General features: G+C 27.5%; 45 protein-coding genes, 1 pseudogene, 1 riboswitch and 1 other annotated feature (1 of these 48 running past the window's edge). Of the genes and pseudogenes, 38 read left to right on the forward strand and 8 right to left on the reverse strand.

Features of this window, described 5'->3' with window-relative positions:
• Positions 1–266 precede the first annotated feature (266 nt).
• The 16 genes from RGC78_RS01815 to RGC78_RS01890 all read left to right on the forward strand — a co-directional run bounded on the left by RGC78_RS01815 (position 267) and on the right by RGC78_RS01890 (position 18,047).
• Positions 267–1,100, forward strand: coding sequence for an AIM24 family protein (locus RGC78_RS01815; protein WP_252225105.1), 834 nt, complete (start codon positions 267–269; stop codon positions 1,098–1,100).
• Positions 1,101–1,182: 82 nt separating this feature from the next.
• Positions 1,183–1,479, forward strand: coding sequence for a YerC/YecD family TrpR-related protein (locus RGC78_RS01820; protein ID WP_252215116.1), 297 nt, complete (start codon positions 1,183–1,185; stop codon positions 1,477–1,479).
• A gap of 190 nt (positions 1,480–1,669) precedes the next feature.
• Entirely contained in the window at positions 1,670–3,013 is a 1,344-nt protein-coding gene (glmM, locus tag RGC78_RS01825; RefSeq protein ID WP_252225101.1) for a phosphoglucosamine mutase, read from the forward strand.
• Positions 3,014–3,229: 216 nt separating this feature from the next.
• Positions 3,230–3,643: a hypothetical protein gene (locus RGC78_RS01830; protein ID WP_252215118.1), complete on the forward strand. Its 414-nt coding sequence runs from the start codon at positions 3,230–3,232 to the stop codon at positions 3,641–3,643.
• Positions 3,644–4,009: 366 nt separating this feature from the next.
• Positions 4,010–4,519, forward strand: coding sequence for an acetolactate synthase small subunit (ilvN, locus tag RGC78_RS01835; protein WP_252225033.1), 510 nt, complete (start codon positions 4,010–4,012; stop codon positions 4,517–4,519).
• Between the two features lie 44 nt (positions 4,520–4,563).
• A complete protein-coding gene (gene leuC, locus RGC78_RS01840) occupies positions 4,564–5,823 on the forward strand; it encodes a 3-isopropylmalate dehydratase large subunit (protein WP_252215123.1) in 1,260 nt (419 codons plus the stop codon).
• 14 nt (positions 5,824–5,837) lie between these two features.
• Entirely contained in the window at positions 5,838–6,323 is a 486-nt protein-coding gene (gene leuD, locus RGC78_RS01845; protein ID WP_252225027.1) for a 3-isopropylmalate dehydratase small subunit, read from the forward strand.
• 47 nt (positions 6,324–6,370) lie between these two features.
• Positions 6,371–7,453, forward strand: coding sequence for a 3-isopropylmalate dehydrogenase (gene leuB / locus RGC78_RS01850; RefSeq protein ID WP_252225024.1), 1,083 nt, complete (start codon positions 6,371–6,373; stop codon positions 7,451–7,453).
• A gap of 6 nt (positions 7,454–7,459) precedes the next feature.
• Entirely contained in the window at positions 7,460–9,118 is a 1,659-nt protein-coding gene (gene ilvD / locus RGC78_RS01855) for a dihydroxy-acid dehydratase (protein WP_309555914.1), read from the forward strand.
• A gap of 129 nt (positions 9,119–9,247) precedes the next feature.
• Positions 9,248–10,921: a biosynthetic-type acetolactate synthase large subunit gene (ilvB, locus tag RGC78_RS01860; RefSeq protein ID WP_309555915.1), complete on the forward strand. Its 1,674-nt coding sequence runs from the start codon at positions 9,248–9,250 to the stop codon at positions 10,919–10,921.
• 20 nt (positions 10,922–10,941) lie between these two features.
• On the forward strand, positions 10,942–11,958 hold the full coding sequence (gene ilvC / locus RGC78_RS01865) for a ketol-acid reductoisomerase (RefSeq protein WP_309555916.1): 1,017 nt from the start codon (positions 10,942–10,944) through the stop codon (positions 11,956–11,958).
• 317 nt (positions 11,959–12,275) lie between these two features.
• Complete coding sequence (locus RGC78_RS01870) at positions 12,276–12,518, forward strand: GIY-YIG nuclease family protein (RefSeq protein ID WP_309555917.1); 243 nt, start codon at positions 12,276–12,278, stop codon at positions 12,516–12,518.
• Between the two features lie 33 nt (positions 12,519–12,551).
• Positions 12,552–13,553, forward strand: coding sequence for a LacI family DNA-binding transcriptional regulator (locus tag RGC78_RS01875; protein WP_309555918.1), 1,002 nt, complete (start codon positions 12,552–12,554; stop codon positions 13,551–13,553).
• A 311-nt stretch (positions 13,554–13,864) separates the two neighbouring features.
• Positions 13,865–15,529, forward strand: a complete 1,665-nt coding sequence (locus RGC78_RS01880) for a glycoside hydrolase family 13 protein (protein WP_309555920.1) — start codon at positions 13,865–13,867, stop codon at positions 15,527–15,529.
• A 66-nt stretch (positions 15,530–15,595) separates the two neighbouring features.
• Positions 15,596–17,254 carry a PTS transporter subunit IIBC gene (locus RGC78_RS01885; protein ID WP_309555921.1) on the forward strand — a complete coding sequence of 553 codons (1,659 nt, stop codon included), beginning with the start codon at positions 15,596–15,598 and terminating at the stop codon, positions 17,252–17,254.
• A gap of 4 nt (positions 17,255–17,258) precedes the next feature.
• Positions 17,259–18,047, forward strand: coding sequence for an endonuclease/exonuclease/phosphatase family protein (locus tag RGC78_RS01890; RefSeq protein ID WP_309555922.1), 789 nt, complete (start codon positions 17,259–17,261; stop codon positions 18,045–18,047).
• A gap of 49 nt (positions 18,048–18,096) precedes the next feature.
• On the opposite strand, the gene RGC78_RS01895 is transcribed toward RGC78_RS01890, so the two are convergent.
• Complete coding sequence (locus tag RGC78_RS01895; RefSeq protein ID WP_309555923.1) at positions 18,097–18,579, reverse strand: MarR family winged helix-turn-helix transcriptional regulator; 483 nt, start codon at positions 18,577–18,579, stop codon at positions 18,097–18,099.
• Positions 18,580–18,923: 344 nt separating this feature from the next.
• Here RGC78_RS01895 and RGC78_RS01900 point away from each other — a divergent pair, with 344 nt between their 5' ends.
• The 11 genes from RGC78_RS01900 (at position 18,924) to RGC78_RS01950 (ending at position 36,695) form a co-directional block, all read left to right on the forward strand.
• On the forward strand, positions 18,924–20,150 hold the full coding sequence (locus tag RGC78_RS01900) for an efflux RND transporter periplasmic adaptor subunit (RefSeq protein WP_252224998.1): 1,227 nt from the start codon (positions 18,924–18,926) through the stop codon (positions 20,148–20,150).
• A 4-nt stretch (positions 20,151–20,154) separates the two neighbouring features.
• On the forward strand, positions 20,155–23,361 hold the full coding sequence (locus RGC78_RS01905) for an efflux RND transporter permease subunit (RefSeq protein WP_309555926.1): 3,207 nt from the start codon (positions 20,155–20,157) through the stop codon (positions 23,359–23,361).
• Between the two features lie 26 nt (positions 23,362–23,387).
• A complete protein-coding gene (locus RGC78_RS01910) occupies positions 23,388–24,545 on the forward strand; it encodes a TolC family protein (RefSeq protein WP_252215154.1) in 1,158 nt (385 codons plus the stop codon).
• A gap of 348 nt (positions 24,546–24,893) precedes the next feature.
• On the forward strand, positions 24,894–25,940 hold the full coding sequence (locus RGC78_RS01915; protein WP_252215156.1) for a transglutaminase domain-containing protein: 1,047 nt from the start codon (positions 24,894–24,896) through the stop codon (positions 25,938–25,940).
• A gap of 610 nt (positions 25,941–26,550) precedes the next feature.
• Positions 26,551–28,377: a glutamine--fructose-6-phosphate transaminase (isomerizing) gene (glmS, locus tag RGC78_RS01920; RefSeq protein WP_252215158.1), complete on the forward strand. Its 1,827-nt coding sequence runs from the start codon at positions 26,551–26,553 to the stop codon at positions 28,375–28,377.
• Positions 28,378–28,467: 90 nt separating this feature from the next.
• The gene (locus RGC78_RS01925; protein WP_252224992.1) at positions 28,468–29,142 is read left to right on the forward strand and encodes a Crp/Fnr family transcriptional regulator; all 675 of its coding nucleotides are present in this window, start codon (positions 28,468–28,470) and stop codon (positions 29,140–29,142) included.
• A gap of 252 nt (positions 29,143–29,394) precedes the next feature.
• Positions 29,395–30,738, forward strand: a complete 1,344-nt coding sequence (locus RGC78_RS01930) for an MATE family efflux transporter (RefSeq protein WP_252215164.1) — start codon at positions 29,395–29,397, stop codon at positions 30,736–30,738.
• Positions 30,739–31,332: 594 nt separating this feature from the next.
• The gene (locus RGC78_RS01935) at positions 31,333–32,856 is read left to right on the forward strand and encodes a phosphohexomutase domain-containing protein (protein WP_252215167.1); all 1,524 of its coding nucleotides are present in this window, start codon (positions 31,333–31,335) and stop codon (positions 32,854–32,856) included.
• A gap of 389 nt (positions 32,857–33,245) precedes the next feature.
• Positions 33,246–34,658, forward strand: a complete 1,413-nt coding sequence (locus tag RGC78_RS01940; RefSeq protein WP_252215170.1) for a potassium/proton antiporter — start codon at positions 33,246–33,248, stop codon at positions 34,656–34,658.
• Between the two features lie 610 nt (positions 34,659–35,268).
• Positions 35,269–36,030 (forward strand): formate/nitrite transporter family protein, encoded by a 762-nt coding sequence (locus tag RGC78_RS01945; protein ID WP_252215172.1) that lies wholly within the window; start codon positions 35,269–35,271, stop codon positions 36,028–36,030.
• A 260-nt stretch (positions 36,031–36,290) separates the two neighbouring features.
• On the forward strand, positions 36,291–36,695 hold the full coding sequence (locus tag RGC78_RS01950) for a hypothetical protein (RefSeq protein ID WP_252215174.1): 405 nt from the start codon (positions 36,291–36,293) through the stop codon (positions 36,693–36,695).
• 96 nt (positions 36,696–36,791) lie between these two features.
• On the opposite strand, the gene RGC78_RS01955 is transcribed toward RGC78_RS01950, so the two are convergent.
• Complete coding sequence (locus RGC78_RS01955) at positions 36,792–37,352, reverse strand: beta-class carbonic anhydrase (protein WP_252215175.1); 561 nt, start codon at positions 37,350–37,352, stop codon at positions 36,792–36,794.
• 249 nt (positions 37,353–37,601) lie between these two features.
• Between RGC78_RS01955 and RGC78_RS01960 the strand changes: the two genes are divergently transcribed.
• Both RGC78_RS01960 and RGC78_RS01965 read left to right on the forward strand, forming a co-directional pair.
• On the forward strand, positions 37,602–38,183 hold the full coding sequence (locus RGC78_RS01960) for a 5-formyltetrahydrofolate cyclo-ligase (RefSeq protein ID WP_252215177.1): 582 nt from the start codon (positions 37,602–37,604) through the stop codon (positions 38,181–38,183).
• 86 nt (positions 38,184–38,269) lie between these two features.
• Positions 38,270–38,382, forward strand: a riboswitch (SAM riboswitch).
• Between the two features lie 131 nt (positions 38,383–38,513).
• The gene (locus RGC78_RS01965) at positions 38,514–39,779 is read left to right on the forward strand and encodes an O-acetylhomoserine aminocarboxypropyltransferase/cysteine synthase family protein (RefSeq protein WP_252224985.1); all 1,266 of its coding nucleotides are present in this window, start codon (positions 38,514–38,516) and stop codon (positions 39,777–39,779) included.
• A 308-nt stretch (positions 39,780–40,087) separates the two neighbouring features.
• Here RGC78_RS01965 and thrS read toward each other — a convergent pair whose 3' ends face one another.
• Positions 40,088–42,019: a threonine--tRNA ligase gene (gene thrS, locus RGC78_RS01970; protein WP_252215184.1), complete on the reverse strand. Its 1,932-nt coding sequence runs from the start codon at positions 42,017–42,019 to the stop codon at positions 40,088–40,090.
• A gap of 69 nt (positions 42,020–42,088) precedes the next feature.
• Positions 42,089–42,340 (reverse strand) — a binding site (T-box leader).
• A 71-nt stretch (positions 42,341–42,411) separates the two neighbouring features.
• Positions 42,412–42,825: an HNH endonuclease gene (locus tag RGC78_RS01975; protein WP_252215187.1), complete on the reverse strand. Its 414-nt coding sequence runs from the start codon at positions 42,823–42,825 to the stop codon at positions 42,412–42,414.
• A 256-nt stretch (positions 42,826–43,081) separates the two neighbouring features.
• On the opposite strand from RGC78_RS01975, the gene RGC78_RS01980 reads away from it, so the two are divergent.
• The 3 genes from RGC78_RS01980 (at position 43,082) to RGC78_RS01990 (ending at position 46,117) form a co-directional block, all read left to right on the forward strand.
• Entirely contained in the window at positions 43,082–43,642 is a 561-nt protein-coding gene (locus RGC78_RS01980) for a glycerol-3-phosphate responsive antiterminator (RefSeq protein WP_252215190.1), read from the forward strand.
• A gap of 114 nt (positions 43,643–43,756) precedes the next feature.
• The gene (pgtP, locus tag RGC78_RS01985) at positions 43,757–45,085 is read left to right on the forward strand and encodes a phosphoglycerate transporter protein PgtP (RefSeq protein ID WP_252215192.1); all 1,329 of its coding nucleotides are present in this window, start codon (positions 43,757–43,759) and stop codon (positions 45,083–45,085) included.
• A gap of 435 nt (positions 45,086–45,520) precedes the next feature.
• Positions 45,521–46,117, forward strand: a complete 597-nt coding sequence (locus tag RGC78_RS01990) for a hypothetical protein (RefSeq protein WP_252215350.1) — start codon at positions 45,521–45,523, stop codon at positions 46,115–46,117.
• Between the two features lie 211 nt (positions 46,118–46,328).
• Here RGC78_RS01990 and ispF read toward each other — a convergent pair whose 3' ends face one another.
• The gene (ispF, locus tag RGC78_RS01995) at positions 46,329–46,802 is read right to left on the reverse strand and encodes a 2-C-methyl-D-erythritol 2,4-cyclodiphosphate synthase (RefSeq protein ID WP_252215195.1); all 474 of its coding nucleotides are present in this window, start codon (positions 46,800–46,802) and stop codon (positions 46,329–46,331) included.
• 445 nt (positions 46,803–47,247) lie between these two features.
• Here ispF and RGC78_RS02000 point away from each other — a divergent pair, with 445 nt between their 5' ends.
• Entirely contained in the window at positions 47,248–48,279 is a 1,032-nt protein-coding gene (locus RGC78_RS02000) for an anti-sigma factor domain-containing protein (RefSeq protein WP_252215198.1), read from the forward strand.
• 175 nt (positions 48,280–48,454) lie between these two features.
• Here the strand turns inward: RGC78_RS02000 and RGC78_RS02005 are convergent, their stop codons facing one another.
• Positions 48,455–49,378 (reverse strand): polysaccharide deacetylase family protein, encoded by a 924-nt coding sequence (locus tag RGC78_RS02005; protein ID WP_252215200.1) that lies wholly within the window; start codon positions 49,376–49,378, stop codon positions 48,455–48,457.
• Between the two features lie 243 nt (positions 49,379–49,621).
• Between RGC78_RS02005 and RGC78_RS02010 the strand changes: the two genes are divergently transcribed.
• The gene (locus tag RGC78_RS02010) at positions 49,622–50,347 is read left to right on the forward strand and encodes a DUF3298 and DUF4163 domain-containing protein (protein ID WP_252215203.1); all 726 of its coding nucleotides are present in this window, start codon (positions 49,622–49,624) and stop codon (positions 50,345–50,347) included.
• A gap of 67 nt (positions 50,348–50,414) precedes the next feature.
• Positions 50,415–51,263, forward strand: a complete 849-nt coding sequence (locus RGC78_RS02015) for a YitT family protein (RefSeq protein WP_252215205.1) — start codon at positions 50,415–50,417, stop codon at positions 51,261–51,263.
• A gap of 139 nt (positions 51,264–51,402) precedes the next feature.
• Here the strand turns inward: RGC78_RS02015 and hydE are convergent, their stop codons facing one another.
• The gene (gene hydE / locus RGC78_RS02020; RefSeq protein WP_252215207.1) at positions 51,403–52,449 is read right to left on the reverse strand and encodes a [FeFe] hydrogenase H-cluster radical SAM maturase HydE; all 1,047 of its coding nucleotides are present in this window, start codon (positions 52,447–52,449) and stop codon (positions 51,403–51,405) included.
• A 171-nt stretch (positions 52,450–52,620) separates the two neighbouring features.
• On the reverse strand, positions 52,621–55,290 hold the full coding sequence (locus tag RGC78_RS02025) for a cation-translocating P-type ATPase (protein WP_252215210.1): 2,670 nt from the start codon (positions 55,288–55,290) through the stop codon (positions 52,621–52,623).
• 374 nt (positions 55,291–55,664) lie between these two features.
• Here RGC78_RS02025 and RGC78_RS02030 point away from each other — a divergent pair, with 374 nt between their 5' ends.
• From RGC78_RS02030 to RGC78_RS02040, 3 genes and pseudogenes are all read left to right on the forward strand, one after another.
• Complete coding sequence (locus tag RGC78_RS02030) at positions 55,665–56,363, forward strand: FadR/GntR family transcriptional regulator (RefSeq protein ID WP_252215213.1); 699 nt, start codon at positions 55,665–55,667, stop codon at positions 56,361–56,363.
• Positions 56,364–56,769: 406 nt separating this feature from the next.
• A pseudogene (locus tag RGC78_RS02035) lies at positions 56,770–57,063 on the forward strand (L-lactate permease); the annotation flags it as partial.
• Between the two features lie 26 nt (positions 57,064–57,089).
• Positions 57,090–57,671 carry the 5' portion of an electron transfer flavoprotein subunit beta/FixA family protein gene (locus RGC78_RS02040; protein ID WP_252215215.1) on the forward strand. 207 nt of this gene lie beyond the right edge of the window, so only the first 582 of its 789 coding nucleotides appear in the window; the start codon lies at positions 57,090–57,092; the stop codon falls past the right edge of the window.

Here is a 57,671-nt window from a genome sequence, read left to right on the forward strand (position 1 = left end):
TATTGTCACATTTACTGCTTGTCTCAATTTTATATTGGGAGCAAGCTAAAATGGGACTATACTCATTTTAGTATTCCTAAGTTTAATTACTCAGTCCACTTTGCTTATGCATATATCAACACTCTGCTAAAACATAGCCTTAGATTTAAATAAGTTGATGCTGAATTTGGAATGTTATTGATCAAAGCTATAGTATAAATGAATAATAAACGATAATAAAGTCAAGGTTAATAAATAATTATTATAATATTAAAGGGGGAACTGCTTTGAGAAGTTCTTTAAATATAACCAACAAATTAACTATGTTAACTGAAATGGAGAATGATTCAAAATTTCAAATTTTAGAATATAGTGATTTAAATGGAGCTACTGATTTAGAAACAGCTTTTGGATTAAATGTAATTAATGAAAGTAATATAAAATTAAAACAAATAAGAATAATACTTGATGACAGCTCAGTAAAACTAGAATCAGGTCTTTTGAGCTACATGAAAGGTAATATAGATATTAAAAGTGATATAGGTGGGGTATTTGGTTTAGGTAAAAAGTTTATTACCAGTAAATTAACTGGTGAAACTATGTTTAAGCCAATTTATAAAGGTTCAGGAGAAATATTCTTAGAACCATCCTTTGGACATTTTGCTTTAATTGAATTAGAAGATGACGAAATAATTGTAGATGACGGACTGTTTTGTGCTTGTGAAGATGGAATTGAGGTAGGAGCATCAATACAGAGAAATTTATCTTCAGCATTTTTAGGAAATGAAGGATTATGTCAAACTAAAATAAGCGGTAATGGAATAGTTGCATTAGAAATACCTGTTCCAGAGACTGAAATATTTAAATGTATATTAATAGACGATACATTAAAAGTAGATGGAAATTTTGCGATTTTAAGGACTGGAAATATTGAATTTTCTGTAGAAAAATCATCTAAATCTATTACAGGTGCTATAACAAGTGGTGAAGGTTTTGTTAATGTATATAGAGGTACGGGAGAAGTATGGCTTATTCCAACTAAAGCTATATATGACGATATGAGAACTAAAAGCTTTAAAGAAATGACTAAGCCAAGCAAAGAAAGAAATACGGAAAATTAATGCTTTGATATATTAAAGTTGTAAAGAAAAGAAGTTAAAGTTATAATATTTAAAGATGAAATAATTAAAGAGGTGAGAGATAATGAGTTCGTCAGATTCGAAAATTAAAAGCGAAGAATTAGACTTATTTTTTAAAGGAATTTTAGAACTTGAAAATATAGATGAATGTTATAACTTTTTTGAAGATGTAGCTACAATCAATGAAATAAAATCATTAGCTCAAAGATTTTATGTTGCTATGCTTTTAAATAGTAAAAAAACTTATACTGAGATTGCAGAAGCAACAGGGGCAAGTACAGCAACTATAAGTAGAGTGAATAGGTGTTTAAATTATGGTAGCAATGGTTATAAAACAATTTTAGAAAAATTAGAAAAATAAATTTATTAAACTTTTGCTATAAATAGTTAAAAGATACTTAAAACATTGTCAATATTGATGAAAAACATTATACTGTTATATATAAAATTAAAAAAATTATCAACTTAAATAGATAATTATCAAATTTACTATTATTTCATAATAATATAGTAATCAGATATATGAGATAATAAAAAAGCGAGGTAAAAATATGGATAGAATGTTTGGAACTGATGGAGTTAGAGGAATTGCTAATACTGAGTTAACAGCTCAAATGGCTTATAACTTAGGTAGAGCTGGTGCATACGTTTTAACAGAAGGTGCACATAAGCCAAAAATATTAGTAGCTAAGGATACAAGAATATCAGGGGACATGCTAGAGTCTGCTTTAGTTGCAGGTATATTATCAGTTGGAGCAGAAGCAGTAATATTAGGAGTAGTTCCAACACCAGCAGTTGCATATTTAACAAGAAAATATGATGCAGATGCAGGTGTAATGATATCAGCTTCTCATAATCCAGTAGAATACAATGGAATAAAGTTCTTTAATAATAAAGGATATAAACTTTCTGATGAATTAGAAGATGAAATTCAAAGAGTAATTGAAAGTGATTTTGAAGGAGTACCAAGTCCTATTGGCATAGACTTAGGAAGAGAAAGAATCGAAGTTGCGGCATTAGAAGATTATACAGAATTTGCAAAACAAACAATTCCTTATAATTTAAAAGGAATGAAAATAGCACTAGATTGCGCTAATGGTGCATCTTATAAATCTGCTGTAAAAGCATTTAGAGATTTAGGTGCTGATGTTTTTGTAATTAATGATAATCCAGATGGAACTAATATAAATAAAAATTGTGGTTCAACACACCCAGAAGAACTTATGGATTATGTTGTTAAAAAAAGCTGCGATTTAGGATTTGCATTTGATGGAGATGCTGATAGATGTTTAGCAGTTGATGAGAATGGTAAATTAATAAATGGTGATTTCATATTAATGTTATGTGCAAATTATCTAAAAGAAATAGGTAAACTAAAGGAAGATACTTTAGTTGTAACTGTTATGAGTAATTTAGGTTTAGATATTGCATGTAGAGGCTTAGGAATAAAGCTTGAAAAAACAAAAGTTGGAGATAGATATGTTCTTGAAGAAATGACTAAGGACAACTATGTGTTAGGCGGAGAACAATCAGGTCATGTTATATTCTTAGACTATAATACAACTGGAGACGGGCTTGTTACAGCTCTTCAAATTGCATCAATAGTTAAAAAGAAAGAAAAAACATTATCAGAATTATGTTCTGTAATGAAAGAATTACCACAAGTTTTAGTTAATGCAACTGTTCCTAATGATAAAAAGAACATATACTTAGAAGATACAGAAATAGTGGAAGCTATTAAAGAAATCGAAGCAAAACTAAATGGTGTAGGAAGAGTCTTAATAAGACCATCAGGAACTGAACCATTAGTTAGAGTTATGCTAGAAGGTGAAAACCAAGCAGAAATAGATGAAATGGCTCATGGTCTAGCTAACTTAATTTTATCTAAAATATAAAATTATTATATATAAGTAAATTTGAGACTAATAAATTTATAAAGAACCATCATAAGATGATTAAGAATCATTTTGTGATGGTTCTTTTTATATGGTCATTTTTAAAAATATGCAATAAGAATAAAAATTGAGTTTTTTGTTTAGAGAATAGCAATTGTGAAACTAGGGTATAAATAAGGTGATATACAAAAGTACATGCTAAGGAGGGAAAAGCTTATGAATATAGTTCCGTATAATGAATATTTATTAGTTATGCCAAATGGTGATACTAAGGGGTTCGATGATTTAGAATTAGCAAAAGCTTATATAAATATATATTATGAAAGGATTATAGACCATAAAATTGATAAAGATGATTATAATGATGCAACGGAAATTGGAGCAGAGGAACCAAGAAGAAATATATGTACTCAATTAGGAGTAGATGAAGGACGATGTGAAGTTTATAGCATAGATAATTTCATAGAAATTGTAAGCGATCAAGTGGTTTTTGATGCTGAAAGGGAAGAAATAATATCAAAATTATTAGCAAAGGAGATAAGCTTTAATGTTTATGATTATAATCTAGATACTATATTACCAGATATTGAAACTATAGACATGATGGAACCTTATGGTGATCCAGATTAATGATAAAAATTATGTATTATTATAATGTTTAATGAACAAACATTATAAAATCAATATGATAAAATTAAACGAAGTATAGTTTTGAATTATTAATAAAATAGCTATTTTATTAACTAAATGGAAAATATATATTAAAAAATATTCCTTAATATATAAGTTTTGTAAAAATAATCTACGGTTGTTGACTTTGATATTTTATAAGAGTAAACTTTAAAAAAAGCAAAAGTTAATGGTGTGCAACCGTTATATGCAAGGGTTTGTTAGAACCTAGTGATATTTTATATAAGCGGAGATTAACCACTTTTTATGGTTTGTATCATTAAAAGTGGTTTTTGCTTTAAATAAATTTTACGGAGGTATGATTTTATGAGGAAATATGTATTATCCGTTTTAGTAAAGAATTCATCTGGTGTATTAAGTAGGGTTTCAGGGTTATTTTCAAGACGAGGATATAATATTGATAGCATAACAGCAGGAAGAACAGAAGATCCTTTAGTATCTAGAATGACGATTACTTTAAGCGGAGATGATGATGTTTTAGAACAAGTTAAGAAGCAATTAAATAAACTTGAAGATGTTATAAGAGTAATAAATATTACTTCTGATGATTCCGTTTATAGAGAATTAGTACTTATAAAAGTTAAAGCTAGTGGAGATGAAAGAGCAGCAATTAATGAAACAGCAAAGATATTTAGATGCAAAGTAGTTGATGTTTCACCAAATACTTTAACTATAGAGCTGACAGGTGATGAAAATAAAATATCAGCACTAATAAAACTCATGGAAGAGTATGGAATAGAAGAGATGGTTAGAACAGGGATAACTGCTCTTCAAAGGGGAATTTCAACAATTAAAAATTCAGTTGAGGAATATTAAAATATTTGCTGAGTTAAAAACATATTTTTAGGAGGATGATAAAAATGGGGATGACAATGACTCAAAAAATATTAGCGGAACATGCAGGATTAGAAAGTGTAAAAGCAGGTCAATTAATCGAAGTAAATCTTGATTTAGTTTTAGGAAATGATATTACAACACCAGTGGCTATAAATGAATTTAAAAAATTTGGTATTGATAAAGTTTTTAATAAAAGTCAAATTGCAATTGTGCCAGATCATTTTACTCCAAATAAAGATATAAAAGCAGCTGAACAGGTAAAGTATGTTAGAGAATTTTCTAATAAGATGGGGATAGAAAATTTCTTTGAAGTAGGAGAAATGGGAATAGAGCATTGTTTACTTCCTGAAAAAGGACTAGTTGTTGCAGGGGATGTGGTTATTGGTGCTGATTCTCATACTTGCACATATGGAGCTCTTGGAGCATTTTCAACTGGAATAGGTTCAACTGATATGGCAGCAGGAATGGCTACTGGACAAACTTGGTTCAAAGTTCCATCAGCTATAAAATTTATTCTTAAAAATAAGCCAGCTAAATGGGTAAGTGGAAAAGATATAATTTTACACATAATTGGAATGATAGGTGTTGATGGAGCTTTATATAAATCAATGGAGTTTGTTGGAGATGGATTAAGTTATCTTTCCATGGATGACAGATTTACAATGGCTAATATGGCAATTGAAGCAGGAGGAAAAAATGGTATATTCCCAGTAGATCATAACACAGTTGAGTATTTAAAAGAACATACTAAGAAAGAGTGGAAAGTTTATAAAGCTGATGAAGATGCAGAATATGATGAAGTTATAGAGATAGAATTAAATACTTTAAGACCAACAGTTTCATTTCCTAATTTACCTGATAATACAAGAACTATTGATAATGTAGGAAATATAGATATTGATCAAGTAGTTATTGGATCTTGTACAAATGGAAGAATATCAGATTTAAGAATAGCAAGGGAAATTTTAAAATGGAAAAAAATTAAAAAAGGAGTTAGATGTATAGTTATTCCAGGAACTCAAAAGATTTATTTGCAAGCATTAGAAGAAGGTATTATTAAAGATTTAATTGAAGCAGGAGCAGTGGTTTCAACACCAACTTGTGGTCCATGCTTAGGTGGTCATATGGGAATATTAGCAAAAGGAGAAAGATGTGTTTCAACAACAAATAGAAATTTTGTGGGTAGAATGGGACATGTTGAATCAGAAGTATATCTTGCTAGTCCAGCAGTAGCAGCAGCATCAGCTTTAACAGGAAAAATAACTGATCCAGAGTTAGTATAAAGGGGGATTTTTATATGAATGTAAAAGGTAGAGTATTTAAATATGGTGATAATGTTGATACTGATGTAATAATTCCAGCAAGATACTTAAATACATCTAATCATAAAGAACTTGCATCACATTGTATGGAAGATATAGATAAAGATTTTGTTAATAATGTAAAAGATGGCGATATAATAGTTGCTAATAAAAATTTTGGTTGTGGCTCTTCAAGAGAGCATGCACCTATAGCAATTAAAGCATCGGGGATTAGCTGTGTTATAGCATCAACATTTGCAAGAATCTTTTATAGGAATTCAATAAATATAGGTTTACCAATATTAGAATGTGATGAAGCAGTGAAAAATATTAATTTTGGGGATGAACTTGAAGTTGATTTCTCAACAGGGATAATTAAGAATCTAAGTAAAAATGAACAATATCAAGGTGAAGCATTTCCTGAATTTATGCAAAAAATTATAGATAATGATGGGCTAATAGGATATATAAGAAACAAATAATTTTTAGTAAGCAATAAGGAATAAATAAAAATAATGGGGGACTATTTATGAAATATAATGTGGCTGTAATACCAGGTGATGGGATAGGCCCTGATATAGTAACAGAAGCTATAAAAGTATTGAACGTAGTTGGGAAAAAGTTTGGACATGTATTTGAATATGAATATGTAATGGCTGGAGGATGTTCTATTGATAAAACTGGAGAAGCTCTTCCAAAGGAAACTCTAGATATATGTAAAAAAAGTCATGCTGTTTTGTTGGGTGCTGTGGGGGGACCAAGATGGGATAATCCTGATGCAAAGGTTAGACCTGAACAAGCATTATTAGGATTAAGAAGTGGAATGAATCTTTATTGTAACTTAAGACCAGCAGTATTATATGAACCTCTTAAAAATGCATCACCACTTAAAGATGAAATAGTTAAAAATGGAATAGATATTGCTATTGTAAGAGAGCTAACAGGCGGTATTTATTTTGGTGAAAGAGGAAGAGAAGAATTAGAAGGCGTAGAATCAGCTTATGATACAGAAAGATATAGCACTGTTGAAATAAAGAGAATAGTTAGAATTGGATTTGAAACAGCAATGAAGAGAAATAAAAAATTAACATGTGTTGATAAGGCAAATATACTTGAAACTTCTAGACTTTGGAGAAAAGTAATCGGGGAAATCTCAAAAGATTATTCAGAAGTTAATGTTAATTATTTATATATAGATAATGCATCAATGCAACTTGTAAAAGATCCAACTCAATTTGATGTAATTGTAACTTCTAATATGTTTGGGGATATTTTATCTGATGAGGCTAGTATGATTACAGGATCTATTGGAATGTTACCATCAGCATCATTAGGTGATGGGACTTTAGGAATGTATGAACCAATTCATGGTAGTGCACCTGATATAGCAGGTAAGGGAATTGCAAATCCATTAGCAACAATATTATCTGCAGCCATGATGCTTAGATATAGTTTTAATTTAGAAAGTGAAGCAAAGCTAATTGAAAGTTCAGTGTTATCAGTTTTAGAAGATGGTTATAGAACTGGAGATATAATGAGTGAAGGAAAAATTAAAGTTGGAACTAATGAAATGGGAGATTTAGTTTGTAAAAAAATAAATAAGGGGGAATAGTGATTTATGAAGAGTGATGTTATAAAAAAAGGTCATGGAAAAGCAGCTCAAAGATCACTTCTTAAGGCTTTAGGATTAACAAATGAAGAAATTTCAAGACCTATTATAGGAATAGTTTCATCACAAAATGAGATTATTCCAGGTCATATGAATCTTGATAAAATAACTGAAGCTGTTAGAAAAGGAATTTTAATGTCTGGTGGTACGCCACTTGTTATACCTACAATTGGGGTGTGTGATGGTATAGCAATGGGACATGAAGGAATGAAATATTCTTTAGTTACAAGAGAACTTATAGCAGATTCTATTGAGTGTATGGCTAAAGCCCATGCTTTTGATGCATTAGTCTTAATTCCAAATTGCGATAAAATTGTGCCGGGTATGGTTATGGGTGCTTTAAGAGTTAATGTTCCATCAGTTGTTATAAGTGGGGGGCCAATGCTTGCAGGAAAACATAAAGGAAAAGATATTTCTTTAACTACAATGTTTGAAGCTGTTGGATCATATGAAAATGGAACAATGGATGAAAAGGAATTATGTGATTTGGAAGAGTGTGCATGTCCAACATGTGGTTCATGTTCAGGAATGTTCACAGCTAATTCTATGAATTGTTTATGTGAAGTATTAGGTATAGCATTGCCTGGAAATGGAACTATTCCAGCAGTTTTTTCCGAAAGAATAAGACTTGCTAAAAAAGCTGGAATGGCTGTTATGAAGATGTTAGAAAATGATATTAAACCAAGAGACATTATAAATGAAAGAAGTATTATGAATGCACTTAAAGCTGATATGGCACTTGGATGTTCAACTAATAGTGTGCTTCATATAACAGCAATAGCAAATGAAGCAAAGGTTGATATGAATTTAGATATAATAAATGATTTATCATCAAAAACACCAGATCTTTGTAAGTTGGCACCAGCTTCAAATATTCATATTGAGAATTTGTATGCAGCAGGTGGAATTACTGCAATCATGAATGAGCTTTCTAAGAAAGATATTTTAGATTTAGATTGTATTACTGTTACAGGAAAAACTCAAGAAGAAAATATTAAAGGGGTAACAGTTAAGAATTATGAAGTCATTAGACCAATAGATAATCCGTATAGCGAAAATGGTGGAATAGCAATACTTAGGGGAAATTTAGCTCCAGATGGTGCAGTTGTAAAAAGAGCAGCAGTTTTACCGAAGATGTTAGTTCATGAAGGACCAGCTAGAGTATTTAATTCAGAAGAGGAAGCAAATGCAGCAATTTTTGATAAGAAAATAAATCAAGGTGATGTAATTGTAATAAGGTATGAGGGACCTAAAGGGGGACCTGGAATGAGAGAGATGCTTCAGGCAACAGCAGCAATTGCAGGTATGGGACTTGATGATTCTGTTGCACTTATAACTGATGGAAGATTTAGTGGAGCTACTAGAGGTGCATCAATAGGACATGTTTCTCCAGAAGCAGCATCAGGTGGAATGATTGGATTAATAGAAGATGGGGATATTATTTCAATAGATATAAATAATGCAAAATTAGAAGTTAAATTAAGTGACGAAGAAATTCAAAGAAGAAAACTTAAATTTAAACCAATAGAACCAAAAGTAAAAGAGGGGTACTTATCTAGATATGCAAAGCTTGTAAGTTCTGCCAGTGAAGGTGCAATATTAAAGTAATGTTCTATGTTTTAATAAAGCGCTGATACATACATAAGCAAAGTGGCATTGTATGTATCAATGCATATTTTTAAAACATAGTTAAATTAATACGCAAATAGCAATAAGTAAAGCAAAGGGGTGAATAAAATGTTATTAACGGGGGCTGAAATATTGATAAAGTCTCTTGTTGATGAGGGTATAGACACAGTTTTTGGATACCCTGGAGGGGCTGTTTTAAATATATATGATGAATTATATAAATATAAGGAGAAAATTCGTCATGTTTTAACTTGTCATGAACAAGCAGCTGCACATGCTGCAGATGGATATGCAAGAGCAACTGGCAAAGTTGGAGTATGTATAGCAACATCAGGACCAGGAGCTACAAACTTGGTTACAGGAATAGCAACAGCTTATATGGATTCAATTCCTATGGTAGCTATCACAGGAAATGTATCTAAACCACTTCTTGGTAAAGATAGTTTTCAAGAAGTAGATATAGCTGGAATTACAATGCCTATTACAAAGCATAATTATATTGTAAAAAATATAGAAGATCTTCAAGAGGTAATAAGAGAGGCATTTTATATAGCTGAAGAAGGTAGAAAAGGTCCTGTTTTAATAGATATACCAAAAGATATAACATCTAATAAAACAGAATATAAAAAATTAATTCCTAAAAAAATAACTAAGGGAATAGATAAGATAAAAGAAGGTTCATTTCATGAGGCTATAAATTATATAAATAATTGTAAAAAACCATTTATATATGCTGGTGGCGGAATTGTTTCTTCTGAGGCAACAGAAGAGCTAATAAAGTTTTCAGAAAAAATAGGAGCACCTGTATCTACTTCTTTAATGTGTACTTCTGAATTCCCATTTGATCATAATTTATATACAGGAATGATTGGGATGCATGGGACAAAAGCATCAAATATAGGTGCGACTCAATGTGATTTATTAATAGTATTAGGAGCAAGATTTAGTGACAGAGTTATAAGTGATCAAAATCATATTAAAAATGCAAAAATAATTCATATAGATATAGATCCAGCAGAAATAAATAAAAACATAAAAGTAGATTCATCAATAATTGGAGATTTGAAATATGTATTAAATAAATTAATATCGTTAGTAGAAAAAAAGGAAAGTAAAGATTGGATTAATTTTATAGATTCTCTTAAAGGAGAAAAGCACATAGATGAACGCAACAATGTGGAATTAACACCAAAGTTTTTATTTGATAAGCTGAATAAACTAAATGATGGTAGTTTTATAATTACTACTGAAGTTGGACAACATCAAATGTGGGCTTCTCAGTATTTTAATTATACTAATAGAAGAAGTTTCTTAAGTTCTGGTGGACTTGGAACTATGGGGTATGGCTTTGGAGCTGCTATAGGTGCTCAAATAGGTAAGCCTAATAAAAAAGTATTTAATATTGCTGGAGATGGAAGCTTTGGTATGAATTGCAATGAGATGGCTACAGCAGTTAAAAATAAATTACCATTAGTAGTTATAGTTATGAATAATAATGCACTAGGAATGGTAAGGCAATGGCAAACATTATTTTATGAAAAAAGATATTCAGAGACGACTTTAGATAGGCAAACAGATTATGTTAAGCTTGCAGAAGCTTTTGGTGCTAAGGGGTTTAGGGTTGAAAAAAGAGAAGATCTTGAAGAGACTTTAAAGAAAGCAATTGCCTCAGAAGAACCTGTTTTAATAGATTATGTAATAAGCAATGATAAAAAAGTTTTTCCTATGGTTGCACCTGGTGCACCCATTAATCAACTTATAAGTGAAGAAGATATAAATTAAATAATTAGGGGGACGTTAAAATGACAAAAATGTATTATGAAAAAGACACAGATTTAAATTTATTAAAAGGAAAGACTATTGCAGTAATAGGCTATGGTAGTCAAGGGCACGCTCATGCATTAAATGCTAAAGAATCAGGATGTAATGTAATTATAGGTTTATATGAAGGTAGTAAATCATGGGCTAAAGCAGAAGCACAAGGGTTTGAAGTGTTTAGCACAGCTGAGGCAGCAAAAAAAGCTGATATAATCATGATTCTTATAAATGATGAATTACAAGCAGCAATGTATAAAAAGGATATTGCACCAAATCTTAAAGCAGGAAATATGTTAATGTTTGCTCATGGTTTTAATATTCATTTCGATCAAATAACAGCACCTAAGGATGTTGATGTAACAATGATTGCCCCAAAAGGACCGGGACATACAGTAAGAAGTGAATATCAATTAGGTAAAGGAGTTCCTTGTCTTGTAGCAGTGCATCAAGATGCAACAGGTAAGGCTTTAGAAACTGCACTTGCATATGCAAATGCAATTGGTGGAGCAAGAGCTGGTGTGCTTGAAACAACATTTAGAACAGAAACAGAAACTGATTTATTTGGGGAACAAGCAGTTCTTTGTGGTGGTGTTTGTGCTCTTATGCAAGCGGGTTTTGAAACATTAGTAGAGGCTGGATACGATGAAAGAAATGCTTACTTTGAATGTATCCATGAAATGAAATTAATAGTAGATCTTATTTATCAATCAGGTTTTGCTGGAATGAGATATTCAGTTTCAAATACAGCTGAATATGGTGATTATATTACAGGATCTAAGATAATCACTGAAGAAACTAAGAAGACTATGAAGAAAGTACTTAAGGATATTCAAGATGGAACTTTTGCAAAAGATTTCTTATTAGATATGTCTGAAGCAGGAGGACAAGCTCACTTTAAAGCAATGAGAAAATTGGCAGCAGAACACAAATCAGAAGAAGTTGGTAGTGAAATACGTAAACTTTATTGTTGGAACAATGAAGACAAACTAATAAATAACTAATAAATTATATTAAGATGCAAGATGGTTAGAAGAAGAACATAAATTTTTATCACAATTTTATGCACAGTTTTTGTAGATAACAATTTCATTTATTAAAAAAGTGTGGATAACTTTAAAAAATGTGGATTCATTAAATTTGAATCCACATTTTTATTTTACCCCTGGGGTGTAAAATTTTCCAAAAGTTAGATTCATAAATATATATTTATACGAAACTTATTTTATGCAAGCGCTTTTATTTATCATATAAAAATATTGACTACTTTATGTTATAATAGTTACTAATAACATATAAGAAAATTTTGGGGAATTTATATATGAATTATGTTTATATTTTAGAATGTTCAGATAATACTTTATATACTGGATGGACAAATGATTTAGAGAAGAGAATAAAAATGCATTCTTCAGGAAAAGGGGCAAAATATACAAGGGGAAGAACTCCAGTTAAACTTTTGTATTATGAAATCTTTGAAGATAAAAAAGAGGCTATGAGAAGAGAATATAAAATAAAAAGGTTAACGAGATCACAAAAACAAGAATTAATAAAAACAAAATAACATATTTTAAGAATAGAGAATTTGGAGGGTGTTATGAAGGTTACTATAAAAGAGGTCGCTAAAGAAGCAAATGTTTCAACTTCAACTGTATCTAGAGTATTATCAGATAGCAGTCAGATTAGTGAAGAAACTAAAAGTAAAGTAAGAGAAGCTGTTAAAAAGTTAAAATATAAACCTAATGCAATCGCTAGAAGCTTAGCAAACAATAAAACAAGAATAATAGGTGTAATACTTCCAAATGAAGCACAAGATTTATTAACAAATCCCTTTTTCATTCAAGCAATGAAAGGTATGAGTGTATATGCTCAAAGTAAGAATTATTATATTACTTATGCATTTAGCAAAGATGAAGCACACGAAGCACACCATGTAAAGGATTTTATAAGTAGTAATTTGGTAGATGGAATTTGTTTATTAAGAGCTAAATCTGATGATAGCAATATAAAATATTTAAAAGAAACAGGTTTTCCATTTGTTGTTATTGGTAGACCAGAAGAAACTGATGGAATTTTATGGGTAGATAATGATAACTTTAAGGCGACATATGATTTGGTTAATGATTTAGCTAAGCGAGGAAAGAAAAAAATAGCTTTTTTAGGGGCTAGAAAAGAATGGAATTTAACTAAAGATAGAGTAAATGGATTTAAGGTATCATGCCAAATGAATGGAATTAACATAAAAGAACAATATATAATAATTAAAGAAGAGTTTACTGAACAAGAGGGCATTGAAGCTACAAAAGAACTATTAAAATATGGAATTCCTGATGCTATTGTAGCAGAAGATGATATGATGGCTTTTGGTGCATTAAAAGTCTTTAAAGAAAAAAATTTAAAAGATATTTCTATCATAGGATTTAATAACACACAATTAGCTGAATTTCAAAATCCACCGTTAGCATCTGTTGATATAAATGCATATGAACTAGGATATTATGCATCTAAAATACTAATAGATTCTTTAGAAAGTAATAATAAAGAGGTAGATCATTATATAATTGATACTAACTTAGTGATTAGAGATTCAATAAAATAATACATTTTATTGAATCATATATAACATTTTGCAACCGATTGCGAAGAAATCCTTTGTAATTATGAGAAAAAATATGAAAACTAAAGAATTATATATAATTTTTATCTTAAAAAGAAAAAAATTCTTTTGTAATCGGTTATAAAAATTGATATAATCAAAATACAAAAGTGAAGAAAATACCTAGATTTAAATACAAATGATAAATTTAAGTTACTAAGAATGTAATTAAACAGTGGCTTTGTTAGTATGTAAAATGAGTCATTTAATTTTTATATTTTATGCAACCGATTGCGAAAGGAATGTATTTATTAATGAAAAAAAATTGGTGGAAAGAAGCAATAGGTTATCAAATTTATCCTAGAAGCTTTAAAGATTCTAATGGGGATGGAATTGGTGATTTAAGAGGAATAATATCTAAGTTAGATTATTTAAAAGACTTAGGAATAGATGTAATCTGGATATGTCCAATGTACAAGTCTCCTAATGATGATAATGGATATGATATAAGTGATTATCAAGATATAATGGAAGACTTTGGAAAAATGAGTGATTTTGATGAATTATTAACAGAAGTTCATAAAAAAGGTATGAAATTAATTATTGACTTAGTTATCAATCATACTAGTGATGAACATAAGTGGTTTATAGAATCTAAGTCATCTAAAGATAGTCCTAAAAGAGATTGGTATGTTTGGAAAGAAGGCAAAGATGGTGCTGAACCCAACAATTGGGAAAGTATATTTAAAGGTTCTGCATGGGAATATGATGAAAATACAGAAGAATATTTCTTACATCTATTTTCAAAAAGACAACCTGATTTAAATTGGGAAAATCCTGATGTTAGAAACGAACTATATAAAATGGTAAATTGGTGGTTAGACAAAGGAATTGATGGATTTAGAGTTGATGCTATAAGTCATATTAAAAAAGATCAAACTTTCGAAGACATTAAAAGTCAAGGAAATGAAAGATATGTATCTTCATTTGAAAAGCACATGAATTTTCCGGGTATACATAGATTTTTAGCTGAACTTGCAGATAAGACTTTTGAAAATTACGATATTATGACTGTTGGTGAAGCCAATGGAGTTGATTCTGAAGAAGCAGAACTTTGGGTTGGCGAAGAAGATGGAAAATTTAATATGGTATTTCAATTTGAACATCTTGATTTATGGGATTATGATTCAGATTCTAAATTATCAGTTGTAGGTTTAAAGAAAGCTTTAACAAAATGGCAAAACAATTTAAATGGTGTTGGCTGGAATGCATTATTTATAGAAAATCATGATATTCCAAGGGTTATTTCAACTTGGGGAAATGATAAAAATTATAGGGTAGAATGTGCTAAAGCATTAGGTTTAATGTATTTTATGCAGCAAGGAACTCCTTTTATTTATCAAGGACAAGAACTTGGTATGACCAATGTTAAATTTGAAAACATAAATAAATATAATGATATTAAATCGGTAAATATATTTAATGAGAGTGTGGAATCAGGGGTTTCAGAAGAAGAAGCACTTAAAGAAATATGGGCAATATCAAGAGATAATTCACGTACTCCAATGCAATGGGATAATAGTGAAAATGCTGGATTTTCAAATAATAAACCTTGGATAGATATTAACTCAAATTATAAAGAAATTAATGTTGAAGCACAGTTAAGAGATTCTAATTCAGTGTTAAATTTCTATAAAAAAATGATACATACTAAAAAGAATAGCGAAACTTTAAGCTATGGTGAATATAAACTTATCTTAGATGAAGATGAAAATATATATTCATATATTAGAATTTTGGGTGATAAGAAATATATGATAATATGCAATTTATCAGATAATGAAAATTTATATAAATATGAAAAAGAAACATTAAAATTTGAAAACTTAATTTTATCAAATTACGAAGTAGATAAACATGATGAAATTAGTAGTATAAATTTAAAACCATGGGAATGTAGATTATATAGATTAATGTAGTAATGAATCTATTATGGGATAAGGGTATTGAGAAAAAATAATTATAATAAGGATAGGTGAAGAGTAATGGAAGGAAAGAGAGAAAAACTATTTTCATTTGAATTTTGGCAAAAGTTCGGTAAAGCGCTTATGGTAGTTGTTGCTGTAATGCCAGCAGCAGGATTAATGATTTGTCTTGGAAAATTAATAGGCATGTCTGGAGATTTAGCTTTAATGCAAACCATTGCAAGAGTTGTTGAAGACTTAGGTTGGGGTATTATTGGTAATTTACATATTCTATTTGCAGTTGCAATTGGTGGATCTTGGGCAAAGGAACGTGCAGGTGGAGCATTTGCAGCATTAATAGCATTTATACTTACTAATCGTATTACAGGAGCTATTTTTGGAGTTAGTTCAGCAATGTTAGCAGATAAAACTGCAACAGTAACATCACTTTTTGGAAAACAATTAATAGTTGGAGATTATTTTACATCTATACTTGGAGCACCAGCTTTAAATATGGGAGTTTTCATTGGAATTATTTCAGGGTTTTTAGGAGCCACATTATATAACAAGTATTATAACTTTAATAAATTACCTAATGCATTATCATTCTTCAATGGTAAACGTTTTGTTCCTTTTGTAGTAATTGTAGGATCAGTAGTGATGGCAATAGCACTTTCAATTATATGGCCATTTGCTCAATCAGGATTGAATGCTTTTGGTGTATGGCTTGCAGCATCTAAAGACACAGCGCCAATATTATCACCATTTGTATATGGATGTTTAGAACGTTTACTATTACCATTTGGATTACATCATATGCTTACAATACCAGTAAACTATACTGAATTAGGTGGGGTTTATACTATTTTAACTGGAGCTAATGCTGGACATGTTATAGCTGGTCAAGATCCATTATGGTTTGCATGGATATCAGATTTAATAAATTTAAAAGGTGCAGGAGATATGTCTTCATATAATAACTTATTAACAACAGTTACACCAGCAAGATTTAAGTATGGTCAAGTAGTTCTTTCAAGTGCTTCATTAATAGGGGTTGCACTTGCAATGTATAAGAATGTTGATGAAGATAAGAAGCATAAATATAAATCAATGTTTTTATCAGCAGGACTTGCAGTATTTTTAACAGGGGTTACAGAACCAATAGAATTTATGTTTATGTTTGTATCACCAATTCTTTATGGAGTATATGCAGTTATAACAGGTATAGGATTTGCTTTAGCAGATATTATTAGCGTAAGAATACAAGCTTTCGGATTTGTTGAATTTTTAACTCGTGTACCTATGTTCGTAAGAGCAGGTTTATCAATGGATTTAGTTAACTTTGTAATTAGTGGGATTGCATTCTTCTTCTTAAATTACTTTACATTTAATTTCTTAATAAAGAAATTTAAGATTGCTACTCCAGGAAGAAGAGGAAATTATATAGATTCAGAAGATGATGAATCTTCACAAAACTCATCAAATTCAAATACATCAGGTGATGAATTAGCAGTAAAAATAATTTCATTATTAGGTGAAAGAGAAAATATTGTAGATGTTGATGCTTGTATGACTCGTTTAAGGGTAACAGTAAAAGACAAAGCTTTAGTTGCTGATGAAAAAGATTGGAAGAAAAATGGAGCTCTTGGTTTAGTAATAAAAGATAAAGGGATACAAGCAATATATGGACCAAAAGCTGATGTTTTAAAGTCAAATATTCAAGATATATTAGGAGTGTAGTAAAGTGAAGTTATTAACTTTAAATTGTCATTCTTGGCAAGAAGAGAATCAAATAGATAAAATAAAGTATTTAGCTAAAATAATAAGGGAAAAAGATTATGATGCAATGGCATTTCAAGAAGTAAGTCAATCTATTGATGCAAAAAGTATTGATGGTAATCTAAAAGTGGATAACTTTGCAGTATTATTACAAAAAGAATTAGCTAAAAATAATGCTAATTATAATTTCTTTTGGGATTTTTCCCATATAGGTTATGAAAAATATGAAGAAGGTTTAGCTATATTTACTAAACATAATATAATTAATGAAAAATCATTTTTTATAAGTAAAGGAACAGATAGAGAGTATTGGAATACTAGAAAAATTGTAAAAGTCACATTTAAGTATAATAATGAAAATATAGATCTTTATTCTTGTCATCTAGGATGGTGGGAAGATGAAGAAGAGCCATTTAAACATCAAGTGAAAAAATTATTAGAAGAAAATGTTTCTAATAATATAACATTCTTTATGGGTGATTTTAATAATAATGGGTTTATAAGAAATGAAGGATATGATTATTTACTTAATAAAGGTCTAATTGATACATTTAATATATCAAAAGAAGCTGATAGTGGAATTACAGTCAAAGGGAAAATAGATGGTTGGGATGAAAATAAAGATAAATTAAGATTAGATCTGATTTTAAGTAATAAAAAGTTAGATGTTATAACATCTAAAGTAATATTTAATGGAATAAACAAAGATGTAATATCTGATCACTATGGTGTTGAAATTAGCCTAAACTTATAAATTAAAATAAATAAAAAATAAGACGAATGATTTCATCCGTCTTATTTTTTTATATTTTATCCATTATATTATATAGTTTTGATACACAATCACTTAATGCGTATAAATCATCATCATCTAAAATTTCAATTTTACTTGCCAATTTAGCTTTTGCAGCATTTCTGAATTTTTCAAATATATCTAATGCCTTTGCAGTTAATTCAACTCTAAGTATTCTTCTATCTTTAGAATCTGGATATCTATTAACTAGACCGTATTCTATAAGCTTATCTATTATGGGCGTCATATTAGATTTAGATATACCTAAATTACTAGCTATTTGAGATATTGGTGAAGAATTTGATTTATGAAGATATAGAATTACTTTTGTATGAGATGGTGGCATAGGAAATTCATTCATATAATCTTCAACTTCTTTTGGTGGTTTAGGAAAATTTTTTATAAACTCATTTTCACTAAATATATTATTTTTAACTAAAAATAAAAAAGTTAATAAAGAATCGGAAATTTTATCTAAATCTTGTTTATGCATTAATTTAACTCCTTAATATGCGTTCATACGTTATAGTATAAAATAAATTATAAACTAATAACTATTTATATACAAGATAGAAAAGTTATTGACTTAGAATAATTATAAATTTATAATTAATTATATTTTATCAATTAATACTAATATTAATAAAACTTGACTATTAATGGTGTTTTTTACAACTGAATGATATTTTAAGTATGACAGATAGTTAAAACAATGTTGATATTTTAGTACAAAGTTTATGGACAGAATGCCATTTTTCTTTTGGACTATAATATCAACATTAATTTAAAATATAGATTAATTTTAATATTACATTAGAAGGGTTGGAGGCAATAAGTATGAAAAAATATTTAGCATTATTATTAATATTTAATATGATGTGGCTAGTTGGATGTGGAAACAAAGATGTACCAAAAGAACAAGAAAAATCCATAGCGGTATCGGTTAAAAAATCAAAAAATAGCGAGATAGAAAATAAAAATGTATTTACAGGTACTACTAAAGTAGCAACTGAAACCTCTATTACAACAGAAATGGCTGGAACAATAGAAAAAACATATGTGTCACTTGGACAAGAAGTTAAAAAGGGGGATATACTTTTGACTTTAAAAGGTGATGATGTTAATAATAGTGTTAGTCAAGCAAAAGCAGCATTGGATTTAGCACAAGCAAATTATAATAATACTACAAGTGGAAGTATAGAAAGCCAAACAAATCAATTAGAAAATTCGGTGAAACTTGCTCAATTACAATATGATGAAGCAAAAAGAAATTATGATATGTATACTGCATTGTATCAAGGAGATGCAATAAGTGAAGATCAATATAAAAAAATAGAGCTTAGCTTAAATCAAGCTAAACAACAATTAGATATAGCTGAAAAATCATATACAACAACAACTGAAAAAAATATTCCTGAGTTACAAGAATTAGCAGAGAAGCAATTAGAACAAGCTAAAGTATCATATGATGTAGCAGCAAGTAATTTAAATAAACTTACATTAGTATCACCAGTTGATGGTGTAATTACAGCTAAAAATTGTGATTCAAATGAAATGATTAGTCAACAACAACCAGCATTTATTGTTTCTAGTCCAAATACCTTAGAAGTGAATATAAATGTAGCTCAAGCTGATATAAATAAATTTTCAGCAGGGCAAGATGTAGAAGTTATAATAGATGGACAAACTATTAATGGTAAAGTTGAATATGTGCCTTTAGTTGTGGATTCACAGACTTCTTTATACCAAATAAAAATATTAATAGATAATTCATCAAATGCTTTAAAAGCAGGAATGTCAGCAGAAGTTAATTTGAGTCTAGAAAAGAATGAAAACATAATAACTATTCCTAAAAAAGCTTTATTTGAAGAGGATGGTAAGAAATATTTATACATAGTAAATGATGAAACTAGAGCTATAAAAACAGCAGTAGAAACAGGGATAGAGACATCAATAGATGTTGAAATTAAATCTGGAATTAATTCTGATGATACAGTAGTTGTTGGAGGAATAACACTTATAACTGATGGAAGTAAAGTATTTCCTGTAGAAAAGGAGGACTAAGATTATGAATTTAACTAAAACTTCAGTTAAACGTCCTCTTACAATAATAATGGTATTTTTGGTTGTTATTATGTTTGGTTATATAGGCTATTTGAAGATGCCAGCTAACTTAATGCCGGATATAGAAATACCAGTAGTAATGGTAACAACGCAATGGGCAGGAGCGGGTCCTGAAGATATAGATGAACAAATAAGTGAAAAAATTGAAGAAAAATTATCGGCAATATCTAATGTTAAAAAGACTGTTTCTATGTCTCAAGAAAGTGTTTCAATGGTTGTGGCACAATTTGAATATGGAACAGATTTAAATGAAATATTGAATGATGTAAGATCAAAGGTAGATTCTGTGCAATCAACTTTACCTGATGATGTTACAAAGTCTACTGTTCTTAAAATGGATATGAATGCGCAAGCAATATCTCAATTAGTTATCTCTGGTGGACACAGCTCGGAAGCATTAATGAAATATGCAGAAGATACTATTCAATCTAAAATTGAATCAGTAGCTGGAGTTACTGAAGCAGGAATTAATGGTGGAGATAAATCACAAGTAAATATAACTGCTGATCCTGCTATTTTATCAAATTATGGAGTTAGTTTGCAGACTATAAAAAATACTTTATCAGCTACTAATAAAACTTTTCCATATGGTTCAATAATTCAAGGTGAAGATAAAATAGTCTTAAGAGGTATTGATGAATTAAATTCGTTAGAAGATGTAAAACAAGTTCAAATACCAGTAAGTGGTGGAAAAACTGTTAGGTTAGATAAGATCTGTGATGTTGATTATGGATTTGCTGAGAAACAAGCTATATATAGGTATAATGGTCAAAATAGTTTAGTAATAGATATACAGAAACAGCAAGATGCAAATACTGTACAAGTTATGAAGGATGTTCATAAAACAGTAGAAAAACTTAATTCAGAAAATCCTGAATATAAAATTGAAGTAGTTAATGACTCTAGTGAATATATAAATGATTCAATTAAAAGTGTAATGCAAAATCTTGCTATAAGTGCTGTTATTGCGTTTTTAGTAATTTTTCTTTTCTTAAAAAATATGAGGGCATCATTAGTTGTTGCTATTGCAATTCCTACATCAATAATAGGTGCTATTGCATTACTTTATTTTACAGGTGAAACTCTTAATATGGTAACACTAGGTTCACTTGTAATAGCCGTAGGTATGGTTGTTGATAATGCAACGGTTATTATAGAAAATATATTTCAATATAGGAGAGACACTGTATTGGATATTGATGATTGTTCTATAAAAGGTGCTCAAACTGTAACAAATGCAATTGTAGCATCAACATTAACAACAGTAGCTATATTTTTACCAATTTTATTTACTGAAGGATTTACTAAGATAATGTTTGGTGCTTTAGCGAAGACACTTATATATGCATTGTCATTATCTTTAATAGTAGCAATAACATTGGTTCCTAGTATTTTTGCCAAATTAAGTAAAGGTGAAAATGCTAAAAAACTTGTTGAAAAACAATCACCTATTTTTGATAAAATTAGTAAAAGATATAGAAGTATATTGAAAATCTCTTTAAATCATAAAAAGATAGTTGTATTTATAAGTATTTTATTATTTATTGGGTCTATATTTGGAGCAGCATTTATAGGTGTTGATTTTATGGCATCAACAGATGAAGGAAAATTAAGTATATCTATAAGTTTGCCAGAAGGTCTTGAATTAAATGCTAGTGACTATTATGTATCTATGGCAGAAAATAAAATTGCAGATATTCAGGAAATAAAAACTACTATGACAACTTTGTCTTCAGGATCAAAATCTAGTAGTGGTACAAGTGCTAATATAGCTGTAGAGTTAGTTCCTGAAAAGGAAAGAAAGAAATCTACAGAGGATATAGAAAAAGAAATTGTTGAAAGAATGGCCACTGTGCCTGATTGCGAAGTAAAAGTTAATATGAGTAGTAGTATGGTTGGTGGTTCAGATGGAGTTTCACTTGAACTAAAAGGACCAGATATAGATGTTTTAGAAGAAATAGCAAAACAAGCAGAAGTAAAATTAAATTCATTAAATGGATTTAGAAATGTAACAACGTCTTTAGCTGATACAACAAAAGAAGCACAATTTAAAATAGATAAGGATAAAGCTCAACAATACGGTATAAATACATCAGGAATAGCTGGTTTGTTACGTACAGCAATAAATGGGGATTCTGTGACAACAGCTACAATAGATGATTATAAAGTTGATGTTAATTTAAAATTTCAAGAATCAAGTATTGATAGTTTAGATGATATAAAACAAATTAAAATTTTATCTCAAAGTGGTCAAGAAGTTCCAATTGGAGTATTTGCAGAGATAACTATGGAAGATAGTTTGAAATCTATTTCTAAAAGTGATGGAGATTATACTATAACTATTTCAGCAACAGTAGATGATTTAGATATAGGTACTGCATCAAAACAAGCTATGAATGCTATAAACGAATTAGATTTACCAAGAGATTATAGTATTTCTTTTGGTGGAGCAACAGAAATGATGAATGAATCAATGAGTGGATTGATATTTGCTATGGTTATAGCAATAATACTTGTTTATATGGTAATGGTTGCTCAATTTGAGTCATTTAGCAAACCATTTATTATAATGTTTTGTATACCATTTGCATTTGCTGGAGTTGTTTTTGCATTAGTAATAACAAGGGCAAATCTTAATGTTGTAGGAATGCTCGGTTCTATATTATTAGTCGGTATAGTTGTTAATAATGGTATAATTTTAATAGATTATATTGAACAACTTAGAAAGGCTAAACCAAATGATAATTTAACAGATGTAGTTGCTATTGGATCGGCAACTAGACTTAGACCAGTTCTTATGACTACAATGACAACTGTTGTAGGAATGATACCAACTGCATTATCTTTTGGTAGTGGTGGAGAAACAATGCAACCTCTTGCAGTAGTAATAATAGGAGGACTTTCAGTATCTACATTAGTAACACTTATATTAATACCTACTATTTATATGATATTTGATAAATTAGAAAAGAAATTCTTTAATAAATTTAATAAATTAAAAGATAAAATAACTAAAAAAGTAAATAATTTATCTTTTAGAAATAAAGAAAAAATAGATACTAATAATGAAGAGGCAAACTATGATATAAATTTAAAACAAATAGAAGAAAAAACTGAAGAAATACTAAATAATAACGATGAAAATAAATAATAAGCTTTTAGAGAGGAGATTATATAATGAATAATAGTTTAAAAAGATTAGTTGCATTAACTATTGCTGGTTTAATAACTTCAGCCTCGCTAATTCAAATGCCAGTAAATGCAAATACCTCTAAGCCAATATTAAGTTTAGAGAAGGCTATAGATTCGGCAATAGATAATAGCTATCAGATAGTATTGAATGAAGAAAAACAGGATATGCTTGAGGAAAAAGATGATTTTTATGAAGATGTTGATATGGATGATAATGGATATAATGATATACAAATGAGTCAAAATGAACAAAAAAGAAAATTTTTAGAAGATCAGATATCTGTAGATGTAACTAGTAAATATAATTCAATAGTAATACTTGAAAAAGAATTAGAAAACATAGGGATAGATATAGACATTAAAACTAAAGAATATGAAAACATGGAGCTAAAGAAAAAAATAGGATTAGTTAGTACAATTGAAATGCAAAATGCTAAAGCTGAATTAGAAAAACTTAAAGCTGATAGAAAATCAAAAAAACAGGAACTAAAGAATAGTAAAAAAGTTTTTGAAATAATAACAGATATAGATGTTGAAGATTATGATTTAGAGGACGATGTTAAATTCAAACAATTAAAATTAGATGAATCTTTAGATTCTTACCTTGATGAGAGAATCGATACTTATTTTAGATATAATAAAAAATTAGCTGATTGGGTTGAAGATAACTATTCAAGTACAGCAGGCTCTAAACCAGTACCTCCAAATGAAAATGATTATAAGGATGAAGAGGGAAATACTAAACCTGAATATAAAGATGCGTTAAAGAATTGGTCAACTAATTATTATAATTGGATATCGGCTTCTTTAAAAGATATAGAAAGTGAATATAATGCAAATACAGCAATGAATTCGGTAAGTGATGCAAAGAGAACAATGAAACAAACATTGCTTACTACTTATACAAAACTTGTGACATTAGAAGGTAATATAGTTTCAATGAAATCACAGCTTGATGTATTGTATAACAAAACTAAGATAACTAAGCTTCAATATGATCTTGGACTAGCTACAAAGCAAGATTATTATAAGCAACTTTTGACTACTGAACAATTAGAAGTTAGTTATAATTCTTTAATTAACAGTTACAATGATTTAAAAGAAAAAATAGATAAGCCTTGGACACTTTCTTCAGGAATGTAACATAAATTTAGCTATGTTTTAGCTTTGTATTTATATATGCATAAGTAAAGTGGACAGAGTAATTGAACTTATAAATACTATACTCTTTTAGTGTTTATAAGTTCAATTTCATATTACCTCCTGTATTGATAAATAGATATGTATAATTTGGAATTTTCATTAAGTTGAAATATATAGTATAATTACTAATAAATTATGAATACATCTTAGTAATACACTCTATTTTAATAATGTTTTGATATTATAGTAAAAATTCGTGGATATAGGAGTGTATTTTAAGAATTTAAAAATACAATATAACAATTAATTAATTTATATTAATTAAGTAAAATATTTAGGGGGAGTAGAATGAACCGATTAAAAAACACATTAAAAGTAATATTAATAGGAATAATTATAATAGCTTCTACAAACATAAATGTTTATGCATCAGAAACGTTTTATGATTCTAATAAATTAAAAAATGAAATTTATGATAATTTAAAAGATTGGGAAACAGAATTTACTCTTAATTATTTTGGTGATAATATTCAATCTGTATTAGATAGTGCAATAGATAGTGAGGATTACTTAGAAAGATCAGTGTCTTCATATAATATTAAAATTAATGGAGCAAAAAATAAATTTACAATACAATATAGAACAACTAAATCTCAAGAAGATTTTATAGATAGCGAATTAAAAAGAATAGTAAATAATTTAATAGATCCTAATATGAGCACAATAGATAAAGTTATAGCTATAAATAATTATTTGGTTAAGATATACAAATATGATTATAGTATAAAGTCTGATAATGTATATTCTGCATTAACAACAAAAGAAACTATTTGCCAAGGTTATGCTATGACAGCATATAAAATGTTTAAGATATTAGGAATAGAATCTAGAATAGTTAGTGGTACTATGAATGGGACAGGACATGCTTGGAATTTAGTTAATATCAATGGAAATTGGTACAATTTAGATATAACTAATAATGATAATATAATTAGAGATAAATATTTACTTGTCAGTGATGATTTTTTGATAAACAATGGATTTTATTGGAATAAGTCTAAGTATCCAACTGCATATTATAACTATTATAATATTCCAAAGACTTTTACAGATTACAATAATGATAATGAGAAGGATGTATCGAGTTATTATAATGGTGGATATTGGTACAGTGAAAAAGGCTATTGGCACTATTTTAGATTTAGTGGAAGAGATGCAAGAGGATGGCTTAAAAACGATGGAAATTGGTATTACTTTGATAATGATGGAAAAATGAAAGTTGGTTGGATATTAGATAATGGAACATGGTATTATTGTTATTCAAATGGACAAATGGCTTATAATACAATGATAGGAAAATATAAATTAGATGGTAGTGGAGCTTTAGTAAATTGATATTTCAGAAAATGAGTCTAATTTGGTGTAATTTGTATTAAATTATCAATAAAAAAATTAAATATATAGTAAAAACTTAATATACATTTAAAAAACACTTATATTTTTATGCAAGAAAAAAATATAAGTGTTTTTTTTGAATAAAAGTATTAAATTTTGTAGAATTTTATGCCAAAAGATATATATTATATTGTAGACAAACTCAAATTATATGATAAAATAAATCCATAGGCATGAAATCAGTTGATTGGAGGGATAATTTAGTTAGTAATATAGATTAAAGCGCCAGGACTTAAAATAATTTTTTGTTATTGTTTATTATTAAGAATAATTAATAGTAAATATCAAATAACTAAAATGAAATTAATTTTAAGTTGACGAGGTTGGGGAGTATCGAAACTTCGGCGGGTGCCCCACGGTATTTGCACTACCGTTAACAACTGGCAAAGCTATAAAGCAATTTATAGTACAAATCCAGTTAGGTGTTAAAACCTTCTTAATTTAGATTTTGTATTTATGAGTATTATTATGCCTATTTTTAAATTTATAATTAGAGGAATCTAAAAGAGGTTGTAATTTTAATATTATGAATTAAGAAAGGAAGATTAATATGTGCGGAATAGTTGGATATTTAGGAAGTGGGAAAGCTACTTCATTTTTAATTAATGGATTATCAAAGTTAGAATACAGAGGTTACGACTCAGCAGGAGTAGCTGTTGTTAATAATGGAGAAATTGAAGTAAGAAAATTCAAAGGAAGATTAGCTAATTTAGCAGATAATATAAAGGAAAATCCTGTTGAAGGAAACATGGGAATAGGACATACAAGATGGGCAACACATGGAGCTCCATCAGATGTTAATTCACATCCACATTTAAATAGTAAAGAAACAATTGCTGTAGTTCAAAATGGAATAATTGAAAATTACTTAACATTAAGAACATGGCTTAAAGGAGAAGGATATACTTTTAAATCAGAAACAGATACAGAAGTAATTCCTAATTTAATTGATTATTATTATGAAGGAAATTTATTTGAAGCTATAATTAAAACACTTAAGAGACTTGAAGGAAGTTATGCTTTAGGTGTTGTTTGTAAAGACGAGCCAGATAAATTAATAGCAGTAAGAAAAGAATGTCCTTTAATTGTAGGATTAGGAAAAGATGAATCATTCATCGCATCAGATATTCCAGCTGTATTAAGCTATACAAGAGATGTATATCTTTTAGAAGATCATGAAATAGCTGTTCTTTCAAATGATGGAGTTAAGCTTTATTCAACAGATGGAAAAGAAATACAAAAGGATATCTACCATGTTACATGGAGTGAAGATGCTGCTGAAAAAGGTGGATTTGAAGATTTCATGTTAAAAGAAATTCATGAACAACCAAGAGCTATAAGAGATACTATGGCTGGAAGAATTTCAATGGAAAAGAGTATGCTTTTAGATGATTTAAAAATAACTAAAGAAGATTTAGAAAATACAGATAGAGTATTTATAGTAGCTTGTGGTACTGCATATCATGCTGGACTTGTAGGTAAAAACTTAATTGAATCATTTGCAAAAATCCCAGTAGAAGTTGATATAGCATCTGAATTCAGATATAGAAATCCATTAGTAACTGATAAATCTTTAGTTATTGTTATAAGTCAATCTGGAGAAACAGCAGATACATTAGCAGCTTTAAGAAATAGTAAAAATATTGGAGCTACTATAATAGCATTAACTAATGTAGTTGGAAGTTCAGTATCAAGAGAAGCTGATCATGTATTATATACATTAGCAGGACCTGAAATTTCAGTTGCATCTACTAAGGCTTATACAACTCAAATAATCGGAATGTATATGATGGCTATGACATTTGCCAAAATATTAGGAAGATTAAAGAGTGATAGATTAGAAAAATTAAAAGAAGAGTTATTAGATTTACCAGAAAAGGTAGAACTAGTTTTAGAAGATAGAGAAAAAATAAAAGCAATAGCTGAAAAAATGTATGAAGAAAAAGATGTATTTTATTTAGGTAGAGGTCTTGATTATGCAGTTGCATTAGAAGGATCACTTAAACTTAAAGAAATATCATATATTCATGCTGAAGCATATGCTGGTGGAGAATTAAAACATGGTCCTATAGCTTTAATTGAAGAGGGAACAAATGTAATTGCTTTATTAACTCAAGAAGCTTTAAAAGAAAAAATGGTAAGTAATATTGTAGAAATTAAAGCAAGAGGAGCAAAAGTCATTGGAGTTTGTTATCAAGGAACTAAAGGATTAGAAGAAGTTCTAGATGAAGTAATTTACATTCCAAGAACTATGGATATGTTTGCACCGGTATTGAGTGTTGCTGCACTTCAATTATTATCATATTATGTAGCTAAAGCTAAAGGTTGCGATATAGATAAACCAAGAAATTTAGCTAAATCTGTTACTGTAGAATAATAATTAAAATTTATAAAAGTTATATAAGGCTAGTCATTTTAATAGAATTAAAATGACTAGTCTTATATTTATGTAAAGGGGGATGAGTTTATGTATACTCCACGATATTATTTCAGTAATAATTTTAAAAAATATGAAGAATTATTTCGTACCAAGGAACATGAAGTAAAATATTACAAAAAGGGAGAATATCTATGTGATATAGATGATAGTATGAATACAATATTTTATATTGTATCTGGCACAGTGAAATTATCTATGTTACATCCAAGTGGTAATGAAAAGAATTTTTCTTTTCATGGTAAGGGAACCATACAACCTTTTTATTATCCATCTGATTGTAGCCTTGAGCATTCAGTATTACTTTTAGCAATATGTGATGTAGAGGTTTTAGCTTTCAAGAAAGATAACTTTGCAAATATTATTAAAGACAATCCTGAGCTATATGAAACTATGTTAGAAGGCTTTGTAAAAATGGTTAATTTATTAATGTATGATACTACAAATATTCTTTTTAATGATGGACTAGTTAAGATATGTAATTTTTTATATTCGTGTTTAATGTCATCAGAATTTAAAGATGGTGTAATTAGAATATCTCAAAAGGATTTATCTGCAATTATTGGTATGAATAGAACTAACACAGCTAAATATTTAAAACTTCTTCGTGAAAAAAATATTATTAAAACATCTAGAAATAATATAACTATATTAGATGAAAAAAATCTTTTGAAGCAATGCTCCAATGAATTATATAAAATATAATTCTTGTGTATTTAAAAGTACATAACTTTTATATTAAATGTGTTATCATCAACAGGACGTAAAGTTAAGTATCCTGTATAAATTAAATGATGTTAAAAAATAGTATGTTGGATACATTAGTTTGTACCAAGGTACTTTTTTTATAAAGAAAATTATCTAAGAGGGTGTTTTATGGTTAGTTAGCTAAAGGATAAAACTCAAAAAGATATTTGAGGTCTTAAGTAATATTATTAAAAAGTTAGGATGGTAAAAATGGCAAGAAGTTTTAATTTAGTAAAGGATAGCGAAAGTAAATTATACTTAAAGTACTTAGCACCAAGTATATTTGGTATGATTATGCTATCAGGATATGTATTTGTAGATGCATTGTGTGTTGGTAGAGCATTAGGTGGCATTGGACTAGCTGCTTTGAATGTAAGTACTCCAACGATATCATTGATGTATGCAACAGGATTTCTTTTTGCAACAGGTTCTGCAACTATATATTCTATTTTTAAGGGTAAAAACGAAGATGAAAATGCTAGGAAGATGTATACTTTTGGATTTATCAGTGCATTAATTATGGGAATTATTTATTGTATTTTAGGTATTGTATTTATTGATAAAATAGCATATTTCCTTGGTGCAACTGACAATACAATTAAAATGACTAAACAGTATATGTTAACAATTTTGAGTTTTGCTCCATTTTTTGTTTTAGATATTTTTATGAATGTTTTTGCAAGAAATGATAAAGCACCTCATATATCAATGTTAGCAACTATTGCTTGTTGTTCACTTAATATTGTATTAGATGTATTATTTGTTTTTGGATTCCACTTAGGTATGTTTGGAGCAGCAATAGCTACAGCTATTTCAACAGTAGTGAGTTTTACAATAACATTTTCTTATTCATTAAGTAAAAAATCAGGACTTAAGTTAAAAAGATTTATACCAAGATTAAATGATTTTTTAAGAATAGTAACCAATGGAGTAAGCAGTTTTATTAGCGAAATGTCAGTAGGGGTAGTTACTATTGCTTTTAACAGAGTAATTTTAAGCCAGATAGGTGAAATTGGAGTATCAGCTTATGGAATTATAGCTAATATAAATCTAATATTTTTCTCAATTTTTATGGGAAATGCTCAAGCAATGCAACCTTTAGTTAGTATTAACTATGGAGCTAATGAATATAAAAGAACTTTTAACTTTTTCAAACTAGGAGTTACGTTTGCTATGGGAGTTGGAGTAATATTTACTTTTGCATCGATATTTTTCTCTTATCAATTAAGCTCTTTATTTGTAACTGATCCAAAAATTATAAAAGTGACTGCATCAGCAATTAAAATATATGGACTAGCATATCTTATAATGGGAATAAATTTATTATTTGATGCATTCTTTTATTCAGTTGAAAAACCTAAATTCGCAGTTAGTATATCTTTATCAAGAGCATTAATTATTGTTTTAAGCATGTTATTTATTCTTTCACATGTTTTTGGAAGCGTAGGAATATGGATGACAGTTCCAGTTACAGAAGTTTGTACGTTATTCATTGGAATTACTTTATTTATAAAATATAAACACAATCAGTTATCATTAAGTATAGAAAGTTAATAATTTTTATTTTAAAATTTTGTTTAATATTTGGCTATGTTTTAGTAGTGTGTTGATATATACATAAGTAAAATGGACTGAGTAATTGAACTTAGGAATGCTAAAATGAGTATAGTCCCATTTTAGCTTGCTCCCAATGTAAAATTGAGACAAGCAGTAAATGTGACAATACTCATTAAGAATTCTCAAAGTCCAATTACAATGCCATTTCACCTATTTTATATATCAACACATATTTAAAACAGAGCCTAAAATTTATATTAATTAATATATAGTCTTTATTTTTTTATGTAAAAATGATATAATTTACAAATTGAATATATTTACATAAGTTTGATAGAAGATAAATTTAATGATTACTTTAGTGATTGAGAGAAAGTATGAAATAATTTAAGTATTATTTTGTGCTTTTTTTTTATACATAGAACTAATTATTACTTAATAAAAACGCTATAATATTCAAACAAATAAAAGTAAAATAAGTATAAAAATGGTTTTATTATGATATTATATTATCATAATAGAATAAGAAATTACTCAACATGATAATTAGTTTATTTAAATTATAATAAATTATTAAATAGGGGGATGGGTATGAACAATAACTGTTTGCATGACTTACAAAATGGAAGTGACATTAGAGGAATTGTATTAACTAATGAAGATCAAGTTATAAATTTAACTAATAAAGAAATTAAAATTATAACAATAGCATTTCATGAATGGTTAAAAAATAAAAATAAGCTTAATAATTTAAAAATTTCAGTGGGGATAGATTCTAGAATAACGGGAAATGAATTTAAACACACTATAATCAACACATTAGTCGCGTGTAAAGTCACAGTATATGATTGCAAATTATCAACTACACCATCAATGTATATGACAACTATTATGGATGATTATAAATGTGATGGAGCTATAATGATAACTGCAAGTCATCTTCCTTATTATTATAATGGCATAAAACTATTTACTAAAAATGGATGTTTAGATAAAGAAGAAATTAAAGAGGTATTAAATATAGCATCAAAATATGAAGACAATAAAGAAAATGTTTTTGTAAGTGAAATGGAAGCTAGAAGAATGACTATTTTTAAGCCACTTATTAATGATTATTCTAAACTCTTAGTAGAAAAAATAAGAAAAGAAATTAATTCTTCAGAAAATTACAATAAGCCTTTAACAGGAATGAAAATTATATTAGATGCAGGAAATGGTTCAGGAGGATTTTTCAAAGAAAAAGTATTAGAAGAATTAGGTGCTGACACAACAGGAAGTCAATTTATAGAGCCTGATGGTACATTTCCTAATCACATTCCAAATCCAGAAACAGATATTTCTATGAATTTAATAAGTAATGCAGTTATAGATAACAATGCTGATTTAGGAATTATTTTTGATACAGATGTAGACAGAGCTGCTTTGGTTGGAAGAGAAGGTAGATTTATAAATAGAAACTCTTTAATTGCACTTATTTCTGCAATTGTATTAAAAGAACACAAAGGATCTACTATAGTTACTGATTCAGTGACATCCGATGGAGTAAGCAAATTTATAAAAAAATTAGGTGGTAAACATCATAAGGTTAAAAAGGGATATAAAAATATTATAAATGAGGCTATGAAACTAAATAATAAAAGGGAAGAATGTTATGTAGCTATTGAAACATCAGGTCATGTTGTATTAAAAGAAAATTATTTTTTAGATGATGCAGCTTATTTTGCATCAAAAATACTTATTGTTATGGCTAAATTAAAAAATGAAAATAAATTTATTGAGGATTTAATAAGTGATTTAGAATTACCAAATGAGGAAAGAGAAATAAAATTAGCAATTAATGAAAAGGATTTTAATAATTATGCTAATAAAATATTATATGATTTTGTTAAAGTGATTGCTGATAATGATAATATGCAAATTGATGAAGATAATTGTGATGGAATAAAAGTTATATTCAATGAAAAATTTGGAGAAGGTTGGTTTACATTAAGACTTTCTTTACATGAGCCTAAAATAGTAATTAACGCTGAATCTAATAAAACATCAGGATGTGAAAAAATACTAGAATTTATTAAAAACTTTATTAATAATTATAACGTAAGTTATTTAAACTAATTTAAAAATATAGAATTACATTTAAAGCTATATATCATTTTTAATCATGATATATGGCTTTATTTTATTGTAATCTTAAAAATATTTATATATAATTTTGCATAAATATAGCTATTAAAGGATAATTCTAATATTAAATATAAATCTTATTATACATTAATAATGTTTTAATAATATTTTAGATTGTACCTATTAGTACATAAATGCTATACTATATATAATGAGATTGTTTATATAAAATAGAAAATAAAGTATATTTAATCAATTATATAATAATTTTATCCTTATATAATTGATTGATTTTTAAAATATTATATATTTTATTAAAAAATTTGTAAAATTAATATAACAATCATTTATATTAAATTGAAAGGAAGTGGTGTAAGTATATGACAATACCATTAATTTTAGCCTCTTTAGTATTAATAATTTGTGTATTTTCTAGTAAAGTTTTATATCGATTTGGAGTACCCTCATTATTAATATTTCTGGTGTTAGGAATGATATTTGGAAGCGAAGGAATTGTTGGAATAAGATTTGATAATTATAAAATAGCTGAAGAAATTGGATCATTTGGATTAGTTTTTATAATGTTTTATGGAGGTTTTTGTACTAATTGGAAATTAGCAAAACCAGTTGTTACTAAAGCCACATTAATGTCAACAATAGGAGTTATTATAACAGCAGGTCTTACTGGAATATTTTGTACGTGGGTTCTTAAATCCTCTTTATTAGAAGGTTTTCTACTTGGAGCAGTAGTAGCATCAACAGATGCAGCATCTGTATTTTCAATTTTAAGATCTCAAAATTTAAATTTAAAAGATGGCTTAGCATCTTTGTTAGAAATTGAAAGTGGTAGTAATGATCCAGTAGCATATATGCTTACTGTAATAATATTAAGCTTTATGTCTGGAGCACAACAATCAATTTTTAAACTTTTATTATTTCAAGTATTATTTGGAATAATAATTGGAGTTGTTTTAGCTAAAATAAGTACATGGATTTTAAAAAATGTTGTTTTTGAAATAGAAGGACTTTATCCTGTTTTTGTAATGGCCATTGCTATTTTGGCATATTCTTTAAGTATATGGCTTGGTGGAAATGGTTATTTAAGTGTTTACATAGCAGGAATAATAATTGGTAATAGTAAAATACAAAATAAAAAAAGTTTGGTTAAATTTTTTGATGGAATATCTTGGTTAATGCAGATAATGTTATTCTTTATATTAGGATTATTATCTTTTCCATCACAAATACATTTAGCGTTTTTACCAGGATTTTTAATTTCTATATTTTTAATTTTTATAGCAAGACCAATATCAACTTTTGCAATATTAAGCTGGTTTAAAGTGCCTATAAAACAACAAATTTTTGTTTCATGGGTAGGACTTAGAGGGGCAGCGTCAATAGTTTTTGCTATATTAGCAGTAACGAATGATGCATTGATAAATTTTGATATATTTCATATAGTATTTTTCATAGCATTATTTTCTGTATCATTACAAGGAACTTTAATATCTCCTATAGCTAAAAAACTAGATCTTGTTGATAATGATGCTGTAGTATTAAAGACTTTTAATGATTATCAAGAAGAAATGAACACTAAATTGGTAGAACTTGAAATAAAACCAGAAAGTAAATTAGTTAATAAAAATATTATAGATGCTAATATACCAGAAGATATATTAGTTGTTATGATAAAACGTAATGGAAAAATACTACATCCGAAAGGAAAAACTATTATTTATAGTGGTGATATTTTAGTCTTAACAGGAGAAAATTTTGATAATATAGACTTTTAAAAATAACTTTTCTTATGTATATAGTAATGCTTTAGCAAAGTATATTAAAAATAAATAGATATGTTGTAGGATTATATTAAGGATAAAACTTAATATAATCCTTAATTTTTATGTCTAAAGTATATTTAAGGGATATTTAGAATACAAAGTTTGATTATATATTAACAAATTACCAGGTCTATGGTTATTATTATCATAAAAACATAAAAAATACAAATTATAAGCAATATATGAATTTAATAGATGATTTGATTTTAAGTAAAAAAGTATGACTTAAATAATAATATAACAAAAAATATATGGAAAAATAAATAAACTAATAAAATATAATTTTATGCATTGAAGAAATAAAATAATTAACATATAATTAAGTTGTTAATAATTTAACAAATATTTAAAGTTATTGACTACACCTATTAATATATACCAATCCTCTTAATAAGAAGTTTAGATATTTAATATAGTAGATACAATATTTGAACTTTTTATTAGAAAACGTTTAGTAAATTTCATAAGATTAATAATTTTTTATTTTAGCTATGATATAGATATGAAAATAATAATTAATTTATATAAATAAAATACATTAAATTGTAAAGGGGAAAAAGATATGTATATTAGTGATGTTGAAATTATCTCAAAGTCGGCAAGAAATAAATACGAATTATCTAAAAATGCACCGACAAAATATATAACTAGAGCAATTGTAGCAGGATTTTATTTAGTAGTAGCAATAATTTTATCATATACAATAGGTGCTATTTTGAATCCTAATTACCCAGAACTAGCTAGAATAATGGTAGCAGCTACATTCTCAATAGCGTTAGCACTCATTGTTTTTTTAGGTGGTGAGTTATTTACAGGTAATAATATGGTTATGGCAGTAGGGGCTTATACTAAAACATGTACTTTAAAGATGGCATTAAAAGTATGGTGTTTAAGCTACTTAGGAAATCTTTTAGGAGCAATAGTTATATCATTTTTATTTGTCAAAAGTGGAGCATCACTTTCTTTAATACAAGAGTATATAAGAGGTATAGTAACTACGAAATTTACTCTTTCAGCATTTGAATTGCTCATAAGAGGAATTCTATGCAACTTTATTGTGTGTCTAGGTGTATTATCTACTATTAGATTAAAATCTGAAAGTGGTAAATCTATAATGATGTTTTGGTGTGTATTTGCATTTGTTATTGCTGGATTTGAGCATAGCATAGCTAATATGGGTATTTTTTCAGTTGGGTATTTTGCATTAGGTGGATTATCAATGACCTTAATAATAAAAAATTTATTTTGGGTAACATTAGGTAATATAATTGGTGGTGGAGTATTATTAGCATTGCCATTAACATATATGAGTGTTGAAGAATAAAATTATAAAAAGGTGTTTTAGCTAATTTAAGATTATCTAAAACACTTTTTTTATTTTGAATTAGTTTAAATAAATGTTAAATTCTTAGACAGTAGATATTCTCCGTGATAAAATAAAGTTATAGAATAATATTTTTCTTAAATTAAGGCTATGTTTTAAGTAAATTCATCTGTCCATGAGTTTTATACTACAATATCAACACTGTTTTAAAATATAGCCAAATAATTAAGTTTTATACATTATAGATAGATGGTGATTAAGTGGTTATAGTAAAGTTAGAAAAGAATAAGAAAAGACAAATTATTTTTAAAATTAAATTTACAGATGGTGAAGAAAATAAATTATTTTTTAAAAGAGCTATTATAGAGGGTAAAAAAATAAAAGGAAACTTTGATTATCAAGTACCTTTAAGATTTTTTATTCCAATAGTAAAAAATATAAATAAAAAAGATATATTGTTAGATAAAGATAGTTTGTTATGTTATTTAGAATTTTCGGATATGTATGATCAAAATTATTATAATGAAACACAAGCTACTCCTAACTATATGAAAAGATGGAGAGAAGAGGGATGTCCTGAAATTTATAAAGTAACTATTGATAAGGATAATTGCAATATAGAAAAGGAAATTATTTTTAATAAACCTAAAGTTTATTTTGAATAACTAGTGGTTTAATATAAAAATAAAAAATTAGAAATAACTTTTTATATAGATATTTCTAATTTTGTAGTATTAAAATTAAAATAAGAATATATTTATTTAAATATCGCCATTTACAATAATATCGATCTTTCCTGTATCTGGGCTGATAATTAATCCATGAACTCTTATGTTCTTAGGAATTAAAGGATGATTTTTTATCATTTTTACGCTTTCTTTTATAGAATTTTCAACAGATTCAAATCCATGAAGCCATGATTCAATATTTATTCCAGAATTATTTAGAATAGATAAAGTATCATTACTTATTCCTCTATCAACCATCTTACTTATAAGAGTTTTGGTATTTAAATTACTCATACCGCAACCGTGATGCCCTACTACAAATATATCTTCAGCTCCAAATTCATATATTGCAACTAATATACTTCTTATTACGCTACCAAATGGATGAATTACAGTTGCACCAGCGTCTTTTATTATTTTTGCATCTCCATTCTTTATATTCATAGCCTTAGGTAATAATTCTGTTAATCTAGTGTCCATACATGATAATATAACCATTTTCTTTTTAGGAGTTTTGGTTGTAATAAACTCTTCAAATTTTTTACTTTCTACAAAGTCGTTATTATATTTCATTATTTCTTCTAATTTACTCATTTGTTGCCCCACCTTTATTATTTTATATTAAATAGATTATACAATTAAAGTTTTATTTATTAAATACTATTTTAATAAATGATTTATATTAAAAATTAACATAAACTATTAATTTTATAAAAATAGTTAAAGTTTAAGTTGTTTATAAATTAAATTTTAGCTATACTTGTTCATAATAAAATATAGTATTAATATTATGGGGAAGTTTTATTCATAATAATTAAAAATGTTGTAAGGGGCGAAATAGTAATGAATATCTCAGAGGAAAAGAAAGAATTAAGAAAAAAAATACTAAAAATAAGAAAAGAAATGGATATTAATAAGAAAAGAAATTTTGATAATATAATTCACAATAAATTTTTAAAAAGTAAGTTTTATTCACAGTGTAGAAATATTTTTGTGTATATTTCTTATGATTCTGAAATTGACACTAAAACTATAATAAGAAAAGCATTAGAAGATGGAAAAAATATTTATGTTCCTAGAACAAACTATAATACAAAATTGATGGAGGCTGTTAAAATATCATCATTAGAAAATCTTATAAAAGACAAACATGGAATTTTACAACCTACTGAAAGTGGATTAGCAGTTGAATTAGAAGAAATTGATTTGATAATTATGCCAGGTGTAGCTTTTGATAATAATGGGGGCAGAATGGGATATGGCGGAGGATTTTATGATAGATATATGAGTAAATGCTCAAAAAATATACAGAAGATTTCTTTAGCATATGATTTTCAAATATTAGATAATGTTCCAATGGACAGCCATGATACAAGGGTTAATTCTATTATTACAGAGAATAAAGAAATTGTATGTAATATTTAAAATAATAACAATATAATAAAATATTTTTAAATTATGGTTGCAAATGTTAAAAAATGATATATAATATAAACATATTAAAAATAAATCTGTTATTAAGAATGGTGGAGGGACTGGCCCTATGAAGCCTAGCAACAGCTAACTTTAATGCGAAAGTTAGAATTGTGCTAAATCCTGCAGGAAATTTCCTGAAAGATAAGAGATGCATAGAAGTTATATATAAATTTGTTTTTATTAACTATTTCTCTATCTTTAAACAGGAGAAATAGTTTTTTTTAATGTATTAAAATATGTTTTAATAAATAAGCAATAAATTTTAGGGGGTAATAAAATATGAAAATTGAAACAAAATGTCTACATGAAGGATATAAACCAAAGAATGGAGAACCAGTAGCATTACCGATTTATCAAAGTACTACATATAGATATGATAGTACAGAAGCAATAGGAAAATTATTTGATTTAACAGCTGAAGGTCATATGTATTCACGTATATCAAATCCAACAGTTGGAGCTGTAGAAGATAAAATAGCTTCATTAGAAGGTGGAATAGGAGCTCTTTGTACTAGTTCAGGTCAAGCAGCATCTTTAATAAGTATATTAAACATTTTAAAAGCTGGGGATCATATCATTAGTGCTGCAACAATTTATGGGGGAACAATTAATTTGTTTGCAGTAACACTTAAAAGATTTGGAATAGATTGTACATTTGTTGATCCTGATGCTTCAGAGGAAGAAATACAAAAAGAATTTAGAGAAAATACTAAAGTTGTTTTTGGAGAAACTATTGCAAATCCAGCTATAGCTGTATTTGATATAGAAAAGTTTGCTAAAATAGCACATAAGAATAATGTACCTCTTATAATAGATAATACTTTTGCAACACCTATACTTTGCAGACCGATAGAATTTGGAGCAGATATAGTTATTCATTCTACTACTAAATATATGGATGGCCATGCAGTTCAAGTTGGAGGAGTTATTATAGATAGTGGTAATTTCGATTGGACAAATGGTAAATTCTCAGAATTTACAGAGCCAGATGAATCATATCATGGTGTAATTTATTCAAAAGATTTTGGAAAATCAGCATATATAACAAAAGCTAGAGTACAACTTATGAGAGATTTAGGAGCATATATACCAGCTAATGCTGCATTTCTTCTGAATTTAGGTCTTGAAACACTTTCAGTTAGAATAGAAAAACATTGTAGAAATGCTGAAAAAGTTGCAGAGTTTTTAAGTAATAACGAAAAAGTTGAATTTGTAAATTACCCAACAGTAAAAGGAAATAAGTATGAAGATTTAGCAAGAAAATACTTACCGAATGGTTGCAGTGGAGTAGTATCATTTTCAATAAAAGGAAGTAGAGAAAATGCTATCAGATTTATGGATAATTTAAAACTTGCAGAAAATGTAGTTCATGTAGCAGATATTCGTACATGCGTACTTCATCCAGCAAGTTCAACACATCGTCAACTTACAGATGATCAACTTGTAGCAGCTGGAATAACACCAGGACTTGTTAGATTATCAGTTGGACTAGAAAACATAGATGATATATTAGAAGATGTTAAACAAGCATTAGATCAAGTTTAATCAACATTTTCTTTAAGAAAATGTTGATATATGCATAAATAAAAAATAGGAAACAAATTATCTATATAAATGTTTCCTATTTTAATTTATTTTGTGATTTAAATAAAATGCGATATATGCAATAGGTAAAGTGGCATTGTAATTTGACTTTTAGAACTCTTAATGAGTATTGTCACATTTACTGCTTGTGGCAATTTTATATTGAGAGCAAGCTAAAATGGGACTATACTCATTTTAGTGTTCTTAAGTCTAATTACTCAGTCCAATTTACTTATGCATATATCGCATTTTCAGTGAATCAAAAGAAATTATCTTTCTTTTGTAGCTATTTCATTTAATAGTCTTTCAGTAAAGGCATCTAATTTTATAGCACCTTCATCATCATTCTTTCTGCTTCTTACAGAAACTTCGTTGTTAGCAGCTTCTTTTTCTCCAACAACTAAGATATAAGGAGTTCTTTCAAGTCTAGCTTCTCTGATTTTATAACCGATTTTTTCAGCTCTATAATCAGCTTCAATTCTAACACCTTTATTTCTTAATGATTTAACTACTGATTCAGCATAATCATTGTATTTATCTGATATTGGTAACACTTTTACTTGAACTGGAGAAAGCCAAGTAGGGAATGCACCAGCATATTTTTCTATAAGCATTGCTAAAGTTCTTTCATAACATCCAATTGATGATCTATGAATTATATATGGACGTTTCTTTTCTCCATTTTTATCAATATAGCTCATATCAAATCTTTCAGCTAAAGCAAAGTCGATTTGAACTGTGAATAATGTATCTTCTTTACCATGAACATTTCTACATTGTAAGTCAAGTTTTGGACCATAGAATGCAGCTTCATCATCAGCTTCAACATAATTAATTTTTAAATGATCTAAGATAGTTCTCATTGTATCTTGAGTTTTATTCCAAGCTTCAGGATCATTTATATATTTTTCAGTATTATTTGGATCCCATTTAGAGAATCTATAGCTTATATCTTCGTCAATTCCTAAAGTTTTCATTAGATATTGAATTAATTCAAGTACACCTTTAAATTCTTCTTCTAATTGTTCTGGAGTTACAATTAAGTGACCATCAGCTAAAGTGAATTGTCTAACTCTTATAAGTCCATGCATTTCTCCTGAAGATTCATTTCTAAATAGAGTAGAAGTTTCACCGTATCTTATAGGAAGATCTCTATAACTGTGTTGTTCTGCATTATATATAGTATATTGGAACGGACAAGTCATAGGTCTTAAAGCAAACACTTCTTCATCCTTTTCTTCATCTCCTAATACAAACATTCCATCTTTATAGTGATCCCAGTGACCAGAGATTTTATAAAGGTCGCTCTTAGCCATAAGTGGAGTTTTAGTTAATACATAACCTCTTTTTTCTTCTTCATCCTCAACCCATCTTTGAAGAGTTTGAACAATCTTAGCTCCTTTTGGCATTAATAAAGGAAGACCTTGACCTACATTTTCATCAGTAGTAAATAATTTAAGTTCTCTACCTAATTTATTATGATCTCTCTTTTTAGCTTCTTCAACAGCTTCTAAATATTCGTCAAGTTCTGATTTCTTTAAGAAAGCAGTACCGTATATTCTAGTAAGCATTTTATTTTTTTCGTCACCTTTCCAATAAGCACCAGCACTTCTAATAAGTTTAATTGCTTTAATTGGTTTTAAAGACATAACGTGAGGTCCAGCACATAAATCAGTAAATTCACCAATTTTATAGAATGAGATTATTTCATCTTCACCTAAATCGTTGATTAATTCTACTTTATATGGTTCATCCTTCATTAATTCTAAAGCTTCATTTCTTGGAAGTTCAAATTTTTCAATTGAAGGATTTTCTTTGATTATTTTTTTCATTTCTGCTTCAAGTTTTTCTAAATCTTGAGCTGAAAATGCAACATCCTTATCAAAATCGTAGTAGAAACCAGTAGCAATAGAAGGTCCTATAGCTAATTTTGTTTCAGGAAATAATCTTTTAACAGCATAAGCTAAAACATGAGATATACTATGTCTTACAGCATCTTTACCCTCTTGAGAATCAAAAGTGCATATGCTTAAAGAAATATCTTCATTAATTTCTTTTCTAAGGTCACAAATTTTATTATTAACAACACCACAACAAGCGTTTCTAGCTAAACCTTCACTAATTGATTTCGCTATTTCGTATATAGATAATCCAGCTTCAAATTCCTTAACTGAACCATCTTTTAAAGTTACTTTTATCATTATAAAAAACTCCTTTCAAAACTGTAAAATAAAATTTAGTACAAAATAAAAAAACTCCGTCTCTAAATATATAGAGACGAAGTAATATCCGTGGTTCCACTCTAATTATCTAATACATCTATTTAAATTAAAAATATACTTATTTTAATTTAAAAAGTAGAGTACTAGATCACTTGAAATTACCGTAACGTGGCAATAAACGGACTGTATTAAGGTCACTCAGAGGTGGTTTTCAACTAAAGATATTTAAGAATAATTCCACCAACATATTCTCTCTCTGAAAATAAGGTTTTAGTTTACTGTCCTCATCAACGTATTATCATATATTATTTTTTATTATAATCATTGCATTTTTTTATGTCAATAAAATAAGAAAAATATTTGTTATAAAATTAAGGTTCTTTATCTATATTGTCGATTAATTTATTTAGAGTTAAATTTTCAATCATTTCTTCAGCATATAGTTTTCCACCCATAATTTTAACTATTATATCTAATTTTTTAAATCCTTCTTTATATACTTTTAAATCTTTAACGATTCTTTTTAGTTGATTTTTAGATACTTCAAGTATTAACATTAATTCTTTAAATTTATAATAATCATTTTGAAGTAGATAAAATAAATTATTTTGAAGTTCTAACTTGTACAAAATATCGGTTTCTTCACAATGATGAGGACCTGGTTTACCTCTATGATGATATGGACACAAATACTTGTAATTTAATTTTATATCCAATCCACCTTCACTTCTGTGAACAATATGATGAATATCAGCCTGTTTTTGGCATATTTCACACAAATACAACTGCATTCCTCCTTAAAAGCTTGTATATATATTATAAAATAATCAGAATAAAATATCAATTTACTTAGCTTCTATTATAGGTAAGTATTAGAAGCTTTTATGATATAAATCCTAAATATATACATATTTACCTATAATAAATAGTATTTAAAAAAAATCACAAGTGTTACATTTTTGAAACAATTAAGATTAAGTTTTGAAAAGATTAATTGTTATTATATAAACATAGTAAACGTTTCAAAGAGGGGGAAGCTTAATGAGTACAGTAGAGTTATTAGAACAGAACCCTATTATAGCATCTGTAAAAAATGAGGATGAATTAGCATTAGCGCTAGAATCTTCAGTACAGATTATATTTGTGTTATTTGGCAGTATTATGAATATAAAAGAGATAGGCGATTTAATAGAGGAAAAAGGGAAGATAGGAATAATTCATTTAGATTTAGTTGATGGTTTTGTTTCAACTAAAGAAGTAGTAATTAGTTATTTAAAAGAAAATACTAGTTTCAAAGGAATTATAAGCACAAAACCACACATCCTTAAAATTGCTAAAAATTATGGGTTACTAGCAATTCAAAGATTTTTTATATTTGATACATTGTCATTTACCAATTCTAAGAATCATTTAGTATCAGGAGCCGATGCAATAGAAATATTACCTGGAATTTTACCTAAGGTTATAGAAAATATGTCTAAAAATACATTAAAACCAATAATTACAGGTGGATTAATTGAGAATAAACAAGAAATTATTTCAGCATTACAATCTGGTGCAACATGTATATCTACAACTAAGCAAGAACTTTGGAGTGTTTAGTTATTAATTTAAGCATATTTTAAATATTTCTTTTAATTTATTACAGGAATTATTTATAGTATAAAACAAATAAAGTTTTACAGACTAAAAGATTAATTTTGTGGAGGGATTTTTATGTTTAACTTTTTAAAACCGGCACCTCATATTGAGAGAATGCCAGCAGAAAAGATACCATCAAGCTACAAGAGATATCGTATACAAGTATTTCTAAGTATATACATGGGATATCTTATTTATTACTTTGTAAGAAGTAATTTCTCATTAGCTAAGGTATATCTTATAGACCAAGGATTTACAAAAACTCAAGTAGGTTTTGTTGCCTCAGCTTTAGGATTAGCTTATGGTGTAAGTAAGTTCGTAATGGGTAATATGTCCGATAGGTCAAATCCAAGATTTTTCCTAGCAATAGGTCTTATATTATCAGGTGCAACAAACTTATTCTTACCTAATGCAACTAATATAGGTATGATGTTTATATTAATGTTACTTAATGGATGGTTCCAAGGTATGGGATGGCCTCCATGTGGTAGAATAATGACACATTGGTTCTCAGATAGTGAACGTGGAGTTAAAATGTCAATATGGAATACAGCACATAATGTAGGTGGCGGATTTATCGCTACAGTGGTATTACTTGGTGTATCTATATTTGGAAGTTGGAAAGGTTCATTCTATTTACCAGCAATAATTGCTATCGTTGGTGGTATCGTTTATATGATCTTTGCAAAGGATACTCCTCAATCAGTTGGTTTACCACCAATAGAAGAATATATGGATGATTATCCAGAAGTTGCAGAACAAGTTGAAGATGCAGAAGCAGAACTTACTGCAAAAGAAATATTATTTAAATATGTATTTAATAACAAATTATTATGGTGTATTGCTATAGCCAATGTATTTGTTTACATGGTTAGATATGGTGTTATAAACTGGGTTCCAACATACTTACAAGAAGTAAGACATTTTAACCCAAAAGATTCTTCAGTAGCATTTGCTTTATTTGAATATGCAGCTATTCCAGGAACTATCATAGTTGGATGGATTAGTGACCACATATTCCATGGAAGACGTGCTCCGATAGGAATAATTTGTATGGTTGGTGTTGCAGTTGCAACATATGTTTATTGGAAGAGTACAAGCCCAATGGCAATTAATTGTGCTTTAGCATCAATCGGTGCTTTAATCTACGGACCTGTTATGCTTATAGGTGTTAGTGCATTAGACCTTGTACCTAAGAAAGCTGCAGGAACAGCTGCTGGTTTCACTGGACTATTTGGATACATGGGTGGACAAGTTGCAGCAGAAGTTGCAATGGGTGCTGTTGTTGATAAGTTTAGCTGGGACGGTGGATTCATATTATTAATGATTTCATGTGTTTTAGCAATATTCTTCTTATCATTCACATGGAATTCTCATAATATTGCAGCGAAAAAAGCTAACTAAAAAAGCTAAATAAATAAATTAAATAAATAAATAAAAATTAAAAAACAATTTACCAATCCCCAATTTTATAAATTATTATATTAATGAAAAAGTGTACTTTCAGACTAAAAGTTTGAAAGTACACTTTTTTATTTTTCTTTAATTTAATGACTATAATCATATAAAAACTAATAGAATATTTATAGAAATAAATAACAATAATAGTAATATAATTTAAAAAATCTATATTAATGATAAAAACACAAAAAAATATGGTATAAATAATTTGTTAAGACAGTATTATATACTATATAATATAGGTATATAGATGAAATATAAAATAAAATGGTTTAAATAAATGAAAGAATGGTGGTTAAATTGAAAGAAAAATATAATTCATTTAGATATTGGGACGATATAACTAGCAAAAATAAAACAATTAGAGGACATATGTTTATGGAAGAACTTCCGACAGAAAAAAGTCTTTATTTTCATACAATTATTTTTAATAAGAATGCAGGGGTGAGCAGTATTTGGGGATATATGCCTAATCCAAAAACTTTACTCGGGTATTTTCAGCATTCATTTTTACAAGAAGCTTTTTATAAATGGATATATGGAAAAGAAAAATTAGTTACTAAAATTCCACCCTTACCTGTTGAAGTTATTATTAAAGAAGGCGAGAAATTAAAAAAAATTAATAAAGAGATAGCGAATAAGATGAAGCATGACTATGATAAATTGAATAGTATTTGGGATGCGCCTATAAGTAAACTTGATTTAGAAGTAAGAAAATTTATAAAAGATTTCAATGCTAAGTGGAGTGTAGATAATAATCAATTTATATATTTAAAAATATTTAAAGATGCTAAAGAATTAGGTGATTTTGTAATATCATCTAGTTTAATAACTAACACAGAAAAAGAGTTGGAAAAAAAGATAGGTGTATCTTTAGAAGAATGGAAAGATATTTGTGATAATGTAGCTAAAGATAAAGGAAAGGGAGAAAAATTTAGAAAAATATTATTAAAGAAGTTGACAGAAGTATTTTAAAATAAGGTAATGTTTTATCAAAGTGCTTATATATGCATAAGCAAAGTGGATGGAGTAATTCAATTTAGGAATACTAAAAAAGAATATAATTTCATTTTAGCTTGCTCCAAATATAAAATTGAGACAAGCAGTAAATATGAATTAAAAAAAGTAAAATTAATTAGGGTTACCAGAAAAGATTTTTAAATAATTTCTAGTAACCCTTAAAATATTATTTTTTAATAACAGATGATATACTTTGTGATGATATTCCAAGCATACTTCCTGTAAATCCTAGACCTTCTTCTGTAGTAGCTTTAACATTAATTTGATTAATATCTATATTAAGTGCATTAGCTATATTTTTTCTCATATTTTCTATATAAGGGAATAATTTAGGTTTTTGAGCAATAACAACAGAATCAATATTATTTATAATATATCCATTTTTTATGATTAATTTATTTACTTCTTCTAAAAGTTTTATACTAGAGATCCCTTTGAATTTACTATCAGTGTCAGGAAAGTGACTACCAATGTCTCCTAAAGCACAAGCTCCTAATAATGAATCCATTATTGCATGTAATAAAACATCAGCATCAGAATGACCTAATAATCCTTTTTCATAAGGAATTTCAACTCCACCTAAAATTAATTTTCTATTTTCAACTAGCTTATGAACATCATATCCAAGTCCCACTCTCATATAACAAAGTTCCTTTCAAGTTAAAATAAATTTTAATAATTATATTTTAATTTTATCATTTAAATCTATAGTAATCAATTTTAGTATTATTATCAATTAGATAATTATTATTAAGGTACTTTGAAGAGAATTTGACATGTATATAAGAAATTAGCCGATTGAAAATAAAAGTAAGAAAATTTATTTTACGCTTTTTTATAAAATCTACATATATAACTTTTTTTCTCATATTAATCTCCATAAATATATTAATTTTTTAAGTACTATATTCATATTTTTAGAATTATGATAATTGGAGATTAGAAAAAATTGTTTAGGCTGGAGTTGAATGTGGATAGCAGTAAAATAAATTTCTATGATATAATAACATCATATGAAACATTAGTTAATTTTGATATTTATAATATTAATTAAATGAAATATTATAATTTGGGGGAAAATTAAAATGGACAAGCTAAGAATTAAATATGTCTTTTCATCAACACCAAACATGTTATTAATAGGTGGAAAAACAGATATAAATAGAAACAAACAAATAGAATTATTTTTAAAAAAATTGTCTTTATACAATATTTTACTTAAGGACTTAATTAATTATCCTCCTAAAGAAAAACAGCGTAATATAATTTTAAATATTTCTTATTATATACTGGAAGATGATAATTTAAGAGATTCTGTTGAAAGAAAAAAAGATTTACCTATACGAAATGTTTGCAAAAAGCTTGATATTAGTGATGAATTTTTAAGAAAATGGAAAGAATATATTTTATTTTATTATATTATTTTTTCCAATGTAGATTATAAGCTTATTCAAGAATATTTAAAAATAGAAGAAAAATCAAATAATGTGGTAAATTTAAATAATGTAAAGAAAACAGAATTTTTTAGAGGAATAGTATTAAAAAGTTTAAATAGTAGTGCATATATTTTAACATCAAGTGGTGAAATAATTAAAATAAAGTGTGATAAAAATACTAAAATTGGACAAGAAATTAGTGGACAACAGAAAAAATCTTTTAGGAATTATAAAATATATTTTTGTATATTAATAGTTTTAATAATTATAATAGGAATGTCTTTATATTCACATTATTATAATTCTCAAAGTACAATAATAGTAAATACAACCTCTGCTATAAAATTAGAATGTAATTTCCTAGACAAGGTTATATATTCATATTCTGAAACTGAAAAGGGAAATAAGCTTATAATTTCAACTGATGTTTTACATAAGGACATCGATGAGTCTATAAAAGAGATTTTAGATTATGCAATTAACAATGAAATGATACCCACTGATAATAAAATATTAATAACTGTAAATGGAGAAGCTTTAAAATACGGTGCACTAAAAGAGACTAGTAAATTTTTAAATGAAATAAATGAAAAGAATAAAAGTGAGAACAAGAGTCAAATTTCTGTGTTAATAAATAATGGTGGAAATCAACATAAATTAACAACGAGTTTATATGAATAGATAAAAAGATAGATATGTTTAAGCAGTATATTGATATATTTTAAAAATAATCTTTTATTTTTAGCTCTGTTTTAAATGTGTGTTGATATATGCAATAGGTAAAGTGGCATTCCTAAGTTCAATTACTCCGCCAACTTTGCTTATGCATATATCAAAACTCTGCTAAAACAGAGCCTTATTTTTTTGTGTTTTCTAATAACTGTTTGAATGTATCCATATCATAATTAGAACTTATATAAATTCTGTTAAGCAATAGAGGATTGTCATCCCTATCAGAAAGACCCAAATCTGTAGTAAATCCTAATTTAAAACCAGCATCTTTAGCAGCTTTTACACTGTTATCATCATAATTTCCATAAGGATAAGCAATACTAGTGACTGGCTTCTCAGTAATTGCTTCTAATGTTTCTTTAGATTCTAAAAATTCTTTTAATTGTTCATCATATGTCATTTTAGTAAGATCAGGATGTCCAGCAGTATGGCTTTGAATATCTATTCCGTAATCAGACATTTTCTTTATAGCTGATTCTGAAAGATAATATTCTCCATCTAACTCAAAAGTAATACAAAATATAGTAGCTTTCATATCTAAATCTTTTAATATAGGAAATGCATTAGTATAGTTATCCATATATCCATCATCAAAAGTGATTACAATACTTTTTTCTGGAATAGGAGTATTGTTTAATAGATAATCTTCTAACTCTTTAAGAGTTAGAGTAGTATATCCAGAATCTTTTATATATCTAAGTTGATTTCTAAGTTTTTGAGGAGCTATAATAACCTCGTTATTTTCAGAATTTTTAACTGAATGATAGTATAAAACTGGAACCCCAATATTCTCATTAGTTAATTTTAAATCATTATTTGTGTTAATTTCCTTTTCATCTTCAACATCAGAGATTTCTTTATCCGTATCATTAAATTCTGGATTATTATCATCAATAGCCTCAGTAGTAGTAGAATTATTTGAATTTTTATCAACAGTATCTTTTAAGAATAAGTTATTATACATAAAATATGAAATAATTACACAAATTAAAACACAAGTCAATATAATGATATTTTTTTTTGTAAAAAAATTATTTAAATTTTTCAATGATAGTATCCTCCTAGTTATTTTAAGTCTTTATTTATAATATAAACACAATAAGCATATTTTAACATAATATTTTTTTTATAACAAAAAACAAAAAAGAAAAAAATTACAACTTATCAACATTATCCACAATTGCCTGTGGATAACCTGTTATAAAATCAATTTAATATAAAAAAACTATCTGTGTATTTTGTTAATATTTTTTAAAAGGTATGTTTTTATGGAAGGAGAAAAAATAAGATAATGCATTTAATTTCAAATATTGTATCGGTATTTTTGATTCCCTTAATGTTATCACAAAGTTATCCACAGTACATGTTTATAAATAATAGAATAAAAAACGACAATAATCTAAAAATTGTGGAAAAGTCTATAAATAAAAATTTAAGTTATTTAATAGAAGATGTTAGAATTTTGCAAATAGAAGGTGGAAAAGATAAAAACAAAATTAATAATATAAATTCAAAGATAAATGGTGATGTTATGAATCCTATAATGGAAGCAGAAAAAACTTCAGCAGAGTATTTTAAGGATAATAATATTATTCCTAATTTTCCTTATCAAATAGTATCTAAATATTTTGTTAGTAGAAATGATAATAATATTTTAAGTTTTTATAATGATTATTATGAATTTTTAGGTGGAGCACATGGAATGACTATTAGAACTTCATATACAATAGATAAAAATAAAGAAGAAATTTTAAAACTAAATGATTTATTTAAATTAGGATATGATTATTCAAATATAATAAATAAAGAAATTGAAAAGCAAATAGGAAATAATCCTGATAATTATTTTGATTCAGGAAAAATATTTAAAGGTATAAATGAAAATCAGGATTTCTATTTAGATAAAGATAATATTATTATATATTATCAATTATATGAGATAGCACCATATGTATACGGTATTCCAGAATTCAAAATTCCAATAGAATTGTTTGGAGATAATTTTATTTATAGTTAGGGTTTTAATATACGTTAGTTACATGGTAATATTTATTTTAGATATAAACGATTTAAAGGAGATTAAAATGAAGAAGTTATTAAAAGAATATACTATAATAACTATAGGAATTATAATAGTTGCCATTGGTCTTGAAATGTTTTTCTATTCTAATAATATAGCATCTGGAGGAGTTTCTGGATTAGCATTAGTTTTAAATAAAGTTTTAGGAATTGAACCTGGAATAGTAATGATTGTATGTAATATTGTATTATTTATTGCAGCTTTTATATTTATTGGTGGTAGTTTTGGAGTAAAAAGTATGTATGCTGCATTTGGTTTATCTTTCATATTATCAGCTGTTGAAAAATTTCATAAGCCAATAGCAATAACTAATAATTTAGTTTTAGCAACTATATTTGGAAGTACATTAGTAGCTATGGGAACAGCAATTATGTATACTAAAAATGCTACTACAGGAGGTACTAGTATTACAGCTAAAATATTAAGTAAGTATTGTCATATGGACTTTGGAAAGGGATTGTTAATATCAGATTCGGTAGTAATATTATTAGCAATTTATACATTTGGCGTAGAACTGGGATTGTTTGGATTATTAAGTGTGTATTTAACTGGTATTTTAATAGATAAATTTATAGATGGATTTAACTTATCTAAACAAGTTATGATTTTTACTGATAAAGAAGAGCTTGTGGCAAATTACATAATGAAAGATGTTGAGAGAGGATGTACTGTTTTTTATGGCAAAGGTGGATATACTAAAAAACAAAACTGTGTTATCTTAACCATATTAAGTAGAACTCAATTTATTAAGTTAAAGCAATTTATTATGAAGAATGATCCTAAGGCATTTATAACAGTAAATGAAATAACAGAAGTATTAGGTCAAGGATTTAAAAATATATTAGATAATTAAAAATTGATATTTTAGTATAAAACTCATGGACAGAGAAATTTACTTTAAGAGTTCTAAAAAGTAAATTCCAATGCCACTTTGCTTTTATACTAAAACATCAACATTGTCTTAAAACAGAAAACTTTATAAAGTTAATCAATTATTTAGTGTGAGAATTTTTATTTTGATTTCCTCTAAAGCCATATCCATCAGAAACCTCTCTGTTAATTGAGGTTATTTTTCCTGTTATACATCCTCTACAATGAGATGGTGTATCTCCTGTACAAATCTTACCAGGATATAATGCATATAGCTTTCTATATTCACCTTCAGTTACATTTGGCATAACTACATTAGCACCGCTTTGAAGTGCTAAGATACGTCCATTTTTATGTAATGATTCCATTGCAGTAGTAGCAGGAATATTTATATCAGGAAGTAGTAATCTAGTTATAGCCATTACTTTTAAAGCTAAATTTAAATTCCCACCTTCAGAGTTTTTTAGTGGGGTATCTTCATTAGGAATAAAAGGACCAATACCAATCATATCAGCATTTAATTTTTTGAAAAATAAAATGTCATCTGCTAAAGAATCTAATGTTTGATTTGGTAATCCAACTAATACACCTGTTCCAACTTCATAATCTAGATCACCCAAATTTTCTAGACAGTTTAATCTTTCATCATAACTCATCATAGGATCCATTTCTTCATAAAGTTTTTTGTCAGTTGTTTCAATACGAAGTAAATATCTATCAGCACCAGCTTCTTTAAAAGCTTTATATTCTTCATAAGTTTTTTCACCTAAACTTAATGTTAATGCCACATTTAAACTTTTAATTTCTTTTATTATTTCCACCATTTTTTCTTTAGTAAAAAAGTCATCTTCTCCGCCTTGAAGAACTATAGTTTTATAACCATAAGATACAGCTTTCTTTGCAAAATCTATAATTTCATCTTTACTTAATCTATATCTTTTTATATTTTTATTATCTCTTCTTAATCCACAATATAAGCAATTTCTTTTGCATATGTTAGTAAATTCTATGAGTCCTCTTAAATGAACAATATTACCTAAAGATTTTTCTCTTACTTTGTCAGCAGCTTTAAATAAATCATCATTTATATCATCAGATGATAATAATTGTAATATTTCATCTTTACTTAATTCATGTGTAACACTTGCTTTTTCAATTAAATTTTTCATTTATCCTCCATAAGTTTAATTTATCGTAATACTTTAAACTTAGTATACTATATAAAAAATAAGAGTTAAAGGACAAGACTTTGCCATTTAACTCTTAGTATTTTTACTTTAAGCTATATTTTAGATATATATAAACATATATTAAAAATACAGTAAATTTATAATTTTATTTTAAGCTACTTGCTTTTTTTCTTTAACTTTACCACCCTTATTTTCAGAACTTATATAATCATCTTTTTCTGAATCATATCTAATCATTTTATATATTTGAATTATTAATGTTGGAAGGAATGCAAATAAATATATAAATCCTAAATTTGATCCACTTAATGGTATAACTTCAAACAATGATTGTAATGGAGGAACTAATAATACTGCATTTAGTAGTACTAAGCCAATTCCAAAAGCCATCCAGCTAAATTTATTATCAAATAAACCTAATGCAAATATAGATTTTCTCCCTCTACAATTAAAACCATGGAACAATCTACCTAAACATAAAGTGGCAAATGCCATTGTACTAGAAGTTCCTACAGGGCCACTAGATAATCCAATATGGTAAGCTGAAACAGTAGCAATTGCAATTAATAATCCTTCAACAAGTATACTTTTTACAAAACTTTTATTTAATATAGATTCTTTACTATCTCTAGGTTTTTCATTTAAAACATCTCTTGTTGATTTTTCCATACCTATTGCAATAGCAGGTAAACTATCAGTAAGTAAATTTATAAATAATAAATGAACTGCAGCAAATGGTACTGGCAAAGCTCTTAATGATGCATATAATACAGCTAATATTCCAGAAGTGTTTCCAGAAAGTAAAAATCTAATTGAATTTTTTATGTTAGCATAAATATTTCTACCATTACCTATAGATTTAACTATTGTTGCAAAGTTATCATCAGTTAATATCATAGAAGCAGCATCTTTTGAAACTTCTGTACCTGTTATACCCATCGCAATACCAATATCAGCTTGTTTTAAGGCAGGAGCATCATTTACACCATCACCAGTCATAGCAACTATCTTATCTTTACTTTGCCATGCCTTAACTATTCTAATTTTGTGTTCAGGAGATACTCTAGCATAAACAGAAATATGTTCTAATTTATCTAATAAATCTTTATCAGACATCTTATCTAATTCAATACCATCAACTGATATATCAGTATCTTGTAATATACCTATTTCTTTAGCAATAGCAGAAGCCGTAATCTTATGATCACCTGTAATCATTACTGGTTTAATTGATGCTTTAATACAATCTCTAACAGCTGCTTTTGATTCTTCTCTAGGTGGATCTATCATTGAAATTAATCCAACAAATATAAAATCTTTTTCATCATCTAATACAAGATCTTTTTTAGTATCTAATTTTTTATAACCAAATGATAAAACTCTTAATCCATTAGAAGATAATTGATGGTTAATTTTATTTATGTCATTAATATCTTTTTCAGTAATTTTTCTTATACCATCAGATGTTTTTATTAAGGTTGTTCTCTTTAACAATACATCAATAGCACCTTTTGTAATCATTAAATACTTATCATCTATATTATGAAGAGTACTCATTAATTTTCTATCAGAATCAAAAGGAATTTCACTCAATCTAGGATGCTGTTTTCTATAATCAATCTCATTTATATCAAAGTTATGACCTAAATTAATTAAAGCCACTTCAGTTGGATCACCAAGTTCTTTACCATCAACAGATGTAGAATCATTGCAAAGTATAGAGCTATCTACTAAGAATTTGGCAAGTGGATTATTTAAATTAATTTCTTCAGAAGTTATTAACTTATCATCTACAAAGATACTTTTAACAGTCATTTTATTTTGAGTTAAAGTACCTGTTTTATCTGAACAAATTACAGATACACAACCTAAACCTTCAACAGCTCTAAGATTTTTAATGATTGCATGTTCCTTAGACATCTTTTGAGTACCTATAGAAAGAACTATAGTAACTATTGAACTAAGAGCTTCTGGAATAGCAGCAACAGCAAGAGCTACAGCAAACATTAATGAATCTAAAATTGTATTTCCTCTATAGACATTTAAAGCAAGAACTATTGCACAAATAATAATTACACCAATAGCTAATTTTTTAGAAAAATCATCTAAAGATACTTGAAGAGGAGTCTTTTTTTCTTGAGTTTCTTCCATCAAAGTTGCTATTTTACCTAATTCAGTATTCATACCAGTACTTGTAACAAGTACTGTACCTCTTCCGTAAGTTACAAGTGAGCTTGAAAATACCATGTTTTTTTGATCCCCTAAAGCTACTTCAGTTTTATCGATTTTTTCGGAAATTTTATCTACACTTTCTGATTCACCAGTTAGAGAGCTTTCATTAACTTGTAATGAAAAACTTTCAATTATTCTTCCATCTGCGACTACTAAATCACCAGCTTCTAATATTAATATATCACCTGGTACTACATCTTTAGACGGAATTTCAATTTTATTGGAATTTCTAATAACTTTAGCAGTAGGAGAGGAGAGTGCCTTTAAACTGCTTAATGATTGCTCCGCTTTAACATATTGAACTGTACCTAAAATAGCGTTTATAGTTATAACTACTAAAATAACGATAGTACTTTCAATATTACCAGTTGCTATTGATATAATAGCGGCAGCTATTAAAATAATAACTAGCAGGTCTTTAAATTGTTCTAAGAATATAGAAACAATACTCTTTTTCTTTTTTTCGGTTAATGCATTTTCTCCATATTTGTTTAACTGTTCTTTAATTTGTTCTTCGGTAAGACCGTTTAAGGTTACATTAAAATCTTTTAAAGTATCCTCAGAACTTTTACAAAAATATTTTTCCATATCATTCAATCTCCTTCTTATATTAGTTATCATATATATAAAATAATAAGCAATATTATTATATAGTTTGCTCATTATTTTATTTGAAATGCTCAATGAACAAAAAAAGACTTTTAATATAATTTCAGAATTCTGAAATCATATTAAAAGTCTCGTCACCACAAAGGTCATAACACCAGGTAAATAAATAACCGAGCATGTTGATGTTATATTATAACTACTCCCTCTTAATTCAATATTAAATTTAATCTTCTTTAGACTAATATATTCTAATTTTAAAATTTTGTCAATTAAATTTTACTATAACTAGTAATTAATATTAAATTTTAGTTATAATATAATTAACAATGTTATTGAAGAGGAGATTAATTATTATGTTCACGCCTATTAAGACACCAAAAGTATACGATCAAGTCATAGAACAGATAAAATTTAAAATAAAAAGTGGTGAACTCAAAAAAGGTGATAAGCTTCCATCTGAAAGAGAGATGGCAGAATCTCTTTGTGTTTCCCGTACTTCAGTAAGGGAAGCTATAAAGGCTTTAGAAGTTATAGGACTTATAGAGAGCAGGCAAGGCGCAGGAAATTATATAAAAACTAATTTTGACAATTCACTTTTTGAACCATTGTCAGTTATGTTTATGCTTCAAGAAAGTTCTCTTAAAGAAATGTATGATTTAAGAAAAACATTAGAGCTAGAGTGTGGAAGATTAGCATCAAAGAATATAACAGATAATGAGTTAGATCATTTAAGCGCTATATTAGATAGAATGTATGAAGCAGGAACAGAAGAGGAGAGTTTAGAATTAGATATTAAATTTCATTATGTTCTTGCAAAAGCAGCAAGAAATGTTTTGCTCATTAATATACTTGAAGTAATATCTCAGCTTATGGATGAATTTATAAAATCATCTAGAATGCAAATTTTACATACTGGTAATAGTAGAGAAATATTATTATCAATACATGAAAATTTAGTGAGAGCATTAAAATTTAGAAATGAAAAAGAAGTATTTAATGCAATGCTAGAACATTTTGATTTAATATGGAAGGCATATGGATACGAAGAATAGTAAATTATTCTTAAGTAAAGTATTGTTAATAAAATATCAAACAAGAAGTTTCTATAAAAATAAAAGCAAAATTTTTATTTTTATAGAAACTTTTTTTTATAGAAAATTATAAATTTTATTATGTTAAAGAGGAGAAAAAATACAACTCTAGCTATAAAAAGTTGTAAGCGTTGTTATAAATTCCATGTAAATGTTTTCTGTTAATTTAATAACAATTATTTACATGGCAAAGTTTTAAATATATAATAATAATTGTAAGTGGTAGTACCAATCGTAAATTGGTATGATATGTTACCAAAATGGAGGGATAACCGTGTACATTTTATTTGTTTTAGCTTGTATTCCTATTATTTGGCTTATGATTTCATTAGGAAAGCTTAAGATTGCAGGCCATAAGGCATGCCCTATAGCTCTCTTAATAACAGGAAGCGATACTTCAGCAAATGTTTTATTTGGAGAATTACAAGTACAAGCTGCAAATTCCATTGGAGCAAATCCATATTGGATTGCAGGAGGAAATGTAATGGGAGCAACAGCAGGAAAAATGATTTCACCACAAAGTATAGCAGTTGCAACAGCAGCTACCAATCTTGTTGGTAGTGAAGGTAAAATATTAAATTCAACATTAAAAGTTTGTTCATTCTATATTGTGTTTTCAGGATTATTAATATATTTCTGTGGACCACTATTTGGATTTTAAAATATAGTTTTTTAGGAGGTATTTACATGAATATTTTAGTTTGTATTAAACAAGTACCAGGAACTTCAAAAGTAGAGGTTGATCCAGTTACTGGAGTATTAAAAAGAGATGGTATAGATTCAAAAATGAATCCATATGATTTATATGCATTAGAAACTGCATTAAGAATAAAAGAAAATGAAGGTGGAAATGTAAAAGTTTTAAGTATGGGACCTAATCAAGCGCTTAGCGTAATTAGAGAAGCGTATAGTATGGGTGCTGATGAGGGAGCATTATTATCAGATAGAAAATTTGGTGGTGCTGATGTTTTAGCTACATCATATACAATATCTCAAGGCGTAAGAAAAATGGGAGATTTTGAGTTAATAATTTGCGGAAAGCAAACTACTGATGGAGATACAGCTCAAGTAGGACCAGAAATGGCAGAATACTTAGACATACCTCATGTAGCAAATGTTGAGAGAATCATAGAGATTAAGGAAAAATCAATTATAGTTGAAATGGATATGCCTGAAACTTTAGAAGTAGTTGAAATTTCATATCCTTGCTTAATAACTGTAGATAAAGGAATTTTTGAACCAAGACTTCCATCTTACAGAAAGAAAATT

It is taken from the genome of Clostridium aquiflavi (assembly GCF_031344075.1).
Taxonomy (GTDB): domain Bacteria; phylum Bacillota; class Clostridia; order Clostridiales; family Clostridiaceae; genus Clostridium; species Clostridium aquiflavi.

Coding starts and splice junctions, on each gene's coding strand:
- RGC78_RS01820 (WP_252215116.1), top strand. CDS start 1,183: ATGAGTTCGTCAGATTCGAAAATTAAAAGCGAAGAATTAGACTTATTT.
- glmM (WP_252225101.1), top strand. CDS start 1,670: ATGGATAGAATGTTTGGAACTGATGGAGTTAGAGGAATTGCTAATACT.
- RGC78_RS01830 (WP_252215118.1), top strand. CDS start 3,230: ATGAATATAGTTCCGTATAATGAATATTTATTAGTTATGCCAAATGGT.
- ilvN (WP_252225033.1), top strand. CDS start 4,010: ATGAGGAAATATGTATTATCCGTTTTAGTAAAGAATTCATCTGGTGTA.
- leuC (WP_252215123.1), top strand. CDS start 4,564: ATGGGGATGACAATGACTCAAAAAATATTAGCGGAACATGCAGGATTA.
- leuD (WP_252225027.1), top strand. CDS start 5,838: ATGAATGTAAAAGGTAGAGTATTTAAATATGGTGATAATGTTGATACT.
- leuB (WP_252225024.1), top strand. CDS start 6,371: ATGAAATATAATGTGGCTGTAATACCAGGTGATGGGATAGGCCCTGAT.
- ilvD (WP_309555914.1), top strand. CDS start 7,460: ATGAAGAGTGATGTTATAAAAAAAGGTCATGGAAAAGCAGCTCAAAGA.
- ilvB (WP_309555915.1), top strand. CDS start 9,248: ATGTTATTAACGGGGGCTGAAATATTGATAAAGTCTCTTGTTGATGAG.
- ilvC (WP_309555916.1), top strand. CDS start 10,942: ATGACAAAAATGTATTATGAAAAAGACACAGATTTAAATTTATTAAAA.
- RGC78_RS01870 (WP_309555917.1), top strand. CDS start 12,276: ATGAATTATGTTTATATTTTAGAATGTTCAGATAATACTTTATATACT.
- RGC78_RS01875 (WP_309555918.1), top strand. CDS start 12,552: ATGAAGGTTACTATAAAAGAGGTCGCTAAAGAAGCAAATGTTTCAACT.
- RGC78_RS01880 (WP_309555920.1), top strand. CDS start 13,865: ATGAAAAAAAATTGGTGGAAAGAAGCAATAGGTTATCAAATTTATCCT.
- RGC78_RS01885 (WP_309555921.1), top strand. CDS start 15,596: ATGGAAGGAAAGAGAGAAAAACTATTTTCATTTGAATTTTGGCAAAAG.
- RGC78_RS01895 (WP_309555923.1), bottom strand. CDS start 18,579: ATGCATAAACAAGATTTAGATAAAATTTCCGATTCTTTATTAACTTTT.
- RGC78_RS01900 (WP_252224998.1), top strand. CDS start 18,924: ATGAAAAAATATTTAGCATTATTATTAATATTTAATATGATGTGGCTA.
- RGC78_RS01905 (WP_309555926.1), top strand. CDS start 20,155: ATGAATTTAACTAAAACTTCAGTTAAACGTCCTCTTACAATAATAATG.
- RGC78_RS01910 (WP_252215154.1), top strand. CDS start 23,388: ATGAATAATAGTTTAAAAAGATTAGTTGCATTAACTATTGCTGGTTTA.
- RGC78_RS01915 (WP_252215156.1), top strand. CDS start 24,894: ATGAACCGATTAAAAAACACATTAAAAGTAATATTAATAGGAATAATT.
- glmS (WP_252215158.1), top strand. CDS start 26,551: ATGTGCGGAATAGTTGGATATTTAGGAAGTGGGAAAGCTACTTCATTT.
- RGC78_RS01925 (WP_252224992.1), top strand. CDS start 28,468: ATGTATACTCCACGATATTATTTCAGTAATAATTTTAAAAAATATGAA.
- RGC78_RS01930 (WP_252215164.1), top strand. CDS start 29,395: ATGGCAAGAAGTTTTAATTTAGTAAAGGATAGCGAAAGTAAATTATAC.
- RGC78_RS01935 (WP_252215167.1), top strand. CDS start 31,333: ATGAACAATAACTGTTTGCATGACTTACAAAATGGAAGTGACATTAGA.
- RGC78_RS01940 (WP_252215170.1), top strand. CDS start 33,246: ATGACAATACCATTAATTTTAGCCTCTTTAGTATTAATAATTTGTGTA.
- RGC78_RS01945 (WP_252215172.1), top strand. CDS start 35,269: ATGTATATTAGTGATGTTGAAATTATCTCAAAGTCGGCAAGAAATAAA.
- RGC78_RS01955 (WP_252215175.1), bottom strand. CDS start 37,352: ATGAGTAAATTAGAAGAAATAATGAAATATAATAACGACTTTGTAGAA.
- RGC78_RS01960 (WP_252215177.1), top strand. CDS start 37,602: ATGAATATCTCAGAGGAAAAGAAAGAATTAAGAAAAAAAATACTAAAA.
- RGC78_RS01965 (WP_252224985.1), top strand. CDS start 38,514: ATGAAAATTGAAACAAAATGTCTACATGAAGGATATAAACCAAAGAAT.
- thrS (WP_252215184.1), bottom strand. CDS start 42,019: ATGATAAAAGTAACTTTAAAAGATGGTTCAGTTAAGGAATTTGAAGCT.
- RGC78_RS01980 (WP_252215190.1), top strand. CDS start 43,082: ATGAGTACAGTAGAGTTATTAGAACAGAACCCTATTATAGCATCTGTA.
- pgtP (WP_252215192.1), top strand. CDS start 43,757: ATGTTTAACTTTTTAAAACCGGCACCTCATATTGAGAGAATGCCAGCA.
- RGC78_RS01990 (WP_252215350.1), top strand. CDS start 45,521: ATGGAAGAACTTCCGACAGAAAAAAGTCTTTATTTTCATACAATTATT.
- ispF (WP_252215195.1), bottom strand. CDS start 46,802: ATGAGAGTGGGACTTGGATATGATGTTCATAAGCTAGTTGAAAATAGA.
- RGC78_RS02000 (WP_252215198.1), top strand. CDS start 47,248: ATGGACAAGCTAAGAATTAAATATGTCTTTTCATCAACACCAAACATG.
- RGC78_RS02010 (WP_252215203.1), top strand. CDS start 49,622: ATGCATTTAATTTCAAATATTGTATCGGTATTTTTGATTCCCTTAATG.
- RGC78_RS02015 (WP_252215205.1), top strand. CDS start 50,415: ATGAAGAAGTTATTAAAAGAATATACTATAATAACTATAGGAATTATA.
- hydE (WP_252215207.1), bottom strand. CDS start 52,449: ATGAAAAATTTAATTGAAAAAGCAAGTGTTACACATGAATTAAGTAAA.
- RGC78_RS02025 (WP_252215210.1), bottom strand. CDS start 55,290: ATGGAAAAATATTTTTGTAAAAGTTCTGAGGATACTTTAAAAGATTTT.
- RGC78_RS02030 (WP_252215213.1), top strand. CDS start 55,665: ATGTTCACGCCTATTAAGACACCAAAAGTATACGATCAAGTCATAGAA.